Raw genomic sequence first — 56310 nt, forward strand, 5'->3', positions numbered from 1 at the left:
CCGCGATTCCATTCGGCGCTCTTGGACGCATCGGGCTTGAAGGGCTTGTCGTCGAAGAACAGGAACTTCCAGCCGCCGAGCAGACGGCGGATGTTGAAGGGAAAGCCGATCGCATGCGGCTTGTCGACGGTATCGACCGCCGGCAGCGTCTTCATATAGGCATAGAGATCGCGCACATCCTCCAGCTTCATATGGGCATAGGAGGTGTAGGGCAGGGCCGGATAGAGATGCTCGCCCTCGCGCCCGACGCCGCGCTGCAGCGCATTGACGAATTCGAGTTCGCTCCAGGCGCCGATGCCTTGTTTGGCATCGGGGGAAATATTGGGGGCGTAGAACGTGCCGAAGGGCGAGCCCAGAGCCAGGCCGCCGCCGAGCTTGAGCCGATCCTCCTGGCCGGGGGACTTATGGCAGGAGACGCAACCGCCGATATTGAAGATGGTCTCGCCATTGGCGAGGTCCGGCTTGTAATCCGCTGAGAGAGCTGAGGCCGGCAAGGGCGAGGGTTGCGTGACGAACCAGAACACGCCCAGCCCGATCAGGCCAAGCACCACCAACCCACCGAGTATTCGCTTCAGTGACATCCGGGAAAGCCCCCTTTTCCGGCTTGAACGCCATTGTCCAGGCCTGTCTCGCCCGACAGCCGCCGCCCCGGTTTTATTCCCGGCGCGTGCCCGCCCGCAGGTTTCCCGGCCCTTATCGTCTTTTGACCCGGCCGTCCCGCCCCCGGAGCGTTTTGTAATTTGAACGACCGGTTCAAATTACAAAACGCTCCGGATGTCCCGGGTCATCGAGGCATCGCGCGGCGCGGCGGGACCCGCCAGGCGCCGCGCAGACGCCTTCAAAACGACATTACCGGGACGAGCCCGGCAATGTCAGCTTGAGATCAAGTCTGGGTGAAGCATCCCCGGCAGGTCTGCTCGAACCTCAGTTCTTCTTGATGCGGTAGGTGCCGTGGCAGGCGTTGCAGTTGGAGGCAACCGTGCCGAAAGCCTTGGCGAAGCTGGCCTGGTCGGCCGCGGCGAGGGCGGCGGTTGCATCGGTGCCGAGCTTGGCGGCCGCGGCCTTGAAGCCGGCCTGGTCTTCCCAGATCTTCGGCGCAGCCGTGGTCGGATCGGTGCCGCCGGTCTTGCTGTCATCCGGGAAGAGCGCGGGCAGCTTGGCCGAGTCGTCGACATAGACCTGCAGCAGGGCCTTGACCTTGGCCGCGTCGAACGGCGTCTCGCCCTTGGCGACCGCCGCCAGTTCCTTGGTGTTCTTGGCCATGGTCTTCATCAAGGCCTGACGATCCTCGATCGGGCCGGCGAAAGCCGAGGCGGCGCCGGCGGCAACCAGAGCGGCGGCAATAACGAAACGTTTCATACAGTTCTCCCTCACATGGGCAAAACGACGCGGTGGCAAATAGCACCTCGTTTTTGTTTCAATCGCAAGTGGGTAGCTTTGAATTATTTCAAATCATACGGCGGATTTTGCGCTTGACCTTCGCGGATGTCATGGTCGCGTCATGCCGCGAGATGAATGCCGGCAGCGGGACGGACCTCCCTGGCGCCCGACAATTGGCCGGTACCGTCGATCAAAAAAGTATCACTCTTGGCGCCGAAGGCTGGTAGCTAGCGCCGCCGCGTTGCAGTAGGCTCCCTGGTACCGGGCAAACCTCAACAAGAAGCCAAGCCCGGTCGGCCTGGGATGTGGGAGGCGAGAACGATGGAGCCACAGCTCGAACTGGTGCAGATTCACAGCGGCGAATCCTTCATCGTCTGGGCGCATGGCTACCCCTTCCGCACGGTTCGCTGGCATTTTCATCCCGAATACGAAATTCACCTGATCACCGATACGACGGGGCATTATTTCGTCGGCGATTTCATCGGCGACTTCGTCCCCGGCAATCTGGTGATGACGGGTCCCAACCTGCCGCACAACTGGATCAGCGACGTCCCGGAGGGCACCACAATCCCCCGCCGCTGCATCGTGCTGCAATTCACTCAGACCTTCATCGAATCCTGCATCGGCGTCTTCCCGGAACTCGAGGCGGTGGCCGCCCTGCTCGACGAGAGCCGGCGCGGCCTGCTGTTCCGGGCTGCGACCGGCGAGACCGCCCGGAGGATCATGACGGCGCTTCTCAACGCCCATGGCGCCGAGCGCATCGCTCTGTTCGTGCAGTTGCTCGGCCTGCTCACCGCCGACAAGGGCCGCAAGAATCTCACCAGCGCGGGCTATCTGCCCGACCCCTCGGCCTATATGTCCGGCGGCATGAACCGGGCGCTCGCCTATGTCGGCGAACATCTCGACGGCAATATGAGCGAGAGCGCCATCGCCGCCATTGCCGGCATGACGCCGGGCGGCTTCTCGCGTGCCTTCAAGCGCCATACCGGCATGACCTTCGTGCACTATGTCAATCGCATGCGCATCAATCTGGCCTGCCAGCTGCTGATGAGCGAGAAGAGCCCGGTGACCGACATCTGCTTCCGGATCGGCTTCAACAATCTGTCGAATTTCAACCGGCACTTCGCCCTGCAGAAAGGCATGTCGCCGAGCCGCTTCCGCGCCCTGTTCAACGAAAACCGCACCGCCAATTTCGCGGCGTGACGGCGGCTTCGTCGCCCGGAGCGCCGCAACAAACACAATCGATATCCAGCACAGAGGAACGCCATGCCCGCCAGCAATTCGAGAATGACGGCCATCGTCTGCCACGGTCCCGAGGACTACCGGGTCGAGGAGGTCGGCCGCCCGGTGGCCGGCCAGAACGAACTGGTCGTGAAGATCGGGGCCTGCGGCATCTGCGCCAGCGACTGCAAATGCTGGTCTGGCGCCGCCATGTTCTGGGGCGGCAAGAATCCCTATGTGAAGCCGCCCGTCATTCCGGGGCATGAATTCTTCGGTTATGTCGAGGAACTGGGGCCGGGGGCGGCCGAGCATTTCGGCGTGAAGGCCGGCGACATGGTGATCGCCGAGCAGATCGTGCCCTGCGACCGCTGCCGCTATTGCCGCTCGGGCAGCTACTGGATGTGCGAGGTGCACAACATCTTCGGCTTCCAGCGCGAGGTCGCCGATGGCGGCATGAGCGAATATATGAAGTTCCCGTCCACGGCGCGCGTGCACAAGATCCCGGCGGAAATGCCGCTGGCCGATGCCGCGGTGATCGAGCCCTTGTCCTGCGCCATCCACACGGTGCAGCGCGGCGACATCCAGCTCGCCGACGTGGTGGTGATCGCCGGCGCCGGCCCGCTCGGCCTGCTGATGACGCAGGTCGCCCGGCTGAAGACGCCCAAGAAGCTGGTGGTGGTCGACCTGATGGAAGACCGGCTGGAACTCGCCCGGGGCTTCGGGGCCGACGTCACCATCAACCCCAAGACGCAGGACGTCGACGAGGTCGTGCGCTCCCTCACCGACGGCTATGGCTGCGACGTCTATATCGAGACCACCGGCCATCCCAGCGGCGTCACCCAGGGCCTGCAGATCATCCGCAAGCTCGGGCGCTTCGTGGAATTTTCGGTGTTCGGCAAGGAAACCTCGGCGGACTGGTCGATCATCGGCGACCGCAAGGAGCTCGATATCCGCGGCGCCCATCTCGGCCCCTATTGCTATCCGATCGCCATCGACCTGCTGACGCGCGGGCTGGTGACATCGAAGGGCATCGTCACCCATCAATACGACCTGACCGACTGGGACGAGGCGCTCAAGCTCGCCAACTCGACCGACTCGATCAAGGTGCTGCTGACGCCGGGATACCGCCGTTAGGCTCTGACAGCGACACTTCCCGCTCGGCGGCATCCACCCTTCCGCCCGGCGGGTCAAAGCATCGGCAGGGATCGTCCCCCGTCTTCTCTCCCAAGCAGAGGGACGAACCCTGCCCGAGGGCCGGTGCTTCTTGCGTCCCGGCGCGCCGGCCCTCATATCTTGCCGAAACGGGCACCTGTTTCGCCCCCGGATCCGCATGAACTATCTCGCCCATCTCCTGCTCTCGCCGCCCGATGCGGCGTTCAGGGTCGGCAATCTCCTGCCCGACCTGCTGCGGCTGCCGCAGCTCGAACAGTTCGAGGGCCGTTATCGCAACGGCATCGAGCTGCATCGGCGCATCGACGCCTTCACCGATGCCCATCCCCTCACGCGGCACAGCCGCCAACGTCTTTGGCCGACCTTCCGGCGCTTTTCCGGCGTGATCGTCGACGTCGTCTACGACCACTGCCTGATCCAGCGCTGGGAGCGCTATCACCGGCAGCCCCTGCCGATATTCCTGGCCGAGGTGCGGGCCTCCTTGCCCGCCACGCGCGCCGACCTGCCGGACAAGGCCTATCGGCGTATCGATTCCCTCACGCAATGGCTCGGCGACTACGAGACGATGGAAGGCGTCAGCACCGCCATGACCCATCTCGGCAAGCGCCTGCGCCGGCCGGTGGAATTCGTCGGGCTCCAGACTGTGCTGGAACAGCAGCAGCAGGGATTTCTCGAGGATTTCGACGCCTTCTTCCCCGATCTCCTCGCCATGGCCGAGAGCGCCATGAATGGCGGCGCTCAAAAGTAATCTAATTGTAATGATGCCTTAGAGCCTCGTTAACATCTGTGCCCAAACATTGTCACGCGGGGGCAAGAACGAGGAATTCATGCAAACATGACTCAACTATCGATTTTCGCGCTGGTCATTTTCGCTCTTTCGACCACAGGTGTACTTGCGTCATCACCAAAATCTTTAGGCGTATTCGGCAAATGGAGCACGTGGTCCTATACTGATAACTCAGGGAACCACTGTTTTATCTATTCTAGCCCGATCAGCAAAGAGCCCGCATCGCTCAATCATGGCGATGTTTCCTTCTTCATTCGTGCCGCCAGGCAGGCGGAGGCCCGCAGCGAGGCGAGCCTGCAGACCGGCTATGCCCTTGCCGGCAATGCCGACATCCTGGTCAATGTGGGAGCTCAGCCCTTCCACATGATCTCATCCGGCAATGGCGCCTGGCTGCGGCGGTCGGGCACGCGGGAGACGGAATTCCTCGCCGCCCTCAAGCAGGAGCGCACCATGACCGTCGACGCGGTCTCGGGCCGGGGCAACAAGACCCATTACGTCTTTTCGCTCGATGGCGTGACCAAGGCGATGGCCCGCCTGCGCCAAGCGTGCCCCTAAGGGGTAATGCTGGATCTTCGAATTCGCACGGCCTTTGTCATAGCCTGGCTCGACCCGGCTATGACAACAGTCGGGCCCGCCGGTCTTTCGGGGTCGCCAAAGACAATCCGATCATCGTTAACGGCCGCAGGAGCTCCCGTAAGGAAAGATTCACTATCCGCACGATAGTCTGAGGCCCTGTAAGTGTCTCCTGTTGCGTTTGAGTGATTTCATGACCTCCTCCTGGCTTTCCTTTTCGTTCCAGAACCGGGAGACTTCGTCCCGCCGCGCTTCTTCGCGAATTGGAAGTTCGAGAACGGGATGGTCCGGCGCCCCGCTGCGCGGTCTGGTCGCCATTCGGCGCCTGGGTGCCCTGACCTCCGCCCTTGTCGTCGCCTTCACCCTCCCGGCTTTCGCCAACGAGGAGCCCAACTATTCCCCGCGCACCTATGAGCTGACACTCAGGGCGATCTCCGCCTATGAGGAGATCGCCGACAATGGCGGCTGGCAGGCCCTGCCGCCGGCGGCCGCCGGCCTGAGGATCGGCGCCAGGGGCAAGTTCGCCAAGGCCCTGCGCGACCGCCTGACCGCCACCCGCGACCTCGATCCGTCCCTGCCCGCCAGCAGCGAGTTCGACCAGGCCACCCAGGATGCGCTCAAGCGCTTCCAGGCCCGGCACGGCCTGAGCGAGACCGGCTCGGTCGGCCGCCTGACCATGCTGGCGCTCAACGTACCGGTGGAGCAGCGGCTGCGCGAGCTCGACGCCTCCGCCAACCGCCTGGCTGCCCTCAAATTCAAGTTCGGCGAGCGCTACATCGTCTCCAACATTCCCGCCGCCGCCCTGGAGGCGGTCGACAATGGCGTGGTGGCGCGCACCTACACCACTGTGGTCGGCCGTCCCGACCGCGCCTCGCCGACCCTGCAGACCAAGGTCATCGCCATCAACATCCTGCCCTACTGGAACGCGCCGCAGTCGATCTTCAAGGCCGACATCATGCCCAAGCTCCAGAAGGATCCGGGCTATCTGAAGGCCAACCATATCCGGCTCTATCGCGGCCGCCAGGAGATCGATCCGGCCACCGTGGACTGGAGCAAGGCGCGTGCTTCCGATTTCCTCGCCAAGCAGGATCCCGGCGTGTGGAACTCGCTCGGCTTCCTGCGCATCGACATGCCCAACTCCGACGCCGTCTACATGCACGACACCTCCCATCGCGAGCTCTTCCGCAACGATGTGCGCTTCCAGTCCTCGGGCTGCATCCGCGTCGCCGGCGCGCAGGATCTCGCCGCCTGGATCATGGAGGGCTCCGAATGGAGCGGCCAGGCCATCCAGGACCAGATCGATTCCGGCGAGCCCAAGACTATCAAGCCGGCCAAGCCGATTCCCGTGGCCTGGGTCTATCTGACCGGCTGGGGCGGCCCCGACGGCAGCGTGCAGTTCCGCCCGGACGTCTACAATTTCGACACGCCGGCCGATCAGCTCGTGGCCAAGGACGCCAACGCCCAGCCCACTCCGGTGGATCGCACCGGCTCGGTGCCGGTGGCGCCACCGAGGGCCGCCAGCCCGGCGACGCCCAAACCCATTTCCGCCAAACCCGCTTCGGTGCCTGCCGCCCCGGCCAAGCCGGCCGCCGTCAAGCCCGTGAGCGCCAAGATCGTGAGCGTGAAGGCACCTGCCAGCAGGACGGTGACGGTCAAGACCATTCCCGTCTCGGTCAGCCTGCCGGCGGACTGATCGCCCCCCCTGCCTCACCGCCCTTCCGCGCGACGCCCCCGCTCCGATGCCGGGGCGTTGCGCTTTTCAAGGCATACGGATTTTGGTGGGTGGAATCACCCCTTTCCACGGCGGCGCGCGGAAGCGAGCCATTCGTGCTAAGCTGGCGGTCAAACCGATGGCGGGTGCTGGCCATGTTGGAAGCGGACAAGCTGTTCACGGGCTCCATTCCGGAAAACTACGACCGCTATATGGTGCCGTTGATCTTCGAGCCGTTCGCCGCCGACCTGGCAAGACGGGCCGCCTCCCTGTCGCCCGTCGCAGTCCTCGAAATGGCCGCAGGCACCGGAGCCGTCACCCGCATACTGGCGCCGAAACTGTCTCCCGACGCCCGCTATGCCGTGACCGACCTCAACCAGCCGATGCTCGATTACGCCGCCTCGCGGCAGGCTCCGGACAGCCGCATCAGCTGGCACCGGGCGGATGCCCAGGCATTGCCGTTTGAAGATGCCGCCTTCGATCTTGTCTGCTGCCAGTTCGGCGCGATGTTCTTTCCCGACCGGCCGCAGGCCTATCGCGAAGCAAGGCGGGTCCTCAAACCCGGCGGACACTTCCTGTTCAACGTCTGGGACCGGATCGAGGAGAACATCTTTGCCGATGAGGTGACGAAGGCACTGGCGGAGATGTTCCCGGACGATCCGCCGCGCTTTCTGGCGCGCACGCCGCATGGCTATCACGACACCGGACTGATCCGCAGCGATTTGGAGGACGCCGGCTTTTCCCGCGTGCTGATCGAGACGAGAGCCGAGCAAAGCCGCGCCCCCTCGCCGCGCCTGCCGGCCGTCGCCTATTGCCAGGGAACCCTGCTTCGTACCGAAATCGAGGCCCGGGACGCAGCGAAATTGGAGGCTGCAACCGACCACGCCGCATCCGCGATTGCCGCCAGGCATGGCGATGGCGAGGTGGCCGCCAAGATTCAGGCGCATGTCGTCGTAGCCGCAGTCTAGAGCAAAGCGCGTTCAAGCGTGAACGCTTATTTGCTCTAACTCATTGTTCTGACGCGTCTTTGCGATTCTTGGTGACTCCGTCTAATCGCAAAACGCTCTAGGGCCCGTCTGGTTCATTTGTCATAGCCGGGCTTGCCCCGCTATCCAGAAGCCCCCGCCCACCTGCCAGGCGGCTGGATTGCCGGACCAGGTCCGGCAATGACAAAGCCCGTGCACATTCGCCCGATGCCCAAGTGATCGGCACCCGCCGAACACCGGGCACGGTAACCCGGCAAGAACGCACTTGCCGCGCAGGCCAAACTCCTGTTTGGTCCGCCCATGCCAGACCCACGAAATTCCGCTTCCCAGACCCTGCCGCAACTGCTGGTGACGCCCGGCTTCGCCGATTATCGCCTGGTCGATTGCGGTGAAGGCCGCAAGCTCGAACGCTTCGGCAAGCTCCTCGTCGACCGCCCCGAGCCGCAGGCCATGGGCCGGCGCCTGAAACCCGAGGCCTGGGACAAGGCCGACGCCGTCTTCCTCGGCATGAATGCCGAGGATGAGGGTTCGGACGGGCGCTGGAAATTCGCCCGCCGGGCGGTCGAGACCTTCCCGGTCTCCTATCGCGGCGTCGCCTTCCATGGCCGCTTCACGCCCTTCCGCCATCTCGGCTTCTTTCCCGAGCAGGCGCCGCATTGGGATTACATGATCGAGGCGCTGAACGCCCTGAAACGGCCCGCCCGCGTGCTCAACCTGTTCGGCTATACCGGCGTCGCCTCCCTGCTGGCGGCCAAGCATGGCGCGCAGGTCACCCATGTCGACGCCTCCAAGAAATCGATCGGCTTCGCGCGCGAGAACCAGGCCCTGGCCGGCCTCGCCGACGCGCCGATCCGCTGGATCGTCGATGACGCCATGAAGTTCACCGCGCGCGAGCAGCGCCGCGGCTCACACTATGACGTCGTGCTGCTCGATCCGCCCAAATATGGCCGCGGCCCCGGCGGCGAGGTGTGGGATCTGTTCCGCGACCTGCCCAAGATGCTCGACCTCTGCCGGGCCGTGCTCACCAACAAGCCGGCCTTCGTGATCGTCACCGCCTATGCCATCCGCGCCTCCTTCGTGGCGGTGCACGAGCTCACCCGCGAAGTGTTCGGCGATCTCGGCGGCGACATCACCTCCGGCGAACTCGTCGTCTCCGAAGAAGGCTCGGGGCGCCTGCTCTCCACTTCGCTCTATTCGCGCTGGAGTGCCGCATGAGGCCGAAAGCTTCTACCAATCCGCGGCGGCCTGTCATCCCCGGCGAGGCCGCAGGCAGAGGGAAGGGGATGATGGTTCCCTTCGAAAGGACGCCGGCATGAAGCCCCGCTTTCAACGCCCCCGCCCGGCAGCGCCTGCCGCGCCCGTCTCCCGCGTCGTGACCAGCCTGACCAATCCGCTGATCAAGGACATCCGCGCGCTCGAGATGCGCAAGGTCCGCCAGGAGGCCGGCCTCTTCATCGCCGAAGGGCTGAAGCTGGTGGCCGACGCCATCGAGGCCGGCTGGCCGATCCGTATCCTGGTGCATCGCTCGGGTGAAGAAAAACCGATGCTCACCCGCGCCATCAGGGCCACCCGGCAGGCCGGCGGTGAGGTGCTGGAGGTCACCGGCGAGATCCTGGAAAAACTGTCTCGCCGCGACAATCCGCAGACGGTGATCGGCGTCTTCGAGCAGCGCCTGGAGAAGATCGACAGCGTCAAGATCGCGCGCGATCAGATCTGGATCGGGCTCGACCGGGTGCGCGATCCCGGCAATCTCGGCACGATCATCCGCACCGCCGACGCCGTCGGCGCCGAGGGCATCGTGCTGATCGGCGACACCACCGATCCCTTCGGCATCGAGGCCGTCAGGGCCACCATGGGTTCGATCTTCAATGTCCGCCTGGCGACGGCAACACCGCAGGCCTTCCTCGCCTGGCGCAAGGGCTTCGAGGGCCTCGTGGTCGGCACGCATCTGTCCGGCAGGCATGATTATCGCGAGGTCGCCTATGCCGGCCGCCCCTGCCTCCTGCTGATGGGCAATGAACAGCAGGGCCTGCCCGACGACCTCGCCGCCGCCTGCAGCCACCTCGTCAAGATCCCGATGCGCGGCCAGGCCGATTCGCTCAACCTGGCCGTGGCGACCGGCGTGATGCTGTTCGAGATCGCGCGCGGGCAGCTGAAGCTGGGGTGAGACAGCGTTCATGATCGCCAGGCTGCTCACCGTCGCCGGCCGTCTCGTCCTGGTGCTGGCAGCTGCCCTCATCGCTCTATGGGGCACGCTGGCGCTGTGGTATCGCCTGCCTCTCGGCGAGTTTGGCCGCTATGCCGTGGCGGCCCTGTGGCTCATCCTCGCCTTCCTGGCCCTGGCCGGCCTCCTTGCGGCACGCTGGCGGCTTGCCCTTCCCTTCGTCCTCGCCGCCGCCGCCCTGCTGATCTGGTGGTCCACCATCCAGCCGACCGGCAAGGGCGAGTGGGCGCCCGACGTGGCGCGCCAGTTCACCGCCAGCGTGGAAGGCTCCATGGCGAGGCTTACCAATGTGCGTGATTTCGAGTGGCGCTCCGACACCGATTTCACGCCGCGCTGGGACGATCGCAGCTACGATCTCGACACCATCACCGGCGTCGACCTGTTCGCCTCCTATTGGGCCGGCCCCGCCATCGCCCACACCATGCTGAGCTTCGGCTTTGCGGATGGACGCCACCTCGTCTTCTCGGTCGAGATCAGGCGCCGGAAGGGCGAGGTCTATTCGGCGATCTCCGGCTTCTTCAAGCAGAACGAACTGGTGGTCATCGCCGCCGACGAGCGCGACGTCATCCGCGTGCGTTCCAATGTCAGGGCCGAGGATGTCCAGCTTTTCCGGCTGCGCATCGGTCCGGTCCAGGCCAGGGAGCTGTTCCTCTATCTTGTTTCGGAAGCCAACGCCCTTGCCGCCCAACCCCGCTTCTACAACACGGCGACCACCAACTGCACCACGGTGCCGTTCCACCTCGCCCGGAAACTCGATCCCGGCCTGCCGGTGGACTGGCGCGTGCTCCTCAGCGGCTACCTGCCCGATTATCTCTATGACATCGGCGCCCTCAGCCATCAGGTGCCGCTCAGCGAGCTGCGCCAGCGCGGCCGCATCGACGCGCGCGCCAAGGCCGCCGACAACAGCCCCGACTTTTCCACGCTCATTCGCGTAGACGTCCCGCGGCCTTAGTTTCGCTTCCTATTTCAGCGTCCACACGCTGGTTTTCTTGATCTCCAGATCCTCGAGATCGCGCGAGACCGGCACCTGATAGGTCGCCAGCAGGCTCAGTTCGTCCTTGGGCAGATAGGTCCGGCCGGGATCGCCCACCAGGATGGCGGCGCCGCGCTCGCGCCAACCCTTGAGCCAGGCCAGCACTTCCGCCGAGATCTCGCGATCGTAGAAGATGTCGCCCGCCAGGACGACGTCGACGGGACAATCGAAGCAGCCGAGCATGTTCTCGCCCGAGGGCTCGATCGCCACGCCGTTGAGATCGGCGTTGAGCCGGATAGCCTCCACGGCGAAGGCGTCGATATCGGCGGCAAGGACCTGCGCCGCTCCCGCCTTCATGGCCGCGATCGCCACCAGGCCCGATCCCGAGGCGAAGTCGAGCACGCGGCGGCCGGCGACATGCTCGGGATGGTCGAGGATATAGCGCGCCAGGGCCTGGCCGCCGGCCCAGGCGAAGGCCCAGAAGGGCGGCGGCAATCCCATCTCACCGAGTTCTTCCTCGGTCTTGAGCCAGAGCGGCGTGACCTCGTCGGCGAGATAAAGGCTGATCTCCGGCGCATGCGGCACCGGCAGCGGGCGCGTATTGGCGGCGATGAAGGCTCTGCGGTCTCCAATCGTATCTTTACGATTGCCGATCACAGGCGCAACTGGCGCTCATAGAGGTCGGGCAGATCGTTTTCGAGCAGCACGACGTCCCCGGCCTTCAGATTGCCGCCCATCCAGGCCTGCGCCGCAGCGAAGCTGGCGCATTCCACCACCTGGCCGTCGGGTTTCGCCGCCTTGTAGGCGTCGATGAAATCGCGGATGCGATCGGGCGCCACGGCCAGCAGGATGTCGACGGTCTCGCCGGCCTTGGTGCCGATCTTGCGGTGCTCCTCGGCATGGGCGGCGCCGAGTTCGACCATGCCCGGCGTCACCAGGATGCGCCGACCCTCGCCCGAGACCAGCAGGGGCAGGATCTCCAGGGCCGAGGCAAAACCCGCCGGATTGGAATTATAGGCATCGTCGACGATGACGGTGCCGTCGGCCTGGCGCTTCACCTCGAGGCGATGGCTGATCTGCGGCGTCGAGCGCATGGCGATCTCGGCCGTCTCGGCGTCGATGCCCATGGCCAGCGCCGTGACGAAGGCAATCGCCATGTTGCTGCCGTGATGCAGGCCGTAGAGCGGGGCGGAGAGCTGGTAGTCCTTGCCGAGATAGGTGAGCGAAACCTTGAGCCCGTCCTTTTCCTGCGTGACGGCGTTGATGCGGGCCTCGCTGCCCTCGCCATTGCCGACCAGCACCATCGAGGCGCGGTGGGCATCGGTGAAGTCGCGGGCGTCCTTGAAGGCGAGCACGGCATCGTTGATGATCGCCTTGCCTCCCCGCGCGATCGCCGCGGTCGGCAACTCGAACTTGGTCTTGGCCACGGTATCGAGCGACTTGAAGCGCTCGTAATGCGCCGCGCCGACCGCCGTCACCACCGCGATGTCGGGCGGGGCGAGACGGCAGAGGCGTTCGATCGAACCCGGCCCATAGGCGCCCATCTCCACCACGAAATGGCGGTGATAGGGTTCCAGGCGCTCGCGCACGATGCGGGCGATGCCCATCGGCGTGTTGACCGAGCCGGGCGTGATCAGCGCCGAGCCGGCGCTTTCGAGCAGGTGGCCGAGGATGTGCTTGGTCGAGGTCTTGCCATAGGAGCCGGTGACGCCGACGACCACCGGGGACAGGCGCTTTAGCTTCTCATGCGCCTCGTTCCAGAAGCCCTGCTGGATGCGGTTCTCGCCGGGCTGCAGGATCATCACCGCCGCGACCAGGGCGAAGGGGATCAGCTGGATCAAGAGCACGACCCAGACCGGCGCCACGCCGAAGCCCAACCCGATCAGGCCGATCACCAGCACGAGGGCGAAGGCGACGCGCAGGATGCGGGTGGCGCGCTGCGTCATCGCCAGCTTCTTCTTGCCGGTCTGGCGCGGATCGCGCTCCCGCCGCGCCACCACCAGCAGGATCACCGCGATGAACAGCGCGAGCACCGCTGCCGGTGAGGGATAGAGCTTGGCCATCACCGACAGGAGGACGATGGCGAGGCTCGCCTTGGTGTCGACCACCACATTGTAGAAGAGCCAGTGCAGGAAGCGCCTGCCGTCATATTCCTCCTGCTGGAAGATATGCAGATAGGTCAGGAAGCGCTTCCAGGCGAAGGGGATGAAGGCAGCCAGCACCAGGGCGGCCGCGAGATACGGCGAGTTCAGCACGGGGGCTAGTGTTTCAAGCATAGGGTTGGACGCGATCCGGCAAAGAGGGACAGGCGGGGCGATTGTATGGAAGAGCGCGACGCCGGCTCCCCCCTCGCCCCGCTTGCGGGGAGAGGGTAAGGGTGAGGGGCAGCGCGACCTTCTCCACTATGAATCGGATGGTGTTGCCATGCAGTGGCGAAGCGCTTCGATAACCATAATTTGTGCAGCCCCTCACCCTTACCCTCTCCCCGCAAGCGGGGCGAGGGGACATCGACCTCGCAGCTGCTCCGGTTAGGCTCTCGTCTCGCACAGCCCTTTCCAGCCACGCTTTCACCCCTCCCCCTCCAGGAGTTTGGCAACCGTATGGGCGATCTGGGGACCGCCATCGGAGAGAACGGTGTAGTGGTCGAGGCCCGGCAGGATGCTGACGCTGGCGCCCGGGATGAGCCGGCCCATGCGTTCGCTCATTTCCGGCGGGGCCTGGTCGTCGAGGGCGCCGCAGATGATGCGGACGGGAATGCGGATCGCCTTGATATCCTGGCTCTGGTCCTCGCCGATCACCTTGACGAAAACAGGGCGCATGGCGCCGGCATTGCGGTAGTCGGCCGAACCGAACCTGGCCTTGCGGGCCGAGACATCGACGCCGACTTTTTCGAGAAGCTTGAGCGCCTTGAAGGCGCGCACGCGCAGGAAGATCTTCAGCCGGGTCATCAGGCTGCGGATGGGCTTGAGGCCGTGCGAGCCCACCAGCACCATGCCGTCGAGGATATCGGGATGGCGGGTTGCCAGGCGCAGGCCGACGCGCCCGCCGAAGGAGTGCCCCACCCAGATGCGCCGGCCGCGCGGCAGGGTCCCGAGCCATTCGGCGACGGCATCGGCATAGTCGGCCGTATCCCAGATGCCGGCATGGCCGGTCTCGGGCGGCACCGGGCTCTGGCCGAAACCGGGAAAATCGATCAGGGTATGATGGGCTGCCCGCTCCAGCGAGCCGGCCAGGGCCTGGAAGGCGCGATGATCCTGCCCCCAGCCATGCGCCCAGATGACGTGCGGAACCCCGACCTCGAGCGGCTTGCCCAGTGAGACGATGGCGTGGGGCGCATCCTTGGCTTTGAAGGTGGAGAAGTTCAAGGCAGTCCTTCCGGCAGATCCGTGGTTCCATACCACGCAGCTTGGGGGGCACCGGCCTGGCCTTCATCCTGCAAGGTCAGGATATGGGCCTGCGTTCCCCAATCGAAGTGCCAGAATTCGTACGCATAGTTGGTAAAGCCCACGTTAACCATCGCATTCACCAGAATGCGGCGGTTGACCAGGCGCGTATCGTCGGCGGCGATCTCGCCCCGCTGCAGCAGGCGCTCATAGTGATCGGTATAGGAGCGCTCATGGGCCTCGTCGAAACCGGCGCCGTGGTCGAGCATGGCGCCGCTGGCCGCATCCACCAGCACGACGTCGACGGAGCCGCCGGTGGAATGGATCGGCCAGGTCGTCTCGTCCTCGCGGTCGAAGCGGCGCGGATCGGAGACGAAGGTGCGGACGATCCCCTCCTGCTCGGCGGCGGAAAGCTCGGGGCGCTCGGCCGCCACCTGCTGTTCGAAGAAGGTCCACAGGCCTGCCTGGGTCTCGATCGGCCTGTAGGCGTCGAGCACCTTGAGCCGCAGGCCGAGGTGAGCGACGGCGGCATCGGCCTCGCGCACCAGGCGTGCCACGCTGGCGCGGGCCGCCACCGTCTTCACCGCGCCCGCGATCGGCATGAAATAGGGCGCGTTGCCGCCGTCCGTGCGGGCATACCAGGCCTCGGTGAGCAGCCCCTCCGCCGCCAGGTCGACCAGCGGCTCGTTCCAGCGCGGATCGGCGCGGTCGAAGGGAATCCACCGGTATTCGACGGACGTGCCGTCCGGATCGGGACGGAGACGGAGAGGGGCGCGGAGGTCGGGCATGGCTTGCCGATAGCAGAACGGCATGCCCAGGTCGAGGCAAAGGAAGCGATGCGGCTGGGACCGCGAACGTCCTAGCCGCGGCGCTTCCCGGAAATCACAAAAACTTCGCGGCCACCTTGCCGTGCGCCTCGCGCAGCGCGCCGAGATCCACCCCCACCGGCAGGCCGTCCTCGACGCGCCACTGGCCGGCCACCATCACGCGGTCGGCGCGATGGGCGCCGCAATGGACAAGGGCGGCGATGGGATGATGGGCGCCGGAAAAACGCAATTCGTCCAGCGTGTAGAGCGCCAGGTCCGCTTCCAGGCCCGCCGCGATCGCGCCGATGTCGTCGCGGCCGAGGCAGCGGGCCGAGCCTTCGCTCGCCCAGCGCAGGCAGTCGCGCCAGGAGACGGCCTCGGCGCCATGCGAGAGGCGGTTGATCATCAAAGCGTGGCGCACGCCCTCCATCAGGTTGGAGGAATCGTTGGAGGCAGAGCCGTCGACGCCGAGGCCGACCGGGGCGCCGGCCTTTTCCAGGAGGCCGGTATGGCAGAAGCCGGAAGCGAGCACGGCGTTGGAGGTCGGGCAATGGCAGATGCCGACGCCGTGGCGGCCCAATGTGGTGCAGTCGTCGGCCGTGAAATGGATGCCGTGGGCAAGCCAGGTGCGCGGGGTCATCCAGCCCACCTCGTCGAGGAGCTCGATCGGCCGGCACTTGTAGGTGGCGAGGCAGAAATCGTCCTCGTCATGGGTTTCGGCCAGATGGGTGTGCAGGCGGCAGTCGAAGCGTTCGGCGAGATCGGCCGTCTTGCGCATCAGGCTCCTGGTCACCGAGAAGGGCGAGCAGGGCGAGAAGGCGATGCGCGTCATCGCGCCCGGCCTGGTGTCGTGATAGGCGCTCGCCACCCGTTCGCAATCGGCCAGGATGGTGTCCTCGTCCTGTACGACGGAATCGGGCGGCAGGCCGCCATCCTTCTGCGACAGGTTCATCGATCCGCGCGACACCGTCATGCGGATGCCGAGCCTGCGGGCTTCCTCGACTTCGATGTCGACGGCGTTTTCGAGTCCCTCCGGGAAGACGTAGTGATGATCGGCCGCCGTGGTGCAGCCGGACATCAGGAGCTCGACCAGCGCCAGGCGCACCGACAGGCGGAAGCTGTCGGGATCGAGGCGCGACCAGATCGGATAGAGCGTCTTCAGCCAGGGAAACAGCGGCTGGTCGCAGGCATCGGGATGGGCGCGGGTGAGCGTCTGGTAGAAATGATGATGGGTGTTGACCAGGCCCGGCAGCACGACATGCCTGGACGCATCGAAGACCTTGTCGACGGGCGAGGCCGGCTCGCGCCCGGCCGGCACCAGCTCGACGATGCGGCTGCCCTCGACGACGATGCCGCGCTCGGCGCCCTCGGCGAGAATGGCGAGCGGATCCTTCAGCCACAGGCGCATGAGGTTTCCTCGGATGCTGAGATCGATTGCGCGCATAAGAGCGCGCCCGGCAGGCGAGGCCAAGCGGTATTAAATTGGAAGATGTTTCGCGCAGATCTTCCGGGTGCGCGGGCGCCTCGCCCGTTCTTGAACCGCTGATGTCGGAGCAGCAAGAACGGGCGAGACGCCCGCGCACCCGGAAAAATCAGAAGAACGCCTGGATGCCGGTCTGGGCGCGGCCGAGGATGAGGGCGTGCACGTCATGCGTGCCCTCATAGGTGTTCACCGTCTCCAGGTTCTGCGCCACGCGCAGGACGTGGAACTCGTCGGCGATGCCGTTGCCGCCATGCATGTCGCGGGCGACACGGGCGATGTCGAGTGCCTTGCCGCAATTATTGCGCTTCATCAGGCTGATCGCCGGCGGCGCCGCGGTGTGGGCGTCGAGCAGGCGGCCGAGCTGCAGCGCGCCGAGCAGGCCGAGGGCGATCTCGGTCTGCATGTCGGCGAGCTTCTTCTGCACGAGCTGCGTCGCCGCCAGGGGCCGGCCGAACTGCTTGCGGTCGAGCGTGTATTGGCGGGCGCGATGCCAGCAGAACTCGGCCGCGCCCATGGCGCCCCAGGCGATGCCGTAGCGTGCTTTGTTGAGGCAGCCGAACGGCCCGGACAGGCCTTTCGCGTTCGGCAGCAAATTCTCTTCCGGCACCACGGCGCCCTCGAGCACGATCTCGCCGGTGATCGAGGCGCGCAGCGAGAGCTTGCCCTCGATCTTGGGCGTGGAGAACCCCTTGGTGCCGCGCTCGACGATGAAGCCGCGGATGACGCCGTCCAGCTTGGCCCAGACCACCGCGATGTCGGCGATCGGCGAATTGGTGATCCACATCTTGGTGCCGTCGAGCTGATAGCCGCCGGCGACCTTGACCGCACGGGTCTTCATCGAGCCCGGATCGGAGCCGGCATCGGGCTCGGTGAGGCCAAAGCAGCCGACGAGTTCGCCGCGGGCGAGCTTGGGCAGGTATTTCTTGCGCTGCTCCTCGCTGCCATAGGCATGGATCGGGTGCATCACCAGCGAGGACTGCACCGACATAGCCGAGCGATAGCCCGAATCAACCCGCTCCACCTCGCGAGCCACCAGCCCATAGGCGACATGGCCGAGGCCGGCGCCGCCATAGGTTTCCGGAATCGTGGCGCCGAGCAGGCCGAGTTCGCCCATCTCGGACATGATGGCGCGGTCGAAATCCTCGTCTCGATAGGCCTTGAGCACGCGCGGCATCAGTCTGTCCTGCGCGTAGTCGCGGGCTGTGTCGCGGACCAGCCGCTCTTCTTCCGTCAACAGCGATTCCAGATCGAGCGGATCCGACCAGTCGAAGGCGTCGCTCGCCTTTTTGATCGCGTCGCTGGCGTCATGAAGCTTGATCGCCGCGTCCACCATGGCCATACCCTCCATTGAACAAATTTGGCGCGACATTGGTCGCGCTGGTTGCGGGCGTCAAGACAAGAGTGGCAGGCGAATGAGCGCAGTGGAGCATGGCGGCAATCTCGGCGAGGCACGTCGCCTCTTCCCGCAGGCCTCCGGGCCCTGGATCGATCTTTCCACCGGCATCAACCCCTGGCCCTATCCGATTCCGGCGATTCCGGCCGAATCCTGGGCTGCCCTGCCCTCCCCGGACGAGGCGCGCGAACTGGAGGCCGTCGCGGCGCAATGCTATGGCGTGCCCTTCGATGCCTGCGTCGTTGCGACGCCGGGCACCCAGGCCGCCATCCAGTGGCTGCCGCATCTGTTCGCGGCCGGCACGGTGAGCGTATTGGGGCCGACCTATGCCGAACATGCCCGCAGCTGGGCGCTGGGCGGCCATCATGTGCGCGAGGCCCGCCGCTTCGAGGACCTGGCCGGCTCCGAGATCGCGGTTCTCGTCAACCCGAACAATCCCGACGGCAATTTCTTCGGCCGCGAGGAATTGCTGGCGCTCGCCGCCGAAAAATATGCCAGGGGCGGCGCCCTCATCATCGACGAGGCCTTTGCCGACGTGATGCCGCAGGTCAGCCTGGCCGCCATGGCCGGCACGCAGGGCCTGGTCATGCTGCGTTCCTTCGGCAAATTCTTCGGCCTCGCCGGCATCCGGCTCGGTTTCGTGCTGGCCGAACCTTCGCTCACCGGCAAATTGCGCCAGGCCATGGGCCCCTGGGCGGTTTCGGGCGAGGCCATCGCCATCGGCCGGGCCGCGCTCGCCGACATCCTCTGGCAGAACGGTACGCGCACCTCGCTGCGCACGGCGCGTCAGACTCTCGACGAGGACCTCGCCAAGGCCGGCGCCGTGATCGGCGGCACCGATCTCTACCGGCTGCTGCAGACCGCCCACGCCCCGGCGCTGTTCCGCCAGCTCGGCCAGGCCGGCATCTGGGTGCGCCGCTTTTCCGCCAATCCGCGCTGGTTGCGCTTCGGCCTGCCTCCCCATGCGGAAGCCGAAGCGCGGCTGCGCGCGGTGCTTGCCCGTTATCACAAGAACGGCACGCGGGCGATGTAAGGCATTCCCGGGACCGCCGGCATCCAGCCGGCTCTTCCTTCCTGCAAGCGACGTGTTTCCAAGAGCCGGCAGGGGTGCCGGCTATCCCGGGAACGACTGCCTCAAGCCGCGAGCCTGGCGCCTATCTCACCCAACACCTCCTCCAGCGGCAGCAGGCCGCGCATGGCGCCGCAGCCGGTGGCGGGAACGCCGTCCTCGATGGCATGGGCGAAGCGCACGGCCGGATCGGCCTCCAGCCTGGCCTTCAGCGCCTGGATCTTCGGGAAGGGCGTGAGATCGAGTGCCTGATGGAACTCGGCCCAGCGCGCCACGCCGACAAAGACCGCATCGGCCAGGCTCGGCCGGTCACCGATCAGATAGGGCGCACCGCCGATCATCGCCTCGAGCTGACGATGGCGGTGGGCAACCAGGCCGCGACCGAAGGTCCGCAGCGCCTGCCTGTAATCCTCGCTGCCATCCTGCATTTCCAGCGCCACCCAGAGCGGCGTGAAGGCTCCGGTGAAGCCGGTGTTCAGGAAGCCGATGAACTGGTGCATGCGATGCGCCTCGGCGCTGCCGGCGGGAAAGCTGATGCGGTGGTCTTCGTCGCGCAGTTCGAGCCAGCGGGCGATCGCCATGGTCTCGGTCAGCACGCTGCCATCCTCTCGGAGCAGCACCGGCGTTTCCTGGCGGCCGTTCACCCTGGCGTAGGCCTCGGTCAGCATGGCGTCAGGCATGTGGACCCGGGTCGCGCGATAGGGCCTGCCGAGCCACTCGAAGGCGGCGACGAGGCCGAGGGAGCTGCCAGCGGGATAACCAGCGAAGAGGATCGGTTCCATTGTCATAATCTCCTGTCAAATCGACGGAGACAATATGCCGGCATGGACTTTGAAGCTGTAGACTGCCAATCATGGATCTAAAGTCCATGATTGGAGACTTTGATTGTCGAATCTCAACGATTTCGTCCTCTTTGCCCAAGCCGTCGAACAGGGCAGCTTTGCCGCCGCCGCCCGGCGCCTGGGCGTGCCGAAATCGACGGTGAGCAAGCGCGTGGCCGAACTGGAGGCACGGCTCGGCGCCCGCCTCCTGAACCGTACCTCGCGCAGCTTCGTGCTGACCGATGCCGGCCGGGAGGTGTTCGAGCATGCGCGCGCGGCGATGATCGAGGTCGAGGCGGCCGAAAGCGCCGTGCTGGCCCGGCGGGCGGAACCGAGCGGCACCGTCCGCATCACCGCCTCGGTACCCGCCGCGCAGTTCCAGCTCGCCGCCCAACTGCCCAGGCTCGCGGCGGCCCTGCCCAAGCTGCAGATCCAACTCCATGTCACCGACCGTTTCGTCGATCTCATCCAGGAAGGCTTCGACATCGCGCTCAGGAGCCATTTCAGCCCCCTGCCCGATTCCGACCTGATGGCCAGGCCTGTGCACCGCGAGGCGTTCGGCCTGGTCGCGGCCCCCGCCTATCTCGCCGTCAACGGCACGCCGGCTACGCCGGGGGATCTCGCCGGCCATGACGGCCTCCTCGCCCAGCCCCGGGCTCCGGGCTGGAAATTGTCGGCAGGCCATCAGACGGCGGAAGTCACGCCCCGCCCGCGCTTCTTCGCCGACGAATCCGTCGCCCTGCTGGAGGCGGCCAAGGCCGGGCTCGGCATCACCGCCTTGCCTCGCTCGATCAGCGCGGCGGCGGTGGCCGCCGGCCTGGTCGTGCCCGTGCTGCCGGAATGGCAGGCGGGCGAGGTCACCACCACGGTGCTGACCACCCATCGGCGCGGGCAATTGCCGGCCGTGCGCGCCGTGGTCGACTTCCTGGCCGGCTCCCTGCGGCCGGCCGGCGCGGGCGAGTGACGCACAATTCCGCCGCCTTGCGAACCAGCCCGGCAAAAGGGCATCCTCCCGCCCACAACGAGGCAAGGAGGAAGGCATGGCAGGGCGCGAACACCGCTACAAGGTCACGGTCGTGTGGACCGGCAATGAGGGCGAGGGCACCTCGACCTATCGCGGCTATAGCCGCGCTCATCAGATCCTGGCCGAAGGCAAGCCGACCATCGAAGGCTCGTCAGACCCGAGCTTTCGCGGCGACGCCACGCGCTGGAACCCCGAAGACCTGCTGGTCGCCTCGCTCTCGGCCTGCCACAAGCTGTGGTATCTCGGCCTGTGCTCGCAGATGGGCGTCAGCGTGCTCTCCTACGAGGACGAGGCCGAGGGCGTGATGCTCGAGGTGGCGGGCGGCGCCGGCCAGTTCGAGAAGGTCACCCTGCGCCCGCACATCGTGGTCGCCGCCGGCACCGATCTGCAGAAAGCACATGATCTGCACAAGAAGGCGCATGAGATGTGCTTCATCGCCCGCTCGGTGAATTTTCCGGTGGAGCATGAGGCAGAGATCGTCCTGGCGGGCGCATAGAGCGTTTTTCTTTTTGGGCGTGCCGGTCGATGGGACGATGGAGGGACGGGACGTCCGCCTCCGCCCATGCCCCATAATGGCGTATCTCCCTTGACTTCCTGAATTTGTGATCACAAAATTGAGATCACATTTTTCGGGAAAGCACGCATCATGACCTTGCACCAGACCAACCTCACCACCGCGGAACTGCGTGCGATCGATGCCGCGCATCATTTGCATCCCTTCACCGACACGAAGGGCCTGAACGCCGAGGGTGCGCGCGTCATCGTCAAGGCCAAGGGCGTGCATCTGTGGGATTCGGAGGGCAACCAAATCATCGACGGCATGTCGGGGCTGTGGAACGTCAATGTCGGCTATGGCCGCGAGGAGATCGTCGAGGTCGTGGCGCAGCAGATGCGCGAACTGCCCTTCTACAACACCTTCTTCAAGACCACCCATCTGCCGGCCATCGAGCTGTCGCGCCTGCTGGCGGAAGTGACGCCGCCGCAGTTCAGCCGGGTGTTCTTCACCGGTTCGGGCTCCGAATCCAACGACACGATCATCCGCATGGTGCGCCATTACTGGGCGGCCCAGGACAAGCCCGGCAAATCGACCATCATCGCCCGCAAGAACGGCTATCACGGCTCGACCATCGGCGGCGCCTCGCTCGGCGGCATGACCCCGATGCACGCCCAGGGCGGCCTGCCGATCCCCGGCATCGTCCATATCGCCCAGCCCTATTGGTATGCCGAGGGCGGCGACCGCAGCCCCGAGGAGTTCGGCCTGTGGGCAGCGCGTGAGCTCGAGCGCACCATCGACGAGCTCGGCGCCGACACCATCGCCGCCTTCATCGCCGAGCCGATCCAGGGCGCCGGGGCGGTGGTGATTCCGCCCGCGACCTATTGGCCGGAAATCCAGCGCATCTGCCGCGAGCGCGACATCCTTTTGGTCTCCGACGAGGTGATCTGCGGCTTCGGGCGCACCGGCGAATGGTTCGGCTGCGAATATTTCGGCGTCCAGCCCGACATCATGGCGATGGCCAAGGGCATCTCCTCCGGCTATCTGCCGATCGGCGGCGTGATGGTGACGGAGAAGGTGGCCGAGGTGATCGCCAATGCCGGCGACTTCAACCACGGCTACACCTATTCGGGCCATCCGGCCTGCGCGGCGGCGGCGATCGCCAACATCAAGATCCTGCGTGACGAGAAGATCGTCGAGCGCGTGAAGAGCGATATCGGCCCCTATATGCAGAAGCAGTGGCTCGCGCTGGGCGACCATCCCATGGTCGGCGAAGCCCGCATGGTCGGCCTGATCGGCGCCCTCGAATTGACGCCGAACAAGAAGACCCGCGCCTCCTGGCCGGTGGAGACGGGCACGGTCGGCCTGATCGCCCGCGACTTTTCCTTCCAGAACGGCCTGGTCATGCGCGCCACCCGCGACACGCTGATCATCGCCCCGCCGCTGGTGATCAGCCATGAGGAAGTCGACGCCCTGATCGCCGCCGCCAAGAAGACGCTCGACGACAGCTGGGCCGAGGTGAAGCGCCGGGGTTATGTGTGAGGGGGTGAGAAGTCACCCCTCATCCCCCCTGCCGGGACCTCTAGAGCAAAGCGCGTTCATGACTGAACGCTTATTTGCTCTAACTCTTTGTTTTAACGCGTCTTTGCGATTTGACGGAGTCACCCAGAATCGCAAAGACGCTATCGTCAACTCAAGAGAGTTGACGATACCCGCAAGGGGAGAAGGAGTTTTAGTGGGTTAGATCGAGCTTAACTGCCCGGTGCCGAGTACCGCATCCCAAGTCCAATAAGTCCCCTTCTCCCCTTGCGGGAGAAGGTGGCGGCAGCCGGATGAGGGGTGGTGGCACTGCCCTCACCGATACCGCCGCGGCCGCGTCGAGACTGCCAGCGAGGCGACCGCCACGCCATTCGCCACCGCCCTCTCTAGATCGTCGCTCTTGGCCAGGCTGGCGAAATAGCCCGCCGAGAAGGTATCGCCGGCCCCGATCGTATCGACGACCTTGACCTTCGGCGCCGGGACCGCGACATGCTCGTCCCCGCGCCAGGCCAGGGCGCCCCTGGGCCCGCATTTGATCACCAGGCTGGCACCGGCGGGCAGCAGCGGCCGGATCATCTCGGCAGCCGCCTCGACCGTGTCGGCGCCGGTCAGTCCCTTGGCCTCGATGTCGTTGATCAGGACATGCTCGCAATGGCCGATCCAGGCGTTCACCCGCGCGCGCACCCCGGGCGTCCAGCCGCCGTCAGGCCAGCCCGTATCGAGGGCGACGCGGTAGTTCCGGCGCCTCAGGATGGCGATCAGTTCGTCATAATCGGCGAGCAGGGCCGGAATCACGAAGGGGCCGACCAGCAGGGCCACGCAGCCCTCCCCCGCCTGGTCGAGCTGCGCCAGTACGTCCTCGAGCCCGAAGGCATGCAGATGGCCCGACGTGGTGAAGAAGGTGCGGTCCCCGTCGGGATGGCCGATGCCGACCGACACCGTGGTCGCCCCCTCGGCCACCGTCCAGCCTTCGGCCCGCGCCCCGAAAGGCTCGGCCAGCCAGCGGCCCAGCATGTCGTTGCCGCGGCTGGTGATCAGCCGATAGTCGACGCCGAGCGCATCGAGTGCCAGCGCCGTGTTGCCGGCGGCGCCGCCGACGCGGAATTCGCTTTCGGGCACGATCACTTCCGTGCCCGGCTGCGGCCAGGGCGCCTGCGGGCCCATCACCAGATCGACATTGACGTTGCCGATCAGATAGAGCGGCTCCTTCATAGTTCCGTCGTCACCTTGGTCGAGCGCAGGGGCTCGCCGACATGATCGACCCGGCCGGCCGCGAAGGTCACCAGGAAGGACTGCAGCGCCGGCAGCACCGCGAAGATGGCCGCCATGCCCTCCTCCCGCGGCAGGCGGATGGTAACGGCGTCGGCGATATCGGCTTCGCCGGAGAGATCGAACACGACTACCGGCGATCCGGCGGCGCGGCAGGCGGCGACCAGCCCCGGCGCCAGGCCGGCGGAGGGACCGGCGGCGCGCAGCAGCACGATGCCGCTCGCCGGCGACAGCATCTCCATCGGGCCATGCCGCAACTGGCCGCCCTCCAGCGCCAGGGCCGGCAGGCGGGCGAGCTCCATCACGCAGAGCGCCCCGGATTCGGCCACGCCCTGCAGCTCGGCCCGGCCGCTGAGGATCAGCGAGGTGCAGGCGGCGAGAGCGGACAGGGCCTCGCCGAGATCGGGCCGGGCGGGCGCGCCGAGCACGGCAAGCGCCCGTCCCGGCGGCAGGCCCAGGGCGGCGAGCACGGCGAGGTGCAGCGCATGGCTGACCAGGAGGCTGCGGGTGGCGGCGAAGGCCTTTTCCGGCCCGCCGACGCCGACGAGGGCAGGCACGCCCCGGCCGAGCGCGCTACCGGCGTCGAGGGTGAGGCCGAAGCGTTCCTGCCGGCCGGCGGGCCGTTCGAGAAAGGCGACGATCTCACCCGAATTGCCGGATTGCGAGACCAGCAGCACGGTGCGCTCGCGGTCGGGCTGCGGCGTGATCAGGAGCTCGGAGACCACCTCCGTCTCGACCTCGATGCCGAGCCGGCGATAGAGCACGGCCGCCGCCCGGTTGACCCAGTGCGAGCCGCCCATGGCGGCGAGCGTCAGCCGCCCGGTGCGGCGGATGCTCTCCGCCAGCCGCGCCGCCATCGGTCCGGCGCCGTGAAAGGAAACCAGCGCGTCTTCATGCTGGCGGGCCATTTCGGCCTCGATCATCGCCAGGCCCGCGCCCGGCACGATTGTGCTCATGATATCAACCCTTGACGCTGCCGGCCGTCAGGCCGGCAACCAGTGACTTTTGCAGGATGAAGGCGATCAGGACCGGCGGCAGCGCCGTCAGCAGGCCCGCGGCCGAGACCAGGCCGAAATCCGTGGCGCGGCCGGCGGCGAAATCGGCGATGGTGACGGTAAGCGTCTTGGCGTTCTGGTTCGAGGTGAAGAGCAGGGCGTAGAAGAACTCGTCCCAGGCGAGCAGGATGGCGAACAGGGCCGCCGTGGCGACACCGGCCCGGGCATAGGGCAGCGTGACCCACCACAGGGTCTGCAGCGTCGAAGCGCCGTCGATCGCCGCCGCGCTTTCGAGTTCGCCCGGCACCGCGTCGAAGGAGGATTTGATGAACCAGGCGGTGAAGGGCGTCAGGATCGAGCAATAGACCAGGATCAGGCCGAACACATTGTTGAGCAGCCCGAGCATCGACAAGAGGAAATAGAGCGGCAGGATCAGCGCCACGGCGGGCGTCATATAGGTGGCGAGCACGCCATAGAGCACCGCCGAGACGCCGCGATTGCGGTAGCGCGAAAAGGCCCAGCCCGCCGGCACCGCCACCAGCAGCGACAGGGCCGTCGCGCCGAGCGAACTCGCGAGGCTGTTGCGCAGCGCCATCAGGAAGGCCTCGCCCGGGCTGTTGGCCTCGAAGGTGAGCAGGCGGGCATAACGGCTGAAATCGAGATGGCGCGGAATGAGAGACAGGGGCTTGGTGGTGAGGTCGGAGGGCAGCGAGATGCTCATCACGGCGAGCCAGAGCACCGGCGCCAGCGTCACCACCAGGAAGAGGCCGACGCCGCAATAAAGGAAGAAGGTCGCTACAGCGCTGCGTTGCATGATCAGGCCTCCTGCCTGCGCATCAGCCGGACATAGAAGCCGACGAAGACCATGCAGATCAGCACCACGATGAGGGCGTAGGAGGCGCCCGATCCCACCCGCATGAAGCGGAAGGATTCTTCATAGACGAAGAAGCTCATGGTCTTGGTCGAGCTCGCCGGCCCGCCCCGGGTCATCACATAGAAGATATCGAAGACTTTCAGCGCCTCGATCGAGCGCAGCACCAGCGCCACCAGGAGGGGCGGCGCGATCACCGGCCAGGTCACGGCCTTGAAGCGCTGCCAGGCATTGGCACCGTCCAGCGTGGCGGCGCCATAGAGTTCCAGCGGCGCCGATTGCAGCGCGGCCAGCACGATCAGCGCCACCAGCGGATAGTTCTTCCAGACATCGGCCAGGATCACCGCATTCATGGCACTGCCTTCGCTGCCGAGCCAGCTGCGATAGCTCTCCATCAGCCCGCTCTGGGTCAGCACCGCGTTGAGCACGCCGAAATCGGGCTGGTAGATCAGCCGCCACATCAGGGCATTGACGATGGTGGGCACCGCCCAGGGCAGCACCAGCAGGGCCCGGCAGAAGGTGCGGCCGTAAAATTTCTCGTTGAGCAGCAGCGCCACGCCGACGCCGAGCAGCGCCGAGGCGCTGATCGAGACCAGGGTGAAATAGATCGTCCGCCCCGCTGCGGCGAGGAATTCGGAATCGCTGAAGGCATAGGCGAAGTTCTCCAGCCCGACGAAATGCGCCGCCCCCGGCCCCGCCATCAGGCGGGTATCGGTGAAGGCCAGCCACAGGGTCATCAGGATGGGATAGCCGACCGCCGCGAACACGATGACCAGCATCGGGCCGAGCAGAAGCCATGGTGAGGGCATGCCGACACGGCCGCTCATCATCAGGCAGATTCCTTCCACTATACCCTCCCCTGCAGGGGGAGGGTCGGCCTGAAAGGCCGGGGTGGGGTGAAAATACGCAGGCCGAGACGAGAGAGGCTGCCACTCTTAAAGAAGTCACCCCACCCCGACGCTGTGCGTCGACCCTCCCCTCCAGGGAAGGGTAAAGATCTCAGCGGATGCGCGCCGCCTGCTTGGCCGCTTCCGCCAGCGCGTCGGCGGGGGAAGCCTTGCCGGCCAGTGCGTTCTGGATCTGCGCCTGCAGGATGGTGGAAAGCTCCTGGTAGGAAGCGACCGTGGGGCGCGGCGTCATCAGGCCGATGGAGACATCGGCGGCCTTGACCAGGGCTTCCTGCCCCTTGGTGACGGCGGGATCGGTATAGGACGCCTTCCAGATCGGCAGGCTGAGCTTGGCATACTGGTCCTGCACCGGCTTGGAGGTGAGATAGGCGATGTATTTCCAGGCGAGATCCGGCTTGGAGGAGCCGGCCGTGATGCCGAGCGCCATCGAGCCGTTCACGCCCGACGCCTTGCTCTTGCCCTCGACGCCGGGAGCCGGCACCACGCCGACCTTGCCGACCACCTTGCTCTCGGCCGGATCATTGGCCTTGGCATACATATAGGTCCAGTTGAGCGCGAAGGCCGCGTCGCCCGCCGAGAACACCTTGCGGACGTCCTCCTCCAGATATTCCTTGGAATTGGGGTTGGAGAGGCCGTTCTTGAGGCTGTCGGCCATGTAGGTGACCGCATCGAGCGAGCCGCCCTTGTCGAAGGCCGGCTTGTCCCCGTCGAAGAAGGTGCCGCCATAGGCCGCCGTCAGGGTGACATAATCGCAAATCACGGCTTCCGCCTGCGACCAACTCCAGACGATGGGATATTGCACCAGTCCCTTGTCCTTGATGATCTTGGCGTCCTTGGCCAGTTCGTCCCAGGTCTTGGGCGGCTCGGCGATGCCGGCCTTCTGAAGGATCTCGGTGTTGTAGAACAGATATTTGGTGTCGAGGATCCACGGCATGCCATAGGTCTTGCCGTCATAGTTCACGGTGGCCCAGGCGCCGTCGAACACCTTGGAGCGATCGAGATCCTTCAACCGGTCGGTGACATCGAGCAGGACGCCGTTCTGCGCGAAGGCGGCCGGCCAGATCACGTCGTAGAGCACGACGTCATAGCCGGCGCCGCCGGCGGCCTTGGAAGCGACGATCTTGTCGTAGAGGGCCTCGTAGGGCACGAATTCGGCGTTGACGGTGACGCCGGGATTTTCCTTCTCGAAGGCCGCCGTCATCGCCTTGACGTCGGCGTCGCTATAGGCGGCCTGCGCCATGAACAGGGCATTGAGCGTTTCGGCCCCTGCCGGCGACAATCCTGCCAGGGCCGTCATCGCCACTCCGGCCAGGACGGCCTTGTGAATTCCAGACATTGCAATCATCTCCCGCTTGCAATTCGATCGGCAGCCGGTGGCCGCCCTGCATGGTTCAAAGGCGCTGAGAGTTCTCGATGGCTCCCGACCATTTCTGCGCCCGGAAAAATTATTAACTCAATTTGTTTGAATGTAAACATGCTGCCATAGTCGCCGATGAAATCGGGAAGCCTTTTGCGATTTGACGGAAACACCCAGAATCGCAAAAACGCGCCGAACCAAAGAGTTAGAGCAAATGAGCGTTCTCATCCGGACGCGCTTTGCTCTGGGGAGTGAGTGGACATGGCAGGGCGCGAGAGCAACAGGGCGCTCCAACCGGGCCGAAGCGTCGCGGGAACCAATCTCGAATTCACCCGCTCCCACAACCGGCGCGTGGTGCTCGACACGGTGCGCAGGCTGGGGCCGGTCTCGCGCGCCGAGATCGCCCGGGAGACCGCTCTGACCAACCAGACGATCTCCAACATCGTCGAGGAACTGGAACAGGCCGGCTTTCTCCTCGCCGGCGAGCCCAAGCGCGAGGGACGGGGCCAGCCTTCCATTCCCTATGCCATCAATCCCGAGGGTGCCTGGTCGCTCGGCTTTCATGTCGATCACAGCGCCATCATCGCGGCCCTGGTCGACCTCACCGGCAAGCCTGTCGCCATCCGTGAGATCCCGGCCCAGCGCCCCTCGCCCCACAGCGCGGCGCCGGCCCTGCGGCGGCTCGCCGACGAGCTGACCGCTGAGGCCGGCATTCCCGCCTCGCGCCTGCTCGGCGCCGGGGTCGCCCTGCCCGTGCGGTTCGGGGTCGGCGCCATCACCACCGCCGGCCCGACCACCCTGCCCGGCTGGGACGATCCCGATGCCAGGCAGCATATCGCCGAGGCTCTCGCCCAGCCCGTGCAGATCGAGAACGATGCCATGGCGGCGGCGATCGGCGAGCGGCTGCACGGCGTCGCCCGCGCGATCGACAGTTTCGTCTTCCTGTTCCTCGACGAGGGGCTCGGCGCGGGCGTCTTCCTCGGCGGACAGCCCTGGCGCGGCGCCTCGCTCAATGCCGGCGAGATCGGCCACATGATCGTGGCGCCCAACGGCAAGCCCTGCCCCTGCGGCAATCGCGGCTGCCTGGAACGCTACCTCTCCCTGAGCGCCGCTCAGGAATTCCTCGCCGATCAGCCCGGCGCTCCGGCCCTGTCCGAACTGGACGGCGCGCCATCCGCGCCCGTCGAACGCTGGGTAGCGGACGCTGCCCCCTATCTGGCCGGGGCTGTCAACATCCTGGAATCGACCCTAGATCCCGAGACGATCCTGCTCGGCGGGCTGGCCCCGGCCGGCGTATTGGCCAGCCTGATCGAGAAGGCCGAGCCGCTGCCGATGTCGGTGGGCTCGCGCAGCGGCCGCCGCCTCCCCCGGCTGATGGCCGGCTCGGTGGGGCATCATACCGTCGTGCTGGGCGCCGCCTCGCTGCCGATCTTCGACGAGATCAATCCCCGCTTCGACGTGCTGCTGAAGCATTGAGCGTCATTGCGAGCGCAGCGAAGCAATCCAGGCACCGCAAGCGCCGCATTCTCCAGCTCTGGATTGCTTCGCTGCGCTCGCAATGACGGCAGGACTAGCCCTCGACCCGGCCCGGCGTCACCCGATAGACCGCGGCCCGGCCGGCGATCGCCTCGAAGGCGGAGGGGTCGGCCCCGGTCAGCCAGACCTGCGCGCCGAAGCTCTCGAGCCGGCCATAGAGGGCGGCGCGGCGCATCGGGTCGAGATGGGCGGCAACCTCGTCGAGCAGGACGATCGGCGTCATGCCGGCGAGACGGGCGACCAGCCTGGCATGCGCCAGCACCAGGCCGAGCAGCAGGGCCTTCTGCTCGCCGGTGGAGGCACGCTCGGCCGCGATGCCCTTCGGACCGTGCACGACGAGAAGATCGGTCAGATGCGGCCCGTCGAGCGTGCGGCCGGCGGCACGATCCCGTGGGCGCCCCTCACGCAGGGTCTGGCGATAGCGCTCCTCCACGGCCAGCGCCGGCTCGTCCAGCACGGCGTTCTCGATGGCGCCGTCGAGGGCGATGCGCGCATGGGGGAAGGGCGAGGCGGGATCGATCTCCTCCTCGATCAGGCCGGCGAGACGGCGCACCGTATCGGCGCGCGAGGCCGCCACCGCGATGGCGAGATCGGCGACTTCATGCTCGGCGGCGTCCAGCCAGCGCTGGTCGGCGCGGGGATCCTCCAGCAGGCGGTTGCGCGAGCGCAGCGCGCGTTCGAGCGCATTGACGCGGGTGCCGTGGCCGGCATCGACCGCCAGCACCAGCCGGTCGAGGAAACGCCGCCGCTCCCCGGCGGAGCCGGAGAACAGCCCGTCCATCGAGGGCGTCAGCCACACCAGGCGCAGGTGATCGGCAAAGCTGGCGGCGGAGGAAACCGGCTGGCGGTCGACGCGGTATTTGCGCGGGCCGCTCTGGGGGCCCTCCAGCCCGGTGCCGAGCTGCGCCGGGCCGAGCGCGCCCTCCACCTCGGCGGCAACGGCAAAGCTGCCGGGCCCATCCTCGCTGGCCATGTCCTCCAGATCCGCCCGGCGCAGGCCCTTGCCCTGGGTGAACAGCGAGATGGCCTCGAGCACATTGGTCTTGCCGGCGCCGTTCTGGCCGGTGAGCACCACCATGCCGGCATCCACGGCAAGATCGAGCCGCGGATAGGAGCGGAAGGAGGTGAGGATCAGGCGGGTGATGCGGGGCGAGATCATTCTTGGAGCGCGGACGTCCTGCTCCCGGCGCTAACTTTGCGGGGACAAGCGTGAAACAGGTGTGCCGATCTCCAGATCGGCATTGTTGCAACCGCCGTGCTCGCCAACATGGCAGATGCCGATCTGGAGATCGGCACACCGCATTTCGAGCGCCATCGCCTGCAGGGCAGACGCCGCGAGTTACCCGCACCTTCCCCGCTGGACGGAGAAGGCAAGTCGCGGCTTACACCCGCATCGGCATCAGCACATAGAGAGCGGCGGCGCCTTCGCGGTCCTGCACCAGGGTGGGCGAGCCCGGATCGGCGAATTTCAGCAAGGCGGTATCGCCGTCGAGCTGCGCCGCGATGTCGAGCAGATAGCGCGAGTTGAAGCCGATATCGAGCGGGGCAGCGTCGTAGTCGACCTCGATCTCCTCGGTCGCCGTGCCGGAATCGGGGTTGGTGACGGTGAGGACGAGGCGCCTGTCGGCCAGCGACAGCTTCACGGCGCGGCCGCGCTCGGAGGAGATGGTCGAGACGCGGTCGACGGCGGCGGTGAAGTCGGCGCGCTCGACGGTGAGCGCCTTGTCGTTGCCGACAGGGATGACGCGGGCATAATCGGGGAAGGTGCCGTCGATCAGCTTGGAAGTCAGCACCACCGGGCCGATGGTGAAGCGGACCTTGGCCTGGGACAGTTCGACCGAGACGATGGCCTCGGCATCTTCCATCAGCTTCTGGATCTCGCCGACCGCCTTGCGCGGCAGGATCACGCCGGGCATGCCGCTGGAGCCTTCGGGCGCCGGCAGCTCGACGCGGGCGAGGCGATGGCCGTCCGTGGCCACGGCGCGGATGCGGGTTTCGCCCTCGACATCCAGCGTGTGCAGATAGATGCCGTTGAGATAATAGCGTGTCTCTTCGGTGGAGATCGCGAACTGCGTCTTCTCGATGAGCTTGCGCAGATCGGCGGCCTTGAGCTGGAAATTATGCGGGAACTCGCCCGCCGCCAGATCCGGGAAATCCGAAGGCGGCAGCGTCTGCAGGGTGAAGCGCGAGCGGCCGGAACGCACGATCAGCTGGGTTGCCTCGCCGCCCCCCTCCAGCGAGACCTGGGCGCCGTCCGGGAGCTTGCGGACGATGTCGTAGAGGGTATGCGCCGGCACCGTGGTGCCACCGTCCATGGTGACGTCGGCAGGAGAGGACTCCACCACCTCCAGATCGAGATCGGTCGCTTTCAACAGCAGGCTGGCGCCCTGGGCCTGGATCAGCACGTTGGACAGGATCGGGATGGTGTTGCGCCGCTCGACGACGCGGTGGACGTGGCCCAGCGATTTGAGAAGGGCAGTCCGTTCGAGCGTAACCTTCATGGAATGCGTCCTGGCATAACGACCCGCAAGCGGACCGAGCTGCCGCGAGCGGTGGAAAAAGGGCGAAGACCATGCAATTTGCTTTGGCGAAAGGCAAGCCATCCCGCAGCTTTTTCAGGGTTTTCCCGAACATGTCGGGTTTGCGCCCGATCGCGATGCCGGGCCCGGGCAAGCCGCTTTCACCGGGCAGCCGTTCCTCACAATGTCGGAACGGGCTCCATCAGCACCACGACGCGTTGGAGGATGGCGAGCACCGCGATGAGGATGATGAGAATACGCAGGATCTGCTTGAAGCGCCCATCCACGGGCAGGCGGTCGATCACATACATCAACACCCAGCAGACGAGACCTATGACGACGATACCGATCAGCAGCGAGATCACACCAGACAGCATGCACACCTTCTCCGAGCGACCATGACAATGGTCGGCTCGGTAACGCGAATGTCGGCCCGGATGTTCCCGTTCGTCAGGTCAGAGGGATCATCACAGCCCGGCGATAGGCCGGGCGCTCGGTCAGGCGTTCGTACCAGGCTGCGAGATGGGGCAGGTCCGGCCGCTCGATCGGCATGTTGAACCAGCCATAGGCGAGGCAGCCGAGCGGGATGTCGCCGATGCCGAATTTTTCGCCCGACAGATAGGCCTGGCCGGCCAGCGCCTTGTCGGCGATCGCCAGCAGGCGGCCGCAGCTGTCGAGCCCGCGGGAGAGCTCGGTCTCGACCCGGTCCTGGGCGGTCCGGCGCACGACGTTCCAGAACACGTCGCGGAAGGGACCGGCGATGGTCGAGGTCGTCCAGTCCATCCAGCGCTCGGCCGACGCCTTGTCCTGGCGCGAGGACGGCACCAGCCGGCGCTCGGGGTCGCCCTCGGCCAGATAACGCACGACGGCATTGGATTCCCACAGCACGAAGCCGTCATCCTCGATGCAGGGCACCAGCCCGTTGGGATTGAGCGCGCGATAAGCGGGATCGTTGACCACGCCGAAAGCGCCGCCTGCATCGATGCGCTCATAGTCGAGCCCGAGTTCCTCGGCGCACCAGAGCACCTTCTTCACATTGGAGGAATTGGTGCGGCCCCAGATCTTCAGCATGTCGGTTCCTTCCACAGAGCGTTGAGGTTCACCCGCCCGACCTTTGTCATTGCCGGGCTTGACCCGGCAATCCAGCTCTTCCCGCCATACATCAAAGACGGGCCCCCTGGATGCCCGGGTCAAGCCCGGGCATGACAAAGCAAGCGCTTGAGTTATTTCCGAACGAGGTTCGGTCCTTCCCTGACGCCGCCTCACTTCGCCCGGATGAAGCCCACAATGTCCTTCACCGAGGCCATGATCGGGGCGGCGATCGCCCGCGCCCGGTCCGAGCCCTCGGCCAGCACCGCGTCGATATGGCCGGGATCGGCCATCAGGCGCTTCATCTCGGCGGTGATCGGCGAGATCTTCGCGACGGTGAGATCGGCAAGCGCCGTCTTGAAGGTCGAGAACTGGCCGCCGCCGAACTCGGCGAGAACCTCAGCCACCGTACGCCCCGCAAGGGCCGCGAAGATCGAGACCAAATTGTCCGCCTCGGGGCGGCCCTTCAGCCCCTCCTCCTCGCTCGGCAGCGGCTCGGGATCGGTGCGCGCCTTGCGGATCTTGGCGGCGATGGTGTCGGCATCGTCGGTCATGTTGATGCGCGAGAGGTCGGAAGGGTCGGATTTCGACATCTTCTTGGACCCGTCGCGCAGGCTCATCACGCGGGTCGCCGCCCCCTGGATCAGGGGCTCGGGCAGCGGGAAGAATCCGCCATTGAAGCCGTTGGCCGCGATGGAATCGCCGAAATCATTGTTGAATTTCGCCGCGATGTCGCGGGCAAGCTCCAGATGCTGCTTCTGATCCTCGCCGACGGGCACGTGGGTGGCGCGGTAGACCAGGATGTCGGCGGCCATCAGGGTGGGATAGGCGAACAGGCCCACCGAGGCCGCCTCCTTGTCCTTGCCGGCCTTCTCCTTGAACTGGGTCATGCGATTGAGCCAGCCCATGCGCGCCACGCAGTTGAACACCCAGGCCAGCTCGGCATGCTCGGCCACCTGGCTCTGGTTGAAGACGATATGGGCCTTCGGGTCGATGCCGGCGGCCAGGAAGGCGGCGGTGACCTCGCGAATGGCGCTCGCCAGGCTCTTGGGATCCTGCCAGAGCGTGATGGCGTGCTGATCCACCACGCAATAGATGCATTGATGGCTCTTCTGCATCTCGACGAAACGCTGGATCGCGCCGAGATAATTGCCCAGATGCAGGTTGCCGGTCGGCTGAACGCCCGAAAAGACGCGTTCCACGAACTTCGTCATGGCTGGAGGATTCCATATTGTCCAGGCAGCTTGTTCTCGATCGAGCCACCGGCGCGATCGAGAACAAGCTGCAAGATATCGAAAACGTGCACGATTTTCCGGCCAAGCCCGCCGCGGGCCTCACCGGAAAATCGTGCCTCGGCTAGCGCTTATGGCGGGCGCTGGCGCAAGACGCAAGTGCGGGCGGCAGGAACGGCTGGGCGATCGGGTGAAAGCGTTCCGGTCATCCCGGACGCGGTGCGGCCTGTAATGCTGCGCCGCAGAGGCGGGTCCGCAGGCAGAAAAGGGCCGCGCCACTTTGCGGCGCAGTGTGCACGGGATGACATTTTCCTTTCACCCGATGGCACAGCCCGCCCCGGCACTGGTGCAAGGCTCCAACTTGCCGGCTCCGTCCAGGCCCTGTACGCATGCGGAGCTGGAGCCTCGCCGTGACTGCATCTTCCCCCTCCCTGCGCGTGCTGATCGTCGGCGGCTACGGCATTTTCGGCGGACGGCTGGCGGAATTGCTGGCGGACGAGCCCCGCCTCACCCTCATCATCGCCGGACGCTCTCTGGCCAAGGCCGAATTCTTCTGCGCCAGCCGTCCCGTGCGGGCCCGCCTGTTCCCGGCCGAGTTCGACCGCGACCAGCCCCTCGAGCCGCAATTGCGCGCCCTGAAGCCGGACGTCATCGTCGATGCCAGCGGCCCCTTCCAGGACTATGGCAAGCAGCCCTATCGCCTGATCGAGGCCGCGATCGCCCATGGCGCCGATTATTTCGACTTCTCGGATGGGGCGGCCTTCGTGCGCGGCGTTACCGGCCTCGACGCGGCGGCCCGGCAGCGCGGCGTCGCCATCCTGTCCGGCGTCAGCAGTTTTCCCGTGCTTACCGCCGCGGTCGTCAGGCACCTTGCCGGCGCCTTCTCGCGCATCGATGCCATCCGCGCCGGCATCGCTCCCTCGCCACATGCGATCGTCGGCGAGAACGTGCTCAGGGCGATCGCCGGATATGCCGGTCAGGCCGTGCCTGCCCGGCGGCGCGGGCAGACCCTGCTCGTGCATCCGCTCACCGAAACCTGCCGCTTCACCATCGCGCCGCCGGGAAAGCTGCCGCTGCCCAACACGCTGTTCTCCCTGGTGGAGGTGCCCGATCTCCTGCTGCTCGCCGATCTGTGGCCGGGCCTGCGCTCGGTCTGGGTCGGCGCCGGCCCGCGTCCGGAGATCCTGCACCACTGCCTGATCGGGCTGAGCCTGCTGGTGCGCTGGAAAATCCTGCCCTCCCTCGCGCCGCTCGCCGGCCTGTTCCTCCGGGCAGGCCGCATCCTGCGCTGGGGCTCTCATCGCGGCGGCATGGTCGTCGAGGTCGAGGGCGCGGGGCATCGCGGCGAGAAGCTGGCCCGCGGCTGGCATCTCACGGCCGAGGGCGACGACGGCCCCTATATTCCGGCCATGGCGATCGAGGCCCTGATCCGCCAGCGCCTCGATGGCACCAGGCCGGAGCCGGGCGCCCGCTCGGCGGCTGGCGCCCTCACCCTGGCCGACTATGATCGCGTCTTTGCCGGCCGTCCCTTCGCCCATGGCACGCGCGACCTCGCCGCCGAGGCGAGCCTGCCGCTTTACCCGCGCATCCTGGGCTCGGCCTACCAGGACCTGCCGCCGGCCATCCAGGCCCTGCACCGGCATGAAGCGGGCCACGTCGTCAGCGGCCGCGCCAGCGTAGAGCGCGGCAAGGGGTTGTTGTCGCGGCTGGTCGGCGCCCTCGTCGGCTTCCCCGAGGCCGGCACGGATGTTCCGGTGCGCGTAACGTTCGAGATCGAGGACGGACGGGAGGTCTGGACCCGGGAATTTGCCGGGCGCCGCTTCCGCTCGGTCCAGACCGCCGGGCGCGGCCGCAACGCCTATCTGGTCGACGAACGTTTCGGCCTGCTGAGCTTCGCGCTGGCCCTCCTGGTCGAGGACGGCAGGCTGAAGCTCGTCGTGCGCAACTGGCGCTTCCTCGGCCTGAGGCTGCCCCGGTTCCTGGCTCCCTCTGGCGACAGTTTCGAGAGCGCCGAGGATGGGCGCTTCAACTTTCATGTCGAGATCGCCCATCCCCTGCTCGGCCTGATCGTGCGCTACAAGGGCTGGCTGGTCTCCGAACCCCGGAACTGAGCGCGGTCTCCGACGGCAATACAGTTCAGTTCGTGGATGGCTTCCAAATAGCCGGGTCAGGCCCGGCTATGACAATCCGGAGCTTTTTCCGGGATGACGGAGCGCATCGCCAAAGGCGTCCGTCATCTGGCGAGCTGGCCTCGAAGCGCCGTCGCTCACATCGCCTTCATGGCCTTGCGATGCTTCTTCATCATCTTCTTCTTGGCCATCTTCTTCATCGGCTTCTTCATGGTGTCGCCCTTCATCGCATCGCCCTTCATGGCTTCACCCTGCATCGCCGTCGGTTTCATCGTTTGCGACTGCATCGTGTTCGTCTGCGGCATCGCGTCCTGGGCTTGCGCCAGAGAGACCGTGGCGAAAGCCAGCCCCAGGCCCAACAGGCCCGCAGAGGCGAGTTTGGCAAGATGATCCATGATCCGTTCCTTTCTGTGATTGCGCCGGGGCGCAGGGAGAGCCGGACGAGCCGCCCGGCGGGTGGAGAGGCGAGGGTTTGGATGCCACCTCAATCGGTGGCGGCTGCCTGGATGGGCCCGCCATCCGGCGCCTGCAGCAGGATGGCGGTGCGCAGGCCGGCCGGCGCCGGCGCGATCGGCAGATCGAGAGCTTCGCCCTTCCAACGGCCGAGCCGGACCAGATCGTGCACGACATTCTTGTGCGGCAGGGTGCGGCCGGCATTCTCGCCGGCGCGCACCGGCACCTCGACCTGCCTCGGGTCATAGCGCACCAGCCAGATGTCGAGCCCGCTCCGGGGCGAGGCCTGGCGGCCGATGGCGACATGGCCGGATGAGACGGTCAGGCTCGGCGCGGCATCCGGCACGCCTGCCCCGGCGATCGCCGCATCGACCTCGGCAAGGTCGTTGCCGACCAGCGAGGCCCGGCCGTTCACCACCATTTGCGGCGTGAACGGACCGCTCTGCCCGAGAGGCCTTTCATAGGTCACCTGGCGCTGCGTGTAGTCAGGGCGCGCGAAGACGTCCTTCCAGCCCAGCCGGTCCCAATAGGTGACGCTGAAGCTCAGGGCCAGCACGCCGGGCCGCCGGCTGATCGCAGCCAGATTGGCATTGGCGGGCGGGCAGGACGAACAGCCCTGGCTGGTGAAGAGCTCCACCACGGTGAGCGGCCTCGCCTCGACCGGCGCCGCGCCACCGAGCAAGGGCACGATCAGGCCCAATGCCGGCAAAGCCAGCCGCAAAGCGCCAAAACATGGCCTCTTCGTCGATCGCCTCATCCACGGCCTCGTCAGTCTTCGACCCCGACAAGGGCCGCTTCCCAGATTTATTCGTCGGCGGGTCGAGGTTCGTTACAGGCTCACGGCCTCGTGATGATGTGGCGTTGGCATCGCGGATACCGCCGGAAAACACGCAAGGAGGCGTGAATTCGCTGCTGTTTCACCGATTCCCGGCGCTTCGCGCTTTCGTTCGGCGGCGGGGCGGTGTAAGAGGCGCCCACAATCGTCCCTGGAGCAGAGCGCGTTTTGGTGAAAACGCGTCTTTACTCTAGCGCCTTGGTTCGACGCGTCTTTGCAGTCTGGGATGATTCCACCAGACCGCAAGACGCTTTAGCTCATTCGAAACGTTTCAGGACATCATCGTGAAGGTCATCGCCAGTCAGATCCGCAAGGGCAACGTCGTCGAGATCGACAATCAGCTCTACGTCGTGCTCAAGGCCGAGAGTTTCTTCCCGGGCAAGGGCACGCCCACCACCCAGATCGACATGCGTCGCCTGTCGGACGGCGTGAAGACCGTCCAGCGCTACCGCACCACTGAGCAGGTGGAGCGCGCCTTCATCGAGACCAAGTCGCACACCTATCTCTATGAAGATGCGCATGGCTACGCCTTCATGAACATGGACAGCTACGAGCAGGTCGCGGTGCCGGCCGACGTGATCGGCGACCAGTCGGTCTATCTGGCCGAGAACATGGAATGCCAGATCAGCCTCTATAACGGCGTGCCCGTGGCGATCGAACTGCCGGCCCGCGTGGTCCTGGAAGTGACGGAAACCGAGCCGGTGACCAAGGGCCAGACGGCTTCCTCCTCCTACAAGCCCGCCACCCTCTCCAACGGCGTGCGCACCACGGTGCCGCCGCACATCACCGCCGGCACCCGCGTGGTGATCATGACGGAAGACGGCTCCTACGTCGAACGCGCCAAGGACTGAGCCAACCCATCAGCCCATTACGGCCCGTTCACGGGCTTGCTATTCGAAAGCCCTGGCTGCATTCGCCAGGGCTTTTCTTTCTTCCGGCGTCGGCCCATAGCGATTGGCTCCCCGCCCGCCTGGGATGAGACCGAGGACGAGAAGGCAGGCGGAGGCGAACATCATCGCCGCGCTTGTCAAGGTGATGGCGATGCCGAGTGGCACCCTGTCGTTCATGGCCAGATAGTACAGAACGGAAGGCGCCGCCCCCGAGGCGAAAATCACCGCCCTGGCAATCCATGGCGAGGCACCGATGTCGGAGAGGCGTCGGCCGGCCAGCCAGGCCAGCAGGATGGCGAAAAACGCCAAGAGGCCGGAGCGCCGCAACCCCGCTCCCAACTGCAAGGTTTCGAAGACACGAATACCCAGCGCAAAACAGCCCGCCACCAGGAGGAGGCCCAGCCAATAAGGCAGACGGCGCAGGCGGCCTCTTTCACGAAAGAGCTGGACCAGGACGCGCGGCATGATGGCGCTCAGACCGGTACCGACTCTGCCGCCGCCGCGATCTCCGCCTGGATCGCCTCGGCCGCAGCCTTGGGATCGGGAGCCGCCACGATGGGGCGGGCCACCACGAGATGGTCGGCCCCGGCGCGGATGGCATCGCCGGGCGTCATCACGCGCTTCTGGTCGCCGCTGTCGCTGCCGGCCGGGCGCACGCCCGGGGTCACCAGCAGCATGCTGTCACCCACCTTGTTGCGAGTGGATACCGCCTCTTCCGGCGATAGGATCAGGCCGGGCACGCCGATCGACATCGCCTGGGCCACACGCTGGGCCACCAGTTCGCTGACGCTCTGGCGATAGCCCGCCTCGGCGAGGTCGGCATCGTCATAGGACGTCATCACGGTGACGGCGAGGATCTTCAGGTCCGAGCCGCGGGCGCCTTCGACCGCGGCCCGCATCGTCTGGGGGAAGGCATGCACGGTGAGGAAGGTCATGCCCATGCCGGCAATGGCCTCGACCGCCTTGGTCACGGTGTTGCCGATGTCGTGCAGCTTCATGTCGAGGAAGATCTTCTTGCCCGAACGCGCCAGGTCCTGGGCAAAGGGCAGGCCGCCATTGAAGACGAGCTGATAGCCGATCTTGTAGAAGGTCACGCTGTCGCCAAGCCGGGTTACCAGGGCTTCGGCCTTGGCGACGCTGTCGACATCCAGGCCACAGATCAGGCGGTCTTTCGTATTCAAATCAGTTCCTCAGCAGTTGGCGATAGGTCCAGACGCGGGCGGGCGGTACGTTGCGCCAGATACGCGGCGACGCCTGCCAGGTGAAGAAGGCGTTCTTGGTGGGAATCGGCGAGGTCAGCGAATAGGTGAACTGGATGAAGGCCGCGTCGGGCTGCATCAGGGTGAAGGCCTGCGACAAGAGGTCGAGGCGCTGCCGTTCCGGCTTGGTCAGCAGCGGCAGGCCGCAGACCACGGCCGCAGCCTTGCCGGGAAGCCGGCCGTCCAGCGTCCTGGCCAGGGCATAGGCATCGCCCTGCACCACAGTCGCCCTGGGAAAGCGCCGGGAGAGGAGATCGCAGAATTGCGGGCTGTATTCGACAAGGACCAGGCGATCCTCGGCGACGCCTCGCTCGACCAGCGCCTGGGTGATCGGACCGGTGCCGGGCCCGATCTCCACCACCGGCCCTTCGGAGGCCGGATCGACGCAATTGGCCATTGCCTTGGACAGGAAAGGGCTGGAAGGCGTGATCGATCCCATCTGCAGGGGCTTTTCGGTCCAGCTGCGGAAGAACTGGGCGGCCTCGCCGAAACGCCTGGATGGCTTGCAATTGTCACGTCGCGCGCCGCCCTTGTGGACCATCGGCCTGCTCCTTGCTTGCCCCGTTCGCATCGCTATTGGCGAACGCCGCCGCCGTCAAGCGATCCCTGCGTCCGATCATCGCTATAAGGCCTCCTGAGGCGCCGGTGCAGCATGACCCGCAGCCCGCCATTCCGCCCGCACATCGGCGTCGGTCTCCTGTTGCCGCCGCCAGGACTGGGCTGCCAGGCGGCTGGGAGCGAGGCGGGCCAGCGCCCAGACCGCCATGGCGCGTACCAGCGCCGATCCGTCGACGAGAAGCCGTTCGGCCTCCTCGACAAGCCCCGGATCGCCGGAATTGCCGATGGCGATCAGTACATTGCGGATGAAACGGTCGCGCCCGATGCGCTTCACCGGGTTCTTGGCAAACAGCGCCCGAAAGGTCGGATCGTCCAGCCGCGCCAGTTCCGCCAGCCGCGGGGCCTGCAGTGCCTCCCGCGCCTTGAGTTTATGTTCGCGTGCCGCCACCGCGAATTTGTTCCAGGGGCAGGCCGCCAGGCAATCGTCGCAGCCATAGATGCGGTTGCCGATCGCCTCGCGAAACTCGGCGGGGATGGGTCCCTTGTTCTCGATGGTGAGATAGGAGATGCAGCGCCGGGCATCGAGCCGGTAGGGCGCGGGAAAGGCGGCGGTCGGGCAGGCATCGAGGCAGGCCCGGCAGGAGCCACACCGGTCCCGTTCCGGCGCATCGGCCTCGATTTCGGTGGCGCTGAAGATCGAGCCCAGAAAGAGCCAGGAGCCGAAGTCCCGGCTGACCAGATTGGTGTGCTTGCCCTGCCAGCCCAGGCCCGCCGCGGCGGCCAGGGGCTTTTCCATCACCGGCGCGGTGTCGACGAACACCTTGAGCGGTGCCCCTGTCACCTCGCCCCACCAGCGCCCGAGGCTTTTCAGCCGTTTCTTGATGACGTCGTGATAGTCGTCGCCCTGGGCATAGACCGAGATCAGCCCGCCGGAGCGATCGGAAAGCCCGGCCATCGGATCCCCGTCGGGGCCGTAGTTGACGCCCAGCATGATGATGCTGCGCACCTCCGGCCAGAGCGTGGCGGGGGCGCCGCGCTGCTCGGCGCGCTCCTGCATCCAGCCCATCTCGCCATGGAACCCTTCCTCGAGAAAGCGGCGCAGCCGTGCCGGCGCCTCGGGGATGGCCTCGGGCGTGGTGACGCGGACGACATCGAAGCCTTCCGCTTCGGCGCGCTGGAGGAGCTCTGTCTTGAGGGCGCTCACGGCGACCTCCTTGCGCGAGGCCACCGGCGTCCGGGGAACTGCCCCTCCGCAAAGTTCAAAAGCACTTGCACCGTCATCCCCGGCACGGCCGCAGGCCGTGGGCAACGGAACGCAGGCAGCCTCAAGCCGGAAAATACCAAGCTAGAAATCGAGATCCGCATAGGTGGCCGAAGGCGGCGTGCCCCGCAGCGTCTCGGCCAGGAGCGGGCGGAAGGACGGACGCGACTTGAGGCGGGCATACCATTCCTTGGCAGCCTGGTCCTCGTCCCAGGGCACGTCGCCGAGATAGTCGACGATCGACAGATGCGCCGCAGCCACGAAATCGGCGTAGGACAGCCTGTCTCCCGCCAGCCAGTTCCGCCGCCGCACCAGATATCCGACATAGCGCAGATGATAGCGCACATTCGATTTGGCCGCACGGATCGCCGCCGTATCCGGCGAGGAACCGCCCTCGCCGATCGGCAGGAAGCGCTTCAGGATCTTCTCGGTGATCAGATATTCGCTGACTTCGGCATAGAATTTGATGCTGAACCACTCGATCAGGCGGCGGGTCTCCACGCGCGCCCTGGCGTCGCGGGGCAGCAGACGCTGCTCGCCCAGGGCATCGCCATAGGCTTCGTCGAGATATTCGCAGATCGGCGAGGCGCCGGGCACGATCAGGCCGGTGGCGTCGATCATCACGGGCAGCACGCCGGCCGGGTTCATGTGCAGGAAGGCTTCGCGCCGCTCCCACGGCTTTTCCTCGACCAGATCGGTCGCCACGTCCATTTCGCTGAGCACGAGGCGGATGAAGCGCGATTGCGGGTCGACAGGATGATGAAAAAGCTTGGCCATTGAACCGTGAATCTGGAAACCGCGGATGAGGGCCCAAAGCAGGGCGAAGCGGATAACCGGTATACCCCCCCGTGCAACCGCCCGGCAACCGCCTTGCGCGAATAGAACACAGGCTCTGCGGTCGGCGGCGGAAAATGGCCGGCAGGGGTTAACGAGACATTGACGCCCCCGGGCCCGGCACTTCGCACCGCACAGCCCGGCACGCCGCCTGAAACGCCACGCGGCGCCTGGCCGCCTTTCCAGGTCTCTCCGTTGCCAGCGCGATCGTTATGCCATGTGGAAAAGTAACTTACAGATCTCCTATACGTCGGCGATAGGGATCGACAGATGTCGCAATCACAGGTGGTCTCGCGTGCAGCCCGCAACCTGTTCGTCTGCTGCCCCTTTCCCAAGAGGTAATATCGGAAGCATTGACATGAAGCGATTCAGCGCCAAATTGTTACAAAACGTTAACAAACAATAGTGTGGGAAGAAATAGCACTGCAAGGAGCGTGATCATGCCGGTAGACCTGACCGACAGCAAAGCCATTCGCAGCCTCATTCCGGCGCGCATGGACCGCCTGCCCTGGGCCCGCTTCCATTGGATGGTCGTGGTGGGCCTGGGGATCAGCTGGATTCTCGACGGCATCGAGATCCAGCTCGTTTCGGCCTCCGGCTTCAAGCAGAGCCTGGGCATGTCGAGCGCGGAGGTCGGCTTCGCGGGCACGATCTATCTGATCGGCCAGGTGGTCGGCGCCCTCTTCTTCGGCCGATTGACCGACCGCTGGGGCCGCAAGAAACTGTTCATCATCACGCTGGCGATCTATCTCGTCGGCTCCGGCGTGGCGGGTTTCGCCTGGACACCCTGGTTCCTCTATCTCTGGCGTTTCGTTGCAGGCCTCGGCATCGGCGGGGAATATACCGCGATCAATTCGGCCATCGACGAACTCATTCCGGCCAAATATCGCGGCCGGGTCGACATTGCCGTCAACGGCACCTATTGGGCCGGCGCCATGCTGGGCGCCATCGGCAGCTTCTATCTGCTCGACCACAGCCTGTTTGCCGAGAATGTCGGCTGGCGCATCGCCTTCTTCATCGGGCCGGTGCTCGGCCTGATCATCATCTTCCTGCGCCGGCACATCCCCGAAAGCCCGCGCTGGATGGTCACCCACGGCCAGGCCAGGGAAGCGGAGACCATCGTCGACGGCATCGAGGCCGGCGTGCGAGCGCAGGGCGTCACCCTGGCCCCGGTCGACGACAGCAAGGCGATGTATGTCAAGCCGGAGGAATCGGTCCCCTTCTCCAAGCTGGTGGACGTCTTCTTCCGCGAATACCCCTCACGTACCTTCCTCGGCATCACCATGATGGTGACCCAGTCCTTCCTCTACAACGCGATCTTCTTCACCTACGCCCTGGTGCTGCAGAACTTCTACCACCTCAACGAGTCGCAGACGGCGCTGTATTTCTTCCCCTTCGCCATCGGCAACCTGATCGGCCCGTTGCTGCTAGGGCCGCTGTTCGACACGATCGGCCGGCGCAAGATGATCTTCAGCACCTATGTGCTGGCAGGGCTGGTCCTGCTCGTCTCGGCCTATCTGTTCAAGCAGGGCAGCCTGAGCGCCAACACCCACACGCTGTTCTGGTGCGTCTCCTTCTTCTTCGCCTCGGCCGGTGCGTCCTCGGCCTATCTCACCGTCAGCGAGATCTTCCCGCTGGAAGTCCGCGGCCAGGCGATTTCCTATTTCTTCGCCGTCGCCCAGATCGTCGGCTCGATGGGCCCGCTGATCTTTGGCTATCTGGTCGGTGACGGCACGCAGCGCGATCCGCTGTTCTGGGGCTATGTCGTCGGTTCGGTGGTGATGATCTTCGGCGGCGTGGTCGCGCTGATCTTCGGCGTCGATGCCGAAGGCAAGGGGCTGGAGGATATCGCCGATCCCCTCACCAAGGTCAGCGTCACCGTGGAGGGGGCGCTCGGGCCGCAGGCGCTGCGCTAGGGCGGCGCACGGGGCGCGTTCAACCATGGGCGCGCCCTGCGGTGGAGGTCGGTTCATCGAAGCCCGTCATCGCGAGCGAAGCAATGATAGGGCGGGTATTGCGGCGACATAACCTCCACCCCGCCGATCGGTCTAGCCCCGTGACAACCACCGCGGCGCGCCGGACAAGGCAAGAGATAGTGGAAGAACAGGCATCCAATTCAGCCACATTTCCTTCCAGACTGGCGGCCATCACAGGCCGATCGAAGAAATGGGTGAGGAAATGGCTGCCGTCACGGAGGATCTCGTCAAGCTCTATGCTCAGTCCGATGCCCTGGCGCTCGGAGAGCTGGTGCGGACCAGGCAGGTCAAGGCTTCGGAACTGGTCGAGACGGCGATCGAACTCGTCGCCCGCCTCGATCCCAAGCTGAACAGCGTCGTCATTCCGACCTTCGATGTCGCGCGGCAGGTCGCGGAGGCGCCGGGCACGGGCCCGTTCGCGGGCGTGCCGTTCCTGCTCAAGAATCTCGGCACGCAATGGAAGGGCACGCCCCTGACCTCGGGGCTCGCCTATCTCCAGAACTATGTCTGCCCCGCCGATTCCGAAATCGGCCGCCGCATGCGCGCCTCCGGCCTCGCTCCGATCGGGCGCAGCAACACGCCGGAATATGGCTGGTGCATTTCCACCGAGCCGCGCCTCTACGGCCCCACCGTCAATCCCTGGAATCCGGCTGTTACCGCCGGCGGCTCGAGCGGCGGCTCGGCGGCGGCCGTCGCGGCGCGCATCGTTCCGATCGCCGATGCCTCCGATGGCGGCGGCTCGATCCGCGTGCCGGCCTCCTGCTGCGGCGTGGTCGGTCTCAAACCCTCGCGCGGGCGCGTCAGCTACGGGCCCTTCGACGCGGATCTGTGGTTCGGCTGCATCTATTTCCTGTGCAACAGCCGCAGCGTGCGCGATACCGCCGCCTTTCTCGACGTCGTCGCCGGCAATCTGCCGGGCGATCCCTATACGGCGCCGCGCCCCGAGGAGAGCTGGCTGTCCCTGCTCGCCAGGCGCCCCAAGGGCCTGAAGATCGGCTACACCCTCACCGCCCCCTTCGGCGATCCCTATGCGCCCGAGGTGAAGGCGGCGGTCGAGGACGCCGTCCGGCTGCTGGAGAGCCTCGGCCACACGGCGGAGGAATATCGCTTCGAGGTCGATCTCGAGGAAGCCTGGTGGCGCTACAACGACATCATCGCGGTGGAGACCTCGACCGAATTCACCCAGCACGCCAAATTCGCGGGGCGCCCGCCCGAAGAGGCCGATCTCCAGCCCTTCAACTGGTCGATGCTGGAATATGCCAGGACGCTGTCGGCGACGCAGTATTCGGCCAGCATCGGTGCCGTGCGCAAGGCAGCCCAGCGCATTGCCATGGAGCTTGCGCCCTTCGACGCCTTCGTCACGCCCACCTTGACGCAGCCGCCGCGCCCGGTCGGCTACTGGTCGATGGAGGACGGCAATCGCGAGCGCTATCTGGCGCGCTGGTCGGACGCCGCCTTCATGTTCGCCTTCAACATCTCAGGCCTCCCGGCGATGTCGGTGCCGCTCGGCATGGCCGACGGCAACAAGCCCGTGGGCATCCAGTTCATCGGCCGCCACGGCGACGAGGCGACGATCCTGCAGCTCGCCGCGCAGGCGGAGGAAGCCGCGCCCTGGATCGGGCGCAAGCCGCAGGTGTGCGCCATCTGACAATCGCGGTCTGACAATCGTGATCTGAAGCGTCGCGCAGCCCCTCACCCGTACCCTCTCCCCGTAAGAACGGGGCGAGGGTACGGGTGAGGGGCTGCGCAAGCGCCAGCGGGTTATGGAAAAAGCCCTCCCCCAGACAAACGGAGGAGGGCTTTTCAGATCTGCTTCGATGCCGCGGCGGCCTCAGGCCGTCAGGCCGCCCGCCAGGCTCGGCAGGTCGAAGGGGCGGAAGCCGAAATGCGACAGCCAGCGCACATCGGCGTCGAAGAAGGGGCGCAGGTCCGGCATGCCATACTTCAGCATGGCGATGCGGTCGATGCCCATGCCCCAGGCAAAGCCCTGATATTCGTCGGGATCCAGGCCGCAATTGCGCAGCACATTGGGATGCACCATGCCGCAGCCCAGGATTTCCAGCCAATCCTCGCCCTCGCCGAAGCGGATCTCGCCGCCCTTGCGCGAGCACTGGATGTCGACTTCCATCGACGGCTCGGTGAAGGGGAAGAAGGAGGGACGGAAGCGCATCTTCACCGAAGGCACTTCGAAGAAGGCGCGGCAGAACTCTTCCAGCACCCACTTCATGTGGCCGACATGGCTCACCTTGTCGATGACCAGCCCCTCGACCTGATGGAACATCGGCGTGTGGGTCTGGTCGCTGTCATGGCGATAGGTGCGCCCGGGCACGACGATGCGGATCGGCGGCTTCTGGCTCAGCATGGTGCGGATCTGCACCGGACTGGTATGGGTGCGCAGCACCTTGCGCTCGCCCTTCTCGTCGGGCGCCAGGAAGAAGGTGTCGTGCATCTCGCGGGCCGGATGGCCGGGCGGGAAGTTGAGCAGGGTGAAGTTGTATTCGTCCGTCTCGATATCCGGGCCTTCGGCGATGGCGAAGCCCATATCGGCGAAGATCGCGGTGATCTCGTCGATGACCTGGCTGATCGGGTGAATGCGGCCGAGCTCGGTGCCGCTCTCGCGCACCGGCAGCGTCACGTCGACGGCTTCCGCCACCAGGCGCGCTTCCAGCGCGGCGGCCTTCAGCACGGTCCTGCGCTCGGCCAGCGCCGCGGTGACGCGGTCCTTGACGACATTGATGGCGGCGCCCGCCTGCCTGCGCTCTTCCGGCGCCATCTTGCCGAGGGTGGCCAGGCGCTCGGAGATCGAGCCCTTCTTGCCGAGCGCCGAGACGCGCACCGCTTCCAGGGCCGCCTCGTCGCCGGCGGCGGCGATCTCGGACAACAGGGTCGTTTCCAGGCTGGTCAGGTCGTTCATCGTCACTTCCTCAAATCGAGGTGCCTTCTAGCCTATTTCAGGCGGAAAAGGGAACCGCATTCGACAGATCAGGCACTGCAGATTTGCGCCACCGAATAACGGTTTTGCACCCGAACCGACGAAAAAAGCGGGAATTGCGGCCCCGGGATACCCCCGGCAAAATGGCGCTCAAGCGCCCGATGAATGGCTGCGATGCCCTTCCCGGCGGCATTTCGAACCCCGCTTTTCTATCATCTGAATGATTCACATATTCGCTAATTATCTAATTAATCAATCTTGAAAATATTTAAAAACCCGTGTTATCAAGGGCTTGTGAGCAGCCTGGCGAAAATGGCGAAGGGATGATGACGGTCGACAAGGTCTTCGAAGCGCTTTCCTCACCGCCACGACGGCGGATTCTGGCCGATCTGTCGCGGGCCGACATGACGGCTGGGCAGGTGGTCGAAAAGCTCGCCGATGCGATGTCGGCGCCGGCGGTTTCCAAGCATCTTTCCATTCTGGAGAATGCCGGCCTGGTCCGGCGCGAGCGGCGGGGCCAGAACGTGCATTACGGCCTCAGGCGCGAGACGCTCGCCAACACGCTGCTGGAATTCCTGTCCGCCTTCGAGCCGGCGGTCAGGCCCGATGGCGCCGACTCGGCGCTGGAGCGCATCCGCCGCAACATGCTGTCGGGGCGCGGGCTCTAGAGCAAAGCGCGTTCAAGCGTGAACGCTTATTTGCTCTAGCTCATTGTTCTGACGCGTCTTTGCGATTCTTGGTGACTCCGTCTAATCGCAAAACGCTATAGGGCATGTCGTCGGGTGCGCGGGCATCTCGCCCGTTCTTCTTTGCCTGCAACCGCTGGGCTCTTGCAGTGCCGGGCGCAACGGCTCAATAGAGTCGGACCGTCCTATCGTTCGATGCAAGGTCTCCATGCCGTCTCCCGACAATTCCGCGCCCACCAACATGCTGTCCACCGTCGAGGCTCTTACCCCCGAGACGCGCGCGAAGGTCGACGAATTGCAGCGAACCGAAGCGCCGGCCTACCGGCTGGCCGCGCTCGACCCCGACTTCATGCTGGGCGATTCCACCCGAGGCGTGCGCTTCCAGCTCGAATACGCCAAGGCGCAGGAGGGGATGAAGGCGGCCCATATCCGCTCCACCATCGTGGTGTTCGGTTCGGCCCGCGTCAGGGAGAACGCGCCCGGCAATCACGGCCGCTGGTACAAGGAGGCGCGCACCTTCGGCTACATCGCTTCGCGCCGCGGCGGCGCCCTCAACGAGGATGGCGGCGGGCGCTTCAACGTGATCGCCACAGGCGGCGGCCCGGGCATCATGGAGGCCGCCAATCGCGGCGCCGCCGAGGCCGGCGCTCCCACCATCGGCTTCAACATCACCCTGCCGCACGAGCAATATCCCAACCCCTACACCACCCCTTCCCTCTCCTTCCGCTTCCACTATTTCGCCATGCGCAAGATGCATCTGGCCATGCATTCGGCGGCGCTGGTGGTGTTTCCGGGCGGCTTCGGCACGCTCGATGAATTGTTCGAGATCATCACCCTGCGCCAGACGGGCAAGATGTCCTTCTGCCCGATCGTGCTGATGGACAAGGCTTATTGGACCCGGATCATCAATTTCGACGCCCTGGTCGAGGAAGGCTTCATCAAGGCCGAGGACCTGACCCTGTTCGACTTTGCCGAGACGGCCGAGGAATGCTGGTCGATCCTGGAGCGCAAGGGTTTGACCGCCCCGAGCGAATAGGCTTCAGGACGGGTCGAATTCGGCCTTGGCGCACCAGGCGAGCGTCGCCGGCTCGAATGCCGGGCGCTTGCCTGCGCCATCGCCGAGCCCCGCGGCAAGGGCTCGTTCGACCTCCTCCCGGCTGGCATAAAGAGGCAGCGCTTCGCAGACGGCCGGAATCACCCATAACCGGTTGTTCAACGCGTGCGGCCGCCCTCTGTCGTCGACGACGGCGCCGGTGACTTTGAGGACGCCGCCGCCCGGCCCGACCTGAATGCTGCCCACTCGGCTCACCGGACGATTTCGATGGCGCCCCTCGGCTGCATTGACGGCATCGGTCCGCGTGCGGATGAAAGCCAGGGCACCGTCACTGCCGAAGCAATAGGTGATTTTTTCGCGGGCCAGTTCGCCGATCTGGCGTTCGAGGCGCAAAACGGCCGGCTTCTTCCGGTCCGCGCGCCAATATTGGAAGGTGTCGTGGCCGGGCGCACCGCGGCGCCAGCCGAGCCAATCCTCGCCGCCGACGTGCTGGCAGGCCTGCCAGGTCCGGCGGCTCTCGCGCAACGCCTGCGCATCCGCGCGCACCGGGACCGTTGATGCCACAATGGCGACCGCGGTCAGAGACATCCATATCCGCATGCGCGCTCCCCGGGTGGAATGCAAACATTGTGACGATACGCCCGGCCGGATCACCTCGCCATCTCCACGGGAACAAGCCGGCCAGCACGGTCCACAATAGGAGCGCCTTCGGCTGCACGGGCATCTTGCCCGCTCTTGGACACACTGCGTTCGCCGGAAGGCAAGAACGGCAAGATGCCATGCACCCGGAGAAATCCCGGCAGACTACCGCGCGACGGCTGCCCAGAAGCTTGCCTTGCGGCCATGCTGCTGGCGCAGATAGGCCCGCCAATCGGCATGGCTGAGGCGTCCCAGCTTCGACAGCGCTGCGGGATCGAGCCGCGTGGCGAGATCGTCCAGCCTGGCGAGATAGGCGGCGCCATGGCCATAGGCCGCCGACTTGCCCTTCATCAGGATGTCTTCGACCAAAGCGCGGTAGAGCAGGCTGGCGGCAAGAGGCTGCTCCTCCTGCAGCCTGTCCGCCACCCATTGCAGCACCTGGTAGTGGCTGCCGTCCCAGACCAGGCCGAAATCGAGCACCAGCCGGGCGGCATGATCGAGGCGCGGCCATTCGGTCAGGAAATGAAGGGCGCGGTAGCGCGTCTTGGCGGTCAGGGCATGGGCGAAGGCCCTGTCGAGTACCTCGAACTCGGCGAAATCATCGAGCCTGGCGAGATAGGCCCGCAAGATGCCGGGATCGAGCGTCGCCTCGAAGGTCGCCCAGCGCAGTTCCTGGGCTTCCTGCCTGCGGCCGAGCACCTCCAGGATGCGCGCCTTGAGACCGCTCCGGGCCGGCAGCCGGAAATCCCGCCTGACCACGCCATCCGCAAGATCCAGCGCATCGGCATAGGCAAGCCGCGAGGGCTCCTCGATATCCAGCCAGGACAGGGCCTCCTCTGCCCGGCCGGCTGCGAGCAGTTTCTCCGCGACGGCAAGCCCGTCACGGGACTCGCGGGGCTTCTCGTTTTCCAGAGCGATCCAGGCATCGAGGTCGTCCCGCCTGACGGCGATGGCCTGGCGCAATTCCCGATAGGGACCAGCCCTATAGGCCGATTGCAGTGTCGCCACCTTGTCCGCCAGCAGGCGGTCCCATCGATCCAGATCCGCCGCCGAGGCCTGCTCCAGAAGGGAGGCGATCAAAGCGGGCGCGATATCGCCGGCCCTGTCCGTAAGAGCCATCACCCTGTCGGGCAGGCCGGCAAGATCGGCCGGCTCCAGCCGGGTTGCCAGCGGCCCCAGGGCCGACACCGCCTCGTTATAGAGATCTTCGAGGCGGTTGGAGGACAAGGCCCGCGCGAAAACGTCCGCCGCGGTGGCGATGAAACGCAGCAGCAGATCAACGGCGAGCGGCGCGGAACCGGGACCGATCTCCCCAATGATATTGGCGAGCGTCGCCGCCAGATCCTTCTCGAATTCCTTGATCTTGGGCCAATCGATGAAGGAGCGCGCCTTTTCCAGCGCCGCCAGGCGCCGTTCCACCAGTTTGGCGACCGCCTCGGGCCCCTGGGCACCGGCGAGCGCCGCGGTCACCCGCTTGCGGAACGCCGGATTGGCCTGCGCCTCCTCGACGATCAGCTCCGCCAGCTTGGCCGGGCCGAGTTCGGCAAGGCTCGCCGGCGTCAATTTCGATTTCGCGGCCATGTCGGCACTCCCTGGATGGCGGCTGGGCCGTTCACCCAGTTTGCAGCGCTCGGTGCGATTTGGCAGCCCCAAATGAAAAACCCGCCACGTTGCCGTGGCGGGTTTTCCAAGAACAATTGCGGCAAGCTGCAGCTCAGGCGGCAGCCTTGACCTTCTCGACCAGGGCCTTGAAGGCTTCCGGCTCGCGGATGGCGAGATCGGACAGCACCTTGCGGTCGATCTCGATGCCGGCCTTGGCCAGGCCCGCGATGAACTTCGAATAGGTCAGGCCAAGCTCGCGGACAGCGGCGTTGACGCGCTGGATCCACAGAGCGCGCATGTTGCGCTTCTTGAGCTTGCGGCCGATATAGGCGTATTGCATCGAACGATCGACCGCCTGCTTGGCGATACGGATCGTGTTCTTGCGGCGGCCGTAAAAGCCCTTCGCCGCGTCGAGTGTCTTCTTGTGCTTTGCATGGGACGTAACGCCCCGTTTCACGCGTGCCATCTGCTGATCTCCTTAAGGTTTCGCGTTGCCGTGGCGATCAGCCGTTCGGCAGGAAATACTTCTTCACGTTGTCGCCGTCCGTCTTGAAGAGGACGCGCGTGCCGCGAAGCTTACGGATCTGCTTGTTGGTACGCTTGATCATGCCGTGGCGCTTGCCCTGCTGGGCGTGCACCACCTTGCCCGATCCCGTGATCTTGAAGCGCTTTTTGGCGCCCGACTTGGTCTTCATCTTGGGCATTTTGCTCGTCTCCGAATAAAAAAGGCGCCGAAACCTGTTGGGTTCCGCCACCGGTAAGCCGTGTGCTTTTTGAAAAGCGCCCGAGCCAACAACATCGCCACGGCAGCCCTTATCAGCCGGTCGATGCGGGGAAGCCGGGTCTATAGCGACATGCCGGGAGAAAAGCAACAGGCCGGGCGGTTCCGGCCTCCAATTTCGGCGCATTTTGCGGGCACTGAGCAGTTCCCGCTGGGCCTCGTGGCGGCGATCCTATCCGCACTGACGATAGGTATGCACCAGCGGGGTCTTCTCGCCGTCAACGGTCGCGTGGGAAACCGCCGCCAGTTCCTTGCCGATCTTCACCAGGATGACGGTGTAGTCGAAGGTTTCTCCTTCGCTGTCTTCCGACATCTGCAGCCGCCAGGTCGGGGGATCCTTGGCGATCTGCGTAACGGCACTGGCCCGCCCGATGCTGCCCTCCTCCGTCCATTCCTTGCCCTCGACCGTGATCCGCAGCGGCGCCTCGCCCCGCAGATCCTTCTTGCTGGCGCAGCTTTCGACATCGCGGGTCCACACGCCCTGCGCCTCGGCGGGAAAGGCCACGTCGGCCTTGCCCTGCGCGGCCAAGGCTGTCGGGACAAGGCAGGAAACGGCGAGGAGCATAAAGCGCAGACGACGTGGCATGAATTCTCTCCGGATGATCGGCCGGCGCTACCGCCGCCCCCGATTCGTCTCTAGAGCAAAGCGCGTTCAAGCGTGAACGCTTATTTGCTCTAACTCATTGTCCTGACGCGTCTTTGCGATTCTAGGTGACTCCGTCTAATCGCAAAACGCTCCAGCACGGCCATGCCCGCTTCTTGGATACGCCCGGAACAATCGAGCGTCGGCCCCGTCACGCGGCGGCACCCTTGGCCAGCCTCCGGATCGCCTGCGGCGGCTGGCCGAAAGCGCGCAGGAAGGCGCGCCGCATGCGCTCGCGATCGGCAAACCCGGTCTCCCGAGCCACGATGTCGATGGGATGGAGGGTCTGTTCCATCATCAGCCGCGCCGCCTCGACCCGCAGATTCTCCACCGCCTTGGCCGGCGACTGGCCCGTTTCGGCGCGAAAGGCGCGGCTGAACTGGCGCGGGCTGAGATGGGCGACCTCGGCAAGCTGCTCGACGGACAGCGGCGTGTGCAGGTTGCGCCTGGCATAGGTGAGCGCGGTCTGGATCCGGTCCGACTTGGCGTCGAGATCGAGCAGGTTGGAATGCTGCGACTGGCCGCCGCCGCGCCGGTGATAGAGCACGAGCTGGCGGGCCACGATGCGGGCGAGCTCGGCGCCGTGATCCTCCTCCACCATGCCGAGGGCGAGATCGACGCCTGCGCTCATGCCGGCCGAGGTCCAGATCTGGCCATCGGCGATGAAGATGCGGTCTTCGTCCACCTTGAGCCGCGGAAAGCGGGCCTGCAGGTCGCGCGTCCACAGCCAATGGGTGGTCACCCGCCGGCCGTCGAGCAGTCCCGCCTCGGCGAGCACGAAGGCGCCGGTACAGATCGAGGCGACGCGGCGGGACAGCGCCGGCGCCCGCCGCACATAGCCGACGACATCAGGCGTCGGCGGATCGACATCGGGCGTGCCGCAGACCACCAGCGTGTCGAATTCGGGCTCGTCGAAGCGAAGGCTGTCGAGCGTGGGGCCGACGGAGCTGCGCACGGGGCCTCCGCTTTCCGAGACGATGGCAATGTCATAGAGGGCCTTGTCCGCCGCATAATTGGCGAATTCGAAGGCCGAGAGAGCGGCAAAGCTCATCAACTGGAAATTGGGCGAAATCAGAAAGCCGACGCGTTGCATGAGCGCCTCCATTCTTGTCCTGAAAGGTGGCATATATGACATTTGAGACAAAAGCCAGCGGATCTAATCTCCGGCCATTGCAACCCATGGAGATTTCCCATGTCCGCCACCTCCAAAGTGTCCGCCACATCCAAAGGCACCGTGCTGATCACGGGCGCCTCTTCCGGCATCGGCGCCGTCTATGCCGACCGCCTCGCCCACCGCGGCTATGACCTGATCCTCGTCGCCCGCAGCGAGGACAAGCTCAAGGCCCTCGCGGACCGTATTGGCAAGGCGACCGGCCGCCATGTCGGCATCCTCGCGGCCGACCTCAATGCCCGCGACGGCCTTGCCGCCGTCGAGGCCGTGCTGAAGAGCGACAAGAGCATCACCGGACTGGTCAACAATGCCGGTTTCGGCAGCGCGACGCCCCTGCTCCAGGCCTCGGCCGAGAAGATGGAGGACATGATCGGCCTCAATGTCACCGCGCTCACGCGGCTGACCTATGCCGCCGTCCCCGGCCTCGTCGAGCGCGGCGGCGGCACCATCGTCAACATCGCCTCCATCGTGGCGATCGCGCCGGAACTGCTGAACGGGGTCTATGGCGGCAGCAAGGCCTATGTGCTCGCCTTCAGCCAGAGCCTGCACCACGAACTCGCCGACAAGAACATCCGCATCCAGGCCGTCCTGCCCGGCGCTACCGCCACCGATTTCTGGAACGTCCTCGGCGTGCCCGTCGAACAATTGCCGGAGAGCATCGGCGTGATGTCGGCCGAGGACATGGTGGACGCCGCCCTCGCCGGCCTCGACCAGGGCGAGGTGGTGACGATCCCGGCCCTGCCCGAACTCGCCGACTGGGCCGGCTTCGAGGCAGCCCGCAAGAGGTTGTCGCCGAACCTCTCGCATCCCAAGCCGGCCGCGCGCTATCGGGTCGGACAGGCCAGCGCCGCCTGAACGGAGCGACAACAAAAAGGGCGGCCCGGCGGGCCGCCCTTTCTGATTTGCAGCACTGGAAGCCCGCCTTACTCGGCGGCGGCTTCGCCTTCGGCCTTGGCCTTCTTTTCCAGATCCTCGCCGGTGGCCTGGTCGACGGCCTTCATCGACAGGCGCACCTTGCCGCGCTCGTCGAAGCCGAGCAGCTTGACCTTGACCTTGTCGCCTTCCTTGACCACGTCGGTGACCTTGTTCACGCGGTTCGCAGCCAGCTGCGAGATGTGAACCAGGCCGTCCTTGGCGCCGAAGAAGTTGACGAAGGCGCCGAAATCGGTGGTCTTGACCACGGTGCCGTCATAGATCGCATTGAGCTCGGGCTCGGAAGCGATCGACTTGATCCAGTTGATCGCGGCCTTGATCGCGGTACCCGAAGCCGAGGCGACCTTGATGGTGCCGTCGTCCTGGATGTCGATCTTGGCGCCGGTCTTTTCGACGATCTCGCGGATGACCTTGCCGCCCGAGCCGATCACTTCGCGGATCTTGTCGACCGGGATGGTGATCACTTCGATGCGCGGGGCATGCTCGCCGAGCTCGGCGCGGGCGCCGGACAGAGCCTTGGCCATCTCGCCGAGGATGTGGAGGCGGCCGCCCTTGGCCTGCTCCAGAGCGACCTTCATGATCTCTTCGGTGATACCGGCGATCTTGATGTCCATCTGCAGCGAGGTGATGCCGTTCTCGGTGCCGGCCACCTTGAAGTCCATGTCGCCGAGATGGTCCTCGTCACCCAGAATGTCGGAGAGCACGGCAAAGCGCTCGCCTTCCAGGATCAGGCCCATGGCGATACCCGCGACCGGGGCGCGCAGCGGCACGCCGGCATCCATCAGCGCCAGCGAGGTGCCGCAGACGGTGGCCATTGAGGAGGAACCGTTGGACTCGGTGATCTCCGAGACGACGCGGATGG

At 65.8% G+C, this 56310-nt stretch carries 56 protein-coding genes (2 of these 56 only partly in view); 22 read left to right on the forward strand and 34 right to left on the reverse strand.

Annotation, left to right across the window (positions count from 1 at the left end; translation table 11 throughout):
* Positions 1-581: the 5' portion of a c-type cytochrome gene (locus tag C5L14_RS28805; RefSeq protein ID WP_105865506.1), read on the reverse strand. Its footprint begins 346 nt before the window's first position; only the first 581 of its 927 coding nucleotides appear in the window; its start codon is at positions 579-581; the stop codon falls past the left edge of the window.
* Positions 582-924: 343 nt separating this feature from the next.
* The gene (locus C5L14_RS28810) at positions 925-1359 is read right to left on the reverse strand and encodes a c-type cytochrome (RefSeq protein WP_105865507.1); all 435 of its coding nucleotides are present in this window, start codon (positions 1357-1359) and stop codon (positions 925-927) included.
* Between the two features lie 342 nt (positions 1360-1701).
* On the opposite strand from C5L14_RS28810, the gene C5L14_RS28815 reads away from it, so the two are divergent.
* From C5L14_RS28815 to C5L14_RS28860, 9 genes are all read left to right on the forward strand, one after another.
* Positions 1702-2583, forward strand: coding sequence for an AraC family transcriptional regulator (locus C5L14_RS28815; RefSeq protein WP_105865508.1), 882 nt, complete (start codon positions 1702-1704; stop codon positions 2581-2583).
* Between the two features lie 63 nt (positions 2584-2646).
* Positions 2647-3735 carry an alcohol dehydrogenase catalytic domain-containing protein gene (locus C5L14_RS28820; RefSeq protein WP_105865509.1) on the forward strand — a complete coding sequence of 363 codons (1089 nt, stop codon included), beginning with the start codon at positions 2647-2649 and terminating at the stop codon, positions 3733-3735.
* A gap of 196 nt (positions 3736-3931) precedes the next feature.
* A complete protein-coding gene (locus C5L14_RS28825; RefSeq protein WP_105865510.1) occupies positions 3932-4519 on the forward strand; it encodes an ACP phosphodiesterase in 588 nt (195 codons plus the stop codon).
* Positions 4520-4606: 87 nt separating this feature from the next.
* Entirely contained in the window at positions 4607-5113 is a 507-nt protein-coding gene (locus C5L14_RS30175; protein WP_146127046.1) for an invasion associated locus B family protein, read from the forward strand.
* A gap of 211 nt (positions 5114-5324) precedes the next feature.
* A complete protein-coding gene (locus tag C5L14_RS28840) occupies positions 5325-6824 on the forward strand; it encodes a L,D-transpeptidase family protein (protein ID WP_105865513.1) in 1500 nt (499 codons plus the stop codon).
* A gap of 173 nt (positions 6825-6997) precedes the next feature.
* Entirely contained in the window at positions 6998-7810 is an 813-nt protein-coding gene (locus C5L14_RS28845) for a class I SAM-dependent methyltransferase (protein WP_105865558.1), read from the forward strand.
* Between the two features lie 318 nt (positions 7811-8128).
* On the forward strand, positions 8129-9043 hold the full coding sequence (locus C5L14_RS28850) for a class I SAM-dependent methyltransferase (RefSeq protein WP_105865514.1): 915 nt from the start codon (positions 8129-8131) through the stop codon (positions 9041-9043).
* Positions 9044-9140: 97 nt separating this feature from the next.
* On the forward strand, positions 9141-9995 hold the full coding sequence (locus tag C5L14_RS28855; RefSeq protein WP_105865515.1) for a TrmH family RNA methyltransferase: 855 nt from the start codon (positions 9141-9143) through the stop codon (positions 9993-9995).
* 10 nt (positions 9996-10005) lie between these two features.
* Complete coding sequence (locus C5L14_RS28860) at positions 10006-11004, forward strand: DUF4105 domain-containing protein (protein ID WP_105865516.1); 999 nt, start codon at positions 10006-10008, stop codon at positions 11002-11004.
* Positions 11005-11013: 9 nt separating this feature from the next.
* Here C5L14_RS28860 and C5L14_RS28865 read toward each other — a convergent pair whose 3' ends face one another.
* From C5L14_RS28865 to C5L14_RS28890, 6 genes are all read right to left on the reverse strand, one after another.
* On the reverse strand, positions 11014-11682 hold the full coding sequence (locus C5L14_RS28865) for a class I SAM-dependent methyltransferase (protein ID WP_245443639.1): 669 nt from the start codon (positions 11680-11682) through the stop codon (positions 11014-11016).
* Positions 11679-13280: a Mur ligase family protein gene (locus C5L14_RS28870; protein ID WP_209433785.1), complete on the reverse strand. Its 1602-nt coding sequence runs from the start codon at positions 13278-13280 to the stop codon at positions 11679-11681. The genes C5L14_RS28865 and C5L14_RS28870 overlap by 4 nt, the downstream gene beginning before the upstream one ends.
* A 312-nt stretch (positions 13281-13592) precedes the next feature.
* Positions 13593-14390 carry an alpha/beta fold hydrolase gene (locus C5L14_RS28875; RefSeq protein WP_181161375.1) on the reverse strand — a complete coding sequence of 266 codons (798 nt, stop codon included), beginning with the start codon at positions 14388-14390 and terminating at the stop codon, positions 13593-13595.
* The gene (locus tag C5L14_RS28880) at positions 14387-15196 is read right to left on the reverse strand and encodes a M15 family metallopeptidase (protein WP_181161376.1); all 810 of its coding nucleotides are present in this window, start codon (positions 15194-15196) and stop codon (positions 14387-14389) included. The genes C5L14_RS28875 and C5L14_RS28880 overlap by 4 nt, the downstream gene beginning before the upstream one ends.
* Before the next feature lie 94 nt (positions 15197-15290).
* Entirely contained in the window at positions 15291-16622 is a 1332-nt protein-coding gene (locus C5L14_RS28885; protein WP_105865520.1) for an 8-oxoguanine deaminase, read from the reverse strand.
* Positions 16623-16806: 184 nt separating this feature from the next.
* Positions 16807-18030: an acyl-CoA dehydrogenase gene (locus tag C5L14_RS28890; protein ID WP_105865560.1), complete on the reverse strand. Its 1224-nt coding sequence runs from the start codon at positions 18028-18030 to the stop codon at positions 16807-16809.
* Between the two features lie 79 nt (positions 18031-18109).
* Between C5L14_RS28890 and cobD the strand changes: the two genes are divergently transcribed.
* Complete coding sequence (cobD, locus tag C5L14_RS28895) at positions 18110-19123, forward strand: threonine-phosphate decarboxylase CobD (RefSeq protein WP_105865521.1); 1014 nt, start codon at positions 18110-18112, stop codon at positions 19121-19123.
* A gap of 101 nt (positions 19124-19224) precedes the next feature.
* Here the strand turns inward: cobD and C5L14_RS28900 are convergent, their stop codons facing one another.
* Positions 19225-19941, reverse strand: coding sequence for a glutathione S-transferase family protein (locus C5L14_RS28900; protein ID WP_105865522.1), 717 nt, complete (start codon positions 19939-19941; stop codon positions 19225-19227).
* Positions 19942-20044: 103 nt separating this feature from the next.
* Between C5L14_RS28900 and C5L14_RS28905 the strand changes: the two genes are divergently transcribed.
* From C5L14_RS28905 to C5L14_RS28915, 3 genes are all read left to right on the forward strand, one after another.
* Positions 20045-20944: a LysR substrate-binding domain-containing protein gene (locus C5L14_RS28905; RefSeq protein ID WP_105865523.1), complete on the forward strand. Its 900-nt coding sequence runs from the start codon at positions 20045-20047 to the stop codon at positions 20942-20944.
* Positions 20945-21020: 76 nt separating this feature from the next.
* Positions 21021-21500 (forward strand): OsmC family protein, encoded by a 480-nt coding sequence (locus C5L14_RS28910; protein ID WP_105865524.1) that lies wholly within the window; start codon positions 21021-21023, stop codon positions 21498-21500.
* 150 nt (positions 21501-21650) lie between these two features.
* Positions 21651-23039 carry an aspartate aminotransferase family protein gene (locus tag C5L14_RS28915; RefSeq protein WP_105865525.1) on the forward strand — a complete coding sequence of 463 codons (1389 nt, stop codon included), beginning with the start codon at positions 21651-21653 and terminating at the stop codon, positions 23037-23039.
* A gap of 312 nt (positions 23040-23351) precedes the next feature.
* Here C5L14_RS28915 and C5L14_RS28920 read toward each other — a convergent pair whose 3' ends face one another.
* The 5 genes from C5L14_RS28920 to C5L14_RS28940 form a co-directional block, all read right to left on the reverse strand.
* A complete protein-coding gene (locus tag C5L14_RS28920; protein ID WP_105865526.1) occupies positions 23352-24248 on the reverse strand; it encodes a carbohydrate kinase family protein in 897 nt (298 codons plus the stop codon).
* Entirely contained in the window at positions 24245-25261 is a 1017-nt protein-coding gene (locus C5L14_RS28925; RefSeq protein WP_105865527.1) for an SIS domain-containing protein, read from the reverse strand. Before C5L14_RS28925 ends, C5L14_RS28920 begins: the two co-directional genes overlap by 4 nt.
* A gap of 4 nt (positions 25262-25265) precedes the next feature.
* Positions 25266-26117 carry a carbohydrate ABC transporter permease gene (locus tag C5L14_RS28930; RefSeq protein WP_428832669.1) on the reverse strand — a complete coding sequence of 284 codons (852 nt, stop codon included), beginning with the start codon at positions 26115-26117 and terminating at the stop codon, positions 25266-25268.
* Positions 26117-26998 carry a carbohydrate ABC transporter permease gene (locus tag C5L14_RS28935; RefSeq protein WP_428832670.1) on the reverse strand — a complete coding sequence of 294 codons (882 nt, stop codon included), beginning with the start codon at positions 26996-26998 and terminating at the stop codon, positions 26117-26119. The genes C5L14_RS28930 and C5L14_RS28935 overlap by 1 nt, the downstream gene beginning before the upstream one ends.
* A 172-nt stretch (positions 26999-27170) precedes the next feature.
* Entirely contained in the window at positions 27171-28415 is a 1245-nt protein-coding gene (locus C5L14_RS28940; RefSeq protein WP_105865530.1) for an extracellular solute-binding protein, read from the reverse strand.
* Between the two features lie 282 nt (positions 28416-28697).
* On the opposite strand from C5L14_RS28940, the gene C5L14_RS28945 reads away from it, so the two are divergent.
* Positions 28698-29912 (forward strand): ROK family transcriptional regulator, encoded by a 1215-nt coding sequence (locus tag C5L14_RS28945; RefSeq protein WP_105865531.1) that lies wholly within the window; start codon positions 28698-28700, stop codon positions 29910-29912.
* Positions 29913-30006: 94 nt separating this feature from the next.
* Here C5L14_RS28945 and recF read toward each other — a convergent pair whose 3' ends face one another.
* The 5 genes from recF to trpS all read right to left on the reverse strand — a co-directional run bounded on the left by recF (position 30007) and on the right by trpS (position 34794).
* Positions 30007-31131 (reverse strand): DNA replication/repair protein RecF, encoded by a 1125-nt coding sequence (gene recF / locus C5L14_RS28950; protein WP_105865532.1) that lies wholly within the window; start codon positions 31129-31131, stop codon positions 30007-30009.
* A 223-nt stretch (positions 31132-31354) separates the two neighbouring features.
* Positions 31355-32473: a DNA polymerase III subunit beta gene (dnaN, locus tag C5L14_RS28955; protein ID WP_105865533.1), complete on the reverse strand. Its 1119-nt coding sequence runs from the start codon at positions 32471-32473 to the stop codon at positions 31355-31357.
* 197 nt (positions 32474-32670) lie between these two features.
* A complete protein-coding gene (locus C5L14_RS28960) occupies positions 32671-32868 on the reverse strand; it encodes a hypothetical protein (RefSeq protein WP_105865534.1) in 198 nt (65 codons plus the stop codon).
* 73 nt (positions 32869-32941) lie between these two features.
* On the reverse strand, positions 32942-33562 hold the full coding sequence (locus C5L14_RS28965; protein ID WP_105865535.1) for a glutathione S-transferase family protein: 621 nt from the start codon (positions 33560-33562) through the stop codon (positions 32942-32944).
* Positions 33563-33753: 191 nt separating this feature from the next.
* The gene (gene trpS / locus C5L14_RS28970; RefSeq protein WP_105865536.1) at positions 33754-34794 is read right to left on the reverse strand and encodes a tryptophan--tRNA ligase; all 1041 of its coding nucleotides are present in this window, start codon (positions 34792-34794) and stop codon (positions 33754-33756) included.
* 17 nt (positions 34795-34811) lie between these two features.
* Here trpS and C5L14_RS30880 point away from each other — a divergent pair, with 17 nt between their 5' ends.
* Entirely contained in the window at positions 34812-34940 is a 129-nt protein-coding gene (locus tag C5L14_RS30880; RefSeq protein ID WP_281062591.1) for a hypothetical protein, read from the forward strand.
* A gap of 282 nt (positions 34941-35222) precedes the next feature.
* Positions 35223-36923 carry an SDR family oxidoreductase gene (locus C5L14_RS28975; RefSeq protein ID WP_245443640.1) on the forward strand — a complete coding sequence of 567 codons (1701 nt, stop codon included), beginning with the start codon at positions 35223-35225 and terminating at the stop codon, positions 36921-36923.
* Between the two features lie 155 nt (positions 36924-37078).
* Here the strand turns inward: C5L14_RS28975 and C5L14_RS28980 are convergent, their stop codons facing one another.
* Positions 37079-37336 carry a pentapeptide MXKDX repeat protein gene (locus C5L14_RS28980; protein WP_105865538.1) on the reverse strand — a complete coding sequence of 86 codons (258 nt, stop codon included), beginning with the start codon at positions 37334-37336 and terminating at the stop codon, positions 37079-37081.
* A gap of 89 nt (positions 37337-37425) precedes the next feature.
* On the reverse strand, positions 37426-38151 hold the full coding sequence (locus C5L14_RS28985; RefSeq protein WP_105865539.1) for a DUF1223 domain-containing protein: 726 nt from the start codon (positions 38149-38151) through the stop codon (positions 37426-37428).
* Positions 38152-38513: 362 nt separating this feature from the next.
* Here C5L14_RS28985 and efp point away from each other — a divergent pair, with 362 nt between their 5' ends.
* Entirely contained in the window at positions 38514-39080 is a 567-nt protein-coding gene (efp, locus tag C5L14_RS28990) for an elongation factor P (RefSeq protein WP_105865540.1), read from the forward strand.
* 39 nt (positions 39081-39119) lie between these two features.
* Here efp and C5L14_RS28995 read toward each other — a convergent pair whose 3' ends face one another.
* The 5 genes from C5L14_RS28995 to C5L14_RS29015 form a co-directional block, all read right to left on the reverse strand.
* The gene (locus C5L14_RS28995; protein WP_105865541.1) at positions 39120-39584 is read right to left on the reverse strand and encodes a DUF805 domain-containing protein; all 465 of its coding nucleotides are present in this window, start codon (positions 39582-39584) and stop codon (positions 39120-39122) included.
* Between the two features lie 8 nt (positions 39585-39592).
* Positions 39593-40300 (reverse strand): orotidine-5'-phosphate decarboxylase, encoded by a 708-nt coding sequence (pyrF, locus tag C5L14_RS29000; RefSeq protein WP_245443642.1) that lies wholly within the window; start codon positions 40298-40300, stop codon positions 39593-39595.
* A 1-nt stretch (position 40301) separates the two neighbouring features.
* Entirely contained in the window at positions 40302-40919 is a 618-nt protein-coding gene (locus C5L14_RS29005; RefSeq protein WP_105865542.1) for a class I SAM-dependent methyltransferase, read from the reverse strand.
* Positions 40920-41000: 81 nt separating this feature from the next.
* Complete coding sequence (gene queG, locus C5L14_RS29010) at positions 41001-42140, reverse strand: tRNA epoxyqueuosine(34) reductase QueG (protein WP_245443644.1); 1140 nt, start codon at positions 42138-42140, stop codon at positions 41001-41003.
* A 141-nt stretch (positions 42141-42281) separates the two neighbouring features.
* Entirely contained in the window at positions 42282-42974 is a 693-nt protein-coding gene (locus C5L14_RS29015; RefSeq protein WP_068297410.1) for a glutathione S-transferase family protein, read from the reverse strand.
* A 497-nt stretch (positions 42975-43471) separates the two neighbouring features.
* Here C5L14_RS29015 and C5L14_RS29020 point away from each other — a divergent pair, with 497 nt between their 5' ends.
* Both C5L14_RS29020 and C5L14_RS29025 read left to right on the forward strand, forming a co-directional pair.
* Positions 43472-44947, forward strand: a complete 1476-nt coding sequence (locus tag C5L14_RS29020; protein WP_105865544.1) for an MFS transporter — start codon at positions 43472-43474, stop codon at positions 44945-44947.
* Between the two features lie 262 nt (positions 44948-45209).
* Positions 45210-46655: an amidase gene (locus tag C5L14_RS29025; RefSeq protein WP_105865545.1), complete on the forward strand. Its 1446-nt coding sequence runs from the start codon at positions 45210-45212 to the stop codon at positions 46653-46655.
* Between the two features lie 183 nt (positions 46656-46838).
* Here the strand turns inward: C5L14_RS29025 and pheS are convergent, their stop codons facing one another.
* The gene (gene pheS, locus C5L14_RS29030) at positions 46839-47921 is read right to left on the reverse strand and encodes a phenylalanine--tRNA ligase subunit alpha (protein ID WP_105865546.1); all 1083 of its coding nucleotides are present in this window, start codon (positions 47919-47921) and stop codon (positions 46839-46841) included.
* A 341-nt stretch (positions 47922-48262) separates the two neighbouring features.
* Between pheS and C5L14_RS29035 the strand changes: the two genes are divergently transcribed.
* Both C5L14_RS29035 and C5L14_RS29040 read left to right on the forward strand, forming a co-directional pair.
* Positions 48263-48607, forward strand: coding sequence for an ArsR/SmtB family transcription factor (locus C5L14_RS29035; protein WP_210203304.1), 345 nt, complete (start codon positions 48263-48265; stop codon positions 48605-48607).
* Between the two features lie 226 nt (positions 48608-48833).
* Positions 48834-49661 carry a TIGR00730 family Rossman fold protein gene (locus C5L14_RS29040; RefSeq protein ID WP_428832668.1) on the forward strand — a complete coding sequence of 276 codons (828 nt, stop codon included), beginning with the start codon at positions 48834-48836 and terminating at the stop codon, positions 49659-49661.
* Positions 49662-49664: 3 nt separating this feature from the next.
* Here the strand turns inward: C5L14_RS29040 and C5L14_RS29045 are convergent, their stop codons facing one another.
* The 6 genes from C5L14_RS29045 to C5L14_RS29070 all read right to left on the reverse strand — a co-directional run bounded on the left by C5L14_RS29045 (position 49665) and on the right by C5L14_RS29070 (position 54437).
* Complete coding sequence (locus C5L14_RS29045) at positions 49665-50267, reverse strand: hypothetical protein (protein ID WP_105865547.1); 603 nt, start codon at positions 50265-50267, stop codon at positions 49665-49667.
* A gap of 216 nt (positions 50268-50483) precedes the next feature.
* On the reverse strand, positions 50484-51899 hold the full coding sequence (locus C5L14_RS29050) for a DUF6880 family protein (RefSeq protein ID WP_105865548.1): 1416 nt from the start codon (positions 51897-51899) through the stop codon (positions 50484-50486).
* Positions 51900-52032: 133 nt separating this feature from the next.
* On the reverse strand, positions 52033-52386 hold the full coding sequence (gene rplT, locus C5L14_RS29055) for a 50S ribosomal protein L20 (RefSeq protein WP_068297422.1): 354 nt from the start codon (positions 52384-52386) through the stop codon (positions 52033-52035).
* 37 nt (positions 52387-52423) lie between these two features.
* Positions 52424-52624, reverse strand: a complete 201-nt coding sequence (gene rpmI / locus C5L14_RS29060; protein WP_068297425.1) for a 50S ribosomal protein L35 — start codon at positions 52622-52624, stop codon at positions 52424-52426.
* A gap of 249 nt (positions 52625-52873) precedes the next feature.
* The gene (locus C5L14_RS29065) at positions 52874-53287 is read right to left on the reverse strand and encodes a hypothetical protein (protein ID WP_146127047.1); all 414 of its coding nucleotides are present in this window, start codon (positions 53285-53287) and stop codon (positions 52874-52876) included.
* 208 nt (positions 53288-53495) lie between these two features.
* Positions 53496-54437 (reverse strand): GlxA family transcriptional regulator, encoded by a 942-nt coding sequence (locus tag C5L14_RS29070; RefSeq protein ID WP_105865564.1) that lies wholly within the window; start codon positions 54435-54437, stop codon positions 53496-53498.
* Between the two features lie 99 nt (positions 54438-54536).
* Between C5L14_RS29070 and C5L14_RS29075 the strand changes: the two genes are divergently transcribed.
* Complete coding sequence (locus C5L14_RS29075) at positions 54537-55370, forward strand: SDR family NAD(P)-dependent oxidoreductase (protein ID WP_181161377.1); 834 nt, start codon at positions 54537-54539, stop codon at positions 55368-55370.
* Positions 55371-55438: 68 nt separating this feature from the next.
* On the opposite strand, the gene pnp is transcribed toward C5L14_RS29075, so the two are convergent.
* Positions 55439-56310, reverse strand: partial view of a polyribonucleotide nucleotidyltransferase gene (gene pnp / locus C5L14_RS29080; RefSeq protein WP_105865550.1) — the final stretch only. The gene runs 1276 nt beyond the window's last position; the window shows 872 of its 2148 coding nt (coding positions 1277-2148); its start codon lies beyond the right edge, outside the window; the stop codon is at positions 55439-55441.

Source organism: Labrys okinawensis (assembly GCF_002982075.1).
In the GTDB taxonomy this organism is placed as follows: domain Bacteria; phylum Pseudomonadota; class Alphaproteobacteria; order Rhizobiales; family Labraceae; genus Labrys; species Labrys okinawensis_A.

Excerpts from the sequence above, each read along its gene's own strand:
- C5L14_RS28850 (WP_105865514.1), top strand. The coding sequence starts at position 8,129 with ATGCCAGACCCACGAAATTCCGCTTCCCAGACCCTGCCGCAACTGCTG.
- C5L14_RS29015 (WP_068297410.1), bottom strand. The coding sequence starts at position 42,974 with ATGGCCAAGCTTTTTCATCATCCTGTCGACCCGCAATCGCGCTTCATC.
- C5L14_RS29040 (WP_428832668.1), top strand. The coding sequence starts at position 48,834 with ATGCCGTCTCCCGACAATTCCGCGCCCACCAACATGCTGTCCACCGTC.
- C5L14_RS28925 (WP_105865527.1), bottom strand. The coding sequence starts at position 25,261 with ATGAGCACAATCGTGCCGGGCGCGGGCCTGGCGATGATCGAGGCCGAA.
- C5L14_RS28890 (WP_105865560.1), bottom strand. The coding sequence starts at position 18,030 with ATGGTGGACGCGGCGATCAAGCTTCATGACGCCAGCGACGCGATCAAA.
- C5L14_RS28940 (WP_105865530.1), bottom strand. The coding sequence starts at position 28,415 with ATGTCTGGAATTCACAAGGCCGTCCTGGCCGGAGTGGCGATGACGGCC.
- C5L14_RS29065 (WP_146127047.1), bottom strand. The coding sequence starts at position 53,287 with ATGCCACGTCGTCTGCGCTTTATGCTCCTCGCCGTTTCCTGCCTTGTC.
- C5L14_RS29020 (WP_105865544.1), top strand. The coding sequence starts at position 43,472 with ATGCCGGTAGACCTGACCGACAGCAAAGCCATTCGCAGCCTCATTCCG.
- C5L14_RS28810 (WP_105865507.1), bottom strand. The coding sequence starts at position 1,359 with ATGAAACGTTTCGTTATTGCCGCCGCTCTGGTTGCCGCCGGCGCCGCC.
- C5L14_RS28840 (WP_105865513.1), top strand. The coding sequence starts at position 5,325 with ATGACCTCCTCCTGGCTTTCCTTTTCGTTCCAGAACCGGGAGACTTCG.
- C5L14_RS28915 (WP_105865525.1), top strand. The coding sequence starts at position 21,651 with ATGACCTTGCACCAGACCAACCTCACCACCGCGGAACTGCGTGCGATC.
- pheS (WP_105865546.1), bottom strand. The coding sequence starts at position 47,921 with ATGAACGACCTGACCAGCCTGGAAACGACCCTGTTGTCCGAGATCGCC.
- C5L14_RS29050 (WP_105865548.1), bottom strand. The coding sequence starts at position 51,899 with ATGGCCGCGAAATCGAAATTGACGCCGGCGAGCCTTGCCGAACTCGGC.
- C5L14_RS28980 (WP_105865538.1), bottom strand. The coding sequence starts at position 37,336 with ATGGATCATCTTGCCAAACTCGCCTCTGCGGGCCTGTTGGGCCTGGGG.
- C5L14_RS28910 (WP_105865524.1), top strand. The coding sequence starts at position 21,021 with ATGGCAGGGCGCGAACACCGCTACAAGGTCACGGTCGTGTGGACCGGC.
- C5L14_RS30175 (WP_146127046.1), top strand. The coding sequence starts at position 4,607 with ATGACTCAACTATCGATTTTCGCGCTGGTCATTTTCGCTCTTTCGACC.
- C5L14_RS28820 (WP_105865509.1), top strand. The coding sequence starts at position 2,647 with ATGCCCGCCAGCAATTCGAGAATGACGGCCATCGTCTGCCACGGTCCC.
- C5L14_RS29070 (WP_105865564.1), bottom strand. The coding sequence starts at position 54,437 with ATGCAACGCGTCGGCTTTCTGATTTCGCCCAATTTCCAGTTGATGAGC.
- C5L14_RS28860 (WP_105865516.1), top strand. The coding sequence starts at position 10,006 with ATGATCGCCAGGCTGCTCACCGTCGCCGGCCGTCTCGTCCTGGTGCTG.
- C5L14_RS28985 (WP_105865539.1), bottom strand. The coding sequence starts at position 38,151 with ATGAGGCGATCGACGAAGAGGCCATGTTTTGGCGCTTTGCGGCTGGCT.
- C5L14_RS29075 (WP_181161377.1), top strand. The coding sequence starts at position 54,537 with ATGTCCGCCACCTCCAAAGTGTCCGCCACATCCAAAGGCACCGTGCTG.
- recF (WP_105865532.1), bottom strand. The coding sequence starts at position 31,131 with ATGATCTCGCCCCGCATCACCCGCCTGATCCTCACCTCCTTCCGCTCC.
- C5L14_RS28935 (WP_428832670.1), bottom strand. The coding sequence starts at position 26,998 with ATGAGCGGCCGTGTCGGCATGCCCTCACCATGGCTTCTGCTCGGCCCG.
- C5L14_RS29025 (WP_105865545.1), top strand. The coding sequence starts at position 45,210 with ATGGCTGCCGTCACGGAGGATCTCGTCAAGCTCTATGCTCAGTCCGAT.
- trpS (WP_105865536.1), bottom strand. The coding sequence starts at position 34,794 with ATGACGAAGTTCGTGGAACGCGTCTTTTCGGGCGTTCAGCCGACCGGC.
- dnaN (WP_105865533.1), bottom strand. The coding sequence starts at position 32,473 with ATGAAGGTTACGCTCGAACGGACTGCCCTTCTCAAATCGCTGGGCCAC.
- C5L14_RS29045 (WP_105865547.1), bottom strand. The coding sequence starts at position 50,267 with ATGTCTCTGACCGCGGTCGCCATTGTGGCATCAACGGTCCCGGTGCGC.
- C5L14_RS28920 (WP_105865526.1), bottom strand. The coding sequence starts at position 24,248 with ATGAAGGAGCCGCTCTATCTGATCGGCAACGTCAATGTCGATCTGGTG.
- C5L14_RS28845 (WP_105865558.1), top strand. The coding sequence starts at position 6,998 with ATGTTGGAAGCGGACAAGCTGTTCACGGGCTCCATTCCGGAAAACTAC.
- C5L14_RS28960 (WP_105865534.1), bottom strand. The coding sequence starts at position 32,868 with ATGCTGTCTGGTGTGATCTCGCTGCTGATCGGTATCGTCGTCATAGGT.
- C5L14_RS28855 (WP_105865515.1), top strand. The coding sequence starts at position 9,141 with ATGAAGCCCCGCTTTCAACGCCCCCGCCCGGCAGCGCCTGCCGCGCCC.
- C5L14_RS28880 (WP_181161376.1), bottom strand. The coding sequence starts at position 15,196 with ATGCCCGACCTCCGCGCCCCTCTCCGTCTCCGTCCCGATCCGGACGGC.
- C5L14_RS29035 (WP_210203304.1), top strand. The coding sequence starts at position 48,263 with ATGATGACGGTCGACAAGGTCTTCGAAGCGCTTTCCTCACCGCCACGA.
- C5L14_RS28825 (WP_105865510.1), top strand. The coding sequence starts at position 3,932 with ATGAACTATCTCGCCCATCTCCTGCTCTCGCCGCCCGATGCGGCGTTC.
- C5L14_RS28965 (WP_105865535.1), bottom strand. The coding sequence starts at position 33,562 with ATGCTGAAGATCTGGGGCCGCACCAATTCCTCCAATGTGAAGAAGGTG.
- C5L14_RS28995 (WP_105865541.1), bottom strand. The coding sequence starts at position 39,584 with ATGCCGCGCGTCCTGGTCCAGCTCTTTCGTGAAAGAGGCCGCCTGCGC.
- rpmI (WP_068297425.1), bottom strand. The coding sequence starts at position 52,624 with ATGCCCAAGATGAAGACCAAGTCGGGCGCCAAAAAGCGCTTCAAGATC.
- C5L14_RS28900 (WP_105865522.1), bottom strand. The coding sequence starts at position 19,941 with ATGGAACCGATCCTCTTCGCTGGTTATCCCGCTGGCAGCTCCCTCGGC.
- C5L14_RS28815 (WP_105865508.1), top strand. The coding sequence starts at position 1,702 with ATGGAGCCACAGCTCGAACTGGTGCAGATTCACAGCGGCGAATCCTTC.
- cobD (WP_105865521.1), top strand. The coding sequence starts at position 18,110 with ATGAGCGCAGTGGAGCATGGCGGCAATCTCGGCGAGGCACGTCGCCTC.
- C5L14_RS28885 (WP_105865520.1), bottom strand. The coding sequence starts at position 16,622 with ATGCGCCTGTGGCTGAAGGATCCGCTCGCCATTCTCGCCGAGGGCGCC.
- rplT (WP_068297422.1), bottom strand. The coding sequence starts at position 52,386 with ATGGCACGCGTGAAACGGGGCGTTACGTCCCATGCAAAGCACAAGAAG.
- C5L14_RS29005 (WP_105865542.1), bottom strand. The coding sequence starts at position 40,919 with ATGGTCCACAAGGGCGGCGCGCGACGTGACAATTGCAAGCCATCCAGG.
- C5L14_RS28945 (WP_105865531.1), top strand. The coding sequence starts at position 28,698 with ATGGCAGGGCGCGAGAGCAACAGGGCGCTCCAACCGGGCCGAAGCGTC.